Origin of the sequence: Oceanobacter sp. 1_MG-2023 (assembly GCF_030689025.1) — a bacterium.
Lineage (GTDB): Bacteria > Pseudomonadota > Gammaproteobacteria > Pseudomonadales > Oceanobacteraceae > Oceanobacter.
Window position 1 is genome coordinate 1 of the sequence record NZ_JAUYWA010000025.1, and the last position, 50,399, is coordinate 50,399.

Below are 50,399 nucleotides of genomic sequence, written 5' to 3' on the forward strand. Positions count from 1 at the left end.
CAAGCTCTTAAACGAAATACCCCGTCCTGTTATGCAGGGCGGGGTTTTTTTATGCCTGTGAGAAAGCAAGGGCGGACATGGATGGTTAGACGATTATATGCTGCAAACAGGAGCCAAGAGAGTTGAGTTTATCGATAACGATAGGCTAACCTTTCGCTATAATTCTTGCTGAAATGAGATTGTTTATGTCTAAAGCTGGTGCTCTTGATTCATCGTGGCAGCAAGTACTCGGTGATGAGCTGAATCAACCTTATATGCGTCAGCTACGTGAGTTTTTGGCGATGGAAAAAGCGGCTGGTAAAGTCATTTTTCCACCGGGGCCTCTTATTTTTAACGCATTTAATCACACACCGTTTGAACAAGTACGTGTCGTGATTATTGGCCAGGATCCTTACCATGGCCCTGGGCAGGCTCATGGACTGAGTTTTTCCGTGCAAAGCGGTACCCGTATTCCTCCTTCTCTGGCAAATATTTTCAAAGAGATGGAAGCTGATCTTGGTATCAGGATGAGTGGTAGTGGCGACCTGACTCCTTGGGCAGATCAAGGAGTCTTATTGCTGAATGCTACACTGACGGTTGAGCAAGCCAGAGCCGGCTCCCACCAGAAAAAAGGCTGGGAGCGCTTTACAGATACTGTTATTCAACGATTGAATGAACAGCGGGATGGTTTGGTCTTTGTGCTTTGGGGCAGTTATGCCCAGAAAAAAGGTGCGATGATAGATCAGAACAAGCACCTGGTTCTGAAGTCTGTGCATCCTTCACCGCTATCAGCCCATCGTGGTTTTTTTGGCCAGAAGCCATTTTCACGTATCAACCAATATCTTGTCAGTCGGGGACAGCCGCCTATTCAATGGCAATTGTGAGTGCTCAGGTATGCCATATTGGCTTTATAGCTGGTCAATATCGGCAACCATCCTTGCCTGAAACCCTTTCGTCATTTCCGCTTGTCCAGAACGAAAGCTCAAGTTACAGCGCATTGTTGGGCTGAGTGACGTATAATTATTACCATTTTCCAACTCCTTCGGTACAGCCAGGTTCAGAGTCAGCAAGGCATGATGATGACTCTGGTTTTGACCGTGTTGAGATTTTGTCTACGAGGTTTGATATGGATTGGTACGGTGCCTTCCGCCCATTGTTATTCAGATTGAACGCTGAAACTGCCCATGAACTCAGCCTGGATTTGCTGGGTGCGGCAGAAAGGCTGAAAGTGTTGTCATGGATGATACCGGAGGTGAAAAATGACCCTGTGACGGTTGCAGGGATCGAATTTCCCAATCCGGTTGGTTTGGCAGCAGGCCTGGATAAAAATGGCGATTATATCGATGCGATGGCACAGCTTGGTTTCGGTTTTATTGAAATCGGCACCACCACTCCTCGGCCACAACCGGGAAATCTGAAACCTCGGCTGTTCCGTATACCAGAGCGCCAGGCGATCATTAATCGTATGGGCTTTAACAATAAAGGGGTTGATTACCTGGTTGATCGGGTCAAGGCGGCCCGTTTTCAGGGGGTATTGGGCATTAATATCGGCAAGAACTTTGATACGCCAGTAGAAAATGCGGTCGATGATTATCTGATTTGTCTGGAAAAAGTGTATCCGTATGCGACTTATATTACGGTAAATATTTCCTCTCCCAACACTCCGGGGTTGCGAACCCTGCAATACGGTGATGCCCTGAAAGAGCTGCTGCAACCGCTGAAAGAGAGGCAAAAGGTGCTGTCAGAATCTTTTGGCTACAAGCCGATTTTTGTCAAAATAGCACCGGATATGAATACCGACGAAGTGGCACTGGTCGCCAATTCATTGGTGGATTGCGGTATGGATGGCGTGATTGCGACGAATACCACACTGGATCGTACTGGTGTGGAAGGCTGCCTGCATGCAAATGAGCAGGGTGGCTTGAGTGGCGCGCCATTGGAAGAAAAAGCCACAGAAATGCTGGAAAACCTGACCAAAGCATTGGATGGCCGAATTCCGGTTATTGGTGTGGGTGGTATTACTGATGGGGCTGGCGCGATTGACAAGATCAAGGCGGGTGCCCAGCTGGTACAGATTTACAGCGGCTTTATTTATCGTGGCCCAGAGCTGATTTGCGAAGCCGTTGAAGCGGTAGCCAATAGCCAGTAACCGGGCGATTACCCGTTCGGTAACGATCAGCTAGAGATATGAGGCCCCGCTTTTGGGGCCTACCTCCCGGGTGAGGAGGTTTGGGGTATGGGCGGCCTACGGCCTGAAGTTCGGAGTTGTTAAGTGGTCAAACGACCATACGATGAATACCAGAAACGCCTGTATAACCATCCCAGTGGTCTGATCGACCTGAACGCCAACCGGATAACCAAGCATCTCTCATCGGTCCTTCTGGCGGCGCCAGATCTTTGGAACGACGTTCAACACCGGCTCGATAGCCGCGGGAAAAAGCTCGTTCTTGCAGATCGCGTTTCTGTTTTTTCATACGATGCATCCTCGCTTATTAAACAAATATCGCTGCTGGTCGTTCTGTTCAAGACGATCTCCCTCAGCGACGTCTACAGTTGTAGCGCGTTGAGGGTGGGTTTGTTAACGAATATATTTCTATAAAATGACAACCTCTTGTAGCCACAGGCTATTTGAAGGAATAGGCCAATTTGACTATGACAAATTCTGATTCATCCACGGTTTTCCTGTGGCTGGCTACTTGCAGTAAAGGTATTGAATCTCTCTTATCCAATGAAATCAAAGAGTTGGGTGGAGAAGTAGAGCGTGAAACCCACTTGGGGGTGCACTGGAAAGGAGACCTGGAGACGGCCTATCGGGTCTGTTTATGGTCTCGATTGGCGAGCCGTATATTATTACCGGTACATGAAAGTCAGGTCAGCAATGTCGACCAAGTATATGAAGAAACGCGCCAGGTTGACTGGACGCAGGTTTTTTCACCGTCCTCGACCTTCCGGATCGACTTCCATGGTCGCACAGACTTTATCAATAACACCCAGTTTGGTGCCCAGAAAATCAAGGATGCCATTGTCGATCGCTTTCGTCTGGATACTGGCACGCGTCCCAATGTCGACAAGCATGGTGATGTGAGGATTGAAGCTCAGCTGCGTAAAGGCAAGCTGGCCCTGTATTACAACTTCAGTGGTTCGGGCATGCACCGCCGTGGCTACCGCTTGCAACCAGGTCTGGCGCCATTAAAAGAGACGTTAGCGTCAGCCTTGCTGATCCGGGCCGGTTGGCCAGCGCTGGCAGCAGCAGGTAAACATTTGGTTGATCCTATGTGTGGCTCAGGCACCTTGCTGATTGAAGCAGGATTAATGGCTGCTGATATTGCGCCTGGTCTGAATCGGCAGCAGCATGGATTTGAGCACTGGCGTGGTCATGATCGTAAAGTGTGGCTGTCACTGGTTGATGAGGCCCGCTTACGTCGCACAGCCGGTTTGGAAGCTGTGCGCAGTCGCTTTTATGGTTTTGACAATGATGCCCGACAGTTGGAAGCAGCCGCTGCCAACGTATCGCGCTCTGGTCTGGAAGGCCATATCCACCTGGAACGTCGCTCGATTGAGCAGCTGCGGGTCAGTCATGAAGTGATTGCTGATGGCGGCATGGTGATCTGTAACCCTCCGTACGGAGAACGCTTGAGCGAGCTGCCACAACTGTCGCCACTCTATAAACAGTTTCATGATGCCACCATGCAGATGCCGGAATGGAAGCTGGCGGTATTTACAGGCAATACTGATCTGTCACGAGTTATCAGACGACCGTTAGATAAGCAATATAACTTGCTGAATGGCCAGATCGAAACCAAGTTACTGGTATTCGGTGCCGCAGATGAACGTTCATCACGGCCACAAACCTCGATGATTCGTGGTCCGGTGGAAGCATTCGCCAATCGTTTGAAGAAAAACCTCAAGCCGGTACAAAAATGGGCCAAACGTGAGTCCATTTCTTCCTATCGGGTGTATGACCAGGATTTGCCGGAATACGCTGTTGCCATCGACTGGTATCTGGATGCTTCCAAAGGCCCAGAGGAAGGGGCGGCATGGCTGCATGTACAGGAATATGTGCCGCCAAAAACCATTGAAGAAGCCAAGGCCGAACGGCGCTTGCTGGATATTCTGGCCGTCTTGCCAGAAATTACAGGCATTGCTGCGGACCAGATTGTGCTGAAACGTCGTGAGCGCCAGAGTGGTAAACGCCAGTATGAAAAGCGTTCCACCAACGGGGTGATCCGTCACCGCTTTCCGACGCTGGAAGGTCGGGTCAAGGTATGGGTAAATCTGAAAGATTATCTTGATACCGGACTGTTTCTGGATCACCGTCCGACTCGCTTGGACATTGCCAAGCGCGCAGCTGCGCAGCCAGGTATGTCGTTTCTTAACCTGTTCTGTTACACCGCGACCGCCAGCGTTCATGCGGCAGAAGCGGGCGCAGCCTGCACCAGTGTGGATATGTCACGGACTTACCTGGGTTGGGGGAAAGAGAACTTCGACCTGAATGGTCTGGATAGTAGCCAACATGCTTTTGTTCAGGCAGACGTGTTGCAATGGCTGGGTGATTGCTCGCAACAATACGATCTGATCTTTATGGATCCACCGACCTTTTCCAACTCCAAACGCATGGAAGGGGTGCTGGATATCCAGCGTGATCACGTGGGCTTGATTCAGCAGGCAGTCGCTTGCCTCAAACCGGGGGGAACGCTGGTTTTTTCGACGAATATGCGCAAGTTCACCATGGAAGATCAGGCGTTACCGGGGCTCACGATCCGCAATGTAAGTAAATGGTCTGTGCCATTTGATTATTCACGTCGGCCGAATATCCATCATTGCTTCCATATCCAGGTTGCCGAACCGTCCTGATGGTGGCGTCTCTGTACTCTCTATGGCTGAAATGATAAAAATTGTCAGTTTGTTCGACGTTATGATTCTGTCGTGATTGTCCATAAAAAAGGCGCTGTTTGCGCCTTTTTTGTTTCTGCTACAACAGTAGCCAACACTGTTATAACCATGGCTACTGTTACAGCACCGCCTCAAAACACTCCAGCTGCGGCGGGCCCATATAGATATCCTTACGAGCGCCACCGGCGTTGGCGTGTGCCTTGCGGAAGGCTTCAGACTGGGTCCAGTCTTCAAAGGCCTGGCGTGACTCCCATACGGAGTGGGAAGCAAACAATGTCTGTTCTTCGCTGGTTTTGCCTTGCAGCAAATGGAAGGAGACAAAGCCGGGGACGGTGTCGAGGAAGGTGTCACGATTTTTCCAGATATCGATAAAGTCTTGCTCACAGCCGGGTTTGATGCGGAAGCGGTTCATGGCGATGTACATGGTGTTCTCCATAAAAAATGATGCAATGAATCACCGTGATAATACCTGCAGGATTGCTGTCGTTAATAGTCGTGATTGCCAGATGCATAGCTGCACGCCACTGTTTGAGGAGGCATATCGTGCGGTAATGATCGATTGATTGTGATTTGTATCACATTCGGCATGGCTGGGCTGACACCTGGGTCAGCTCTCATAATACAGTCATGGCCTATTGCCAAGTCGCTGTAAGCTAAAGGGGATATCTATTTAGTCCGGTGCTTACTCTGGGCCAACGGATGGTTTCGAATCACGAAGCCGACTTGCAGGCCTGACGGGTCAAGTCAAACGTCGGCGACACCGGGTCGAGATCATCCGGCAGCCCCCGAAGGGCGCGGGTTGCCGCCGTCCAGTGCGGTGTTGACGAATTTGAAAAGGACTCGTCATTTCGCTGCATTCGTCGCCTTGCCCTGAACAACGGCAACACTCGCGCAGAGCCGTGCAGGATTAAATAAGATGTCCCCTAAAGGAAAAACTTGCAGCTCCGTTGTTTGTATATGTATCGATTGCAGGAGATAAACATTCTATGAGTATGGAAGCCTGGCTGAATATTTTGTCCCATAAAGACGGGTCTGATTTGTATCTCAGTACCGGGGCACCACCTTGCGCCAAGTTTCAGGGGCAATTGCGGCCATTGTCGAAGGAATCACTTGGCCCGGGCGAAGTGGAGGCTATTGCCAACTCGTTGATGACAGAGGCGCAGCAGAAAGAATTTGCTGAAGAAATGGAAATGAATCTGGCGATTTCAAACAGTGCCGGACGTTTCCGTATCAATATTTTCAAGCAACGCCACGAAGTCTCGATTGTGGCGCGAAATATCAATACCGAGATTCCCAATCTCGACAAACTGAAATTGCCTCCCATTTTGAAGGACGTCGTGTTATCAAAACGGGGTCTTATCCTGTTTGTCGGCGGTACCGGTTCGGGTAAATCGACTTCTTTGGCGGCACTGATTGATCACCGTAATGCCAGTGCTGGTGGTCATATCATCACGATTGAAGACCCGGTCGAGTTTGTTCACAAGCACAAAAAATGTATTGTGAATCAGCGTGAAGTCGGCACCGACACCAAAAGTTTCCATGCAGCGCTAAAAAACACCTTGCGCCAGGCCCCGGATGTGATTTTGATTGGTGAGATTCGTGACCGCGAAACCATGGAACATGCGTTAGCTTTTGCAGAAACCGGCCATTTGGCGATTTCGACCCTGCATGCCAACAACGCCAACCAGGCGTTGGAGCGGATTATCAATATGTTTCCGGAAGAGCGCCGTCCGCAGTTATTGATGGGGCTAGGGCAAAACTTGCGGGCATTTGTATCACAGCGATTGATTCCGACTGCCGATGGCAAGCGTTGTGCTGCTGTCGAAGTGATGCTGGGTACCAAGACTATTGAAGACATGATCATGCGTGGTGATTTTCCAAGCATTAAAGAAGTTATGGAGAAATCCGAAAACCTGGGCATGCAGACCTTTGATGGGGCGATGTTCAAATTATACCGCGAAGGCCGGATTACCCTGGATGACGCCTTGAAAAATGCCGACTCTCCCAACAACCTGCGTTTGCGGATCAAGCTGGCAGAAAGCGGCGGCACCATGGTAAGCGACCAGAGCACAGGTGCCGATGGCAAACCGGCGATGGAATTCAGTTTGATGGAAGACAAGGCTCCGGAAGACGGTGACAGCGAACTTTGATGGCCATGGGCCTCACACACATGCCAATCATCCAGGCTCTGGTATGGAGTCTGACTGGCTGCAGCGATTACCTGCCGGACGGCAAAATCTCTACGACACCGGAGAGATGATCTGCCGTCCGGGGATGGCTCATAACCGGATTTTTATGTTAAACAGCGGCAGTGCCCGAATCTGCCTTTCAGCAGAGCACCGGGAGCTGACGCTGGGCTGTCTCAAGCCGGGCAGTATTTACGTGACTCATACCCGCGCCTGGGTCGAATCTCTGGAACCCACCAGCATCACCAGCTGGCCTATCGAGCAGCTCACCTTGTTGATTGTGGAAGCACCGGAAATTGCCATTACCGCAATGCGGGAAATCGGGAAGATGCTGCAACAGGCAACGACTCTGATTGAAGACCTGGCATTCCGGTCAGTGGAATCCCGCTTGGCCCGTTATCTGTTACTGGAAGAAAGCACCCAGCAGTGCCAGACCATTCAATTAACCGGGCAAACCGAACTGTTGGCCAGCCTGCTAGGCACATCGCGTCAGACCTTGTCGACATTATTGAACCGGATGATTCGTGATGGTCTGGTGGCACGTCCGGATCGCCAGCACCTGATTTTACTGGATACGCAGCGTTTACAGCAGTTGGCGAGTGTATCCTGATCCAGACTGGTCATAAGTTCATTAATGCATCTGCTTCCACACTGTCAGCTGGCTGACAGAATCGTTCAGGCCCAACGATTACCTTGTGATCTGGTTCACTTGATAATGAGATCACTATGAATAGTCCAGATACTTGCACCACCTCACCGCATTCTGCCAATCCGCCTGGTAGCGACTCCCGGGATCGTTATGTCAGCTTCTGTGGTATCGATTGTGATGGTAATGCCAATCGGCTGATTTCCATGCTGGAAAACCATTTGGCAAATGACCATGGCGATATGCGCTGGAAAACATACTTCGAACAAAAACGTGCACAACAAGCGGCGATGAATCAGGATAATCTGTATTTTATCGGCGCCCAAATGAACAGCTTGTACAGCTATCTGGAGAGCTGTGAGGACGAAGAAGTGCTGTCATTGTTGTGGCAGCTGGAGCAGGAGTGTTGTTAATGGAGAGAAGTAACGGCAGCTTGCGAGGCAAACTGCCGTTATCTGTCTGAGCCTGAACGGCAACAGACAAATCGATGACGTTAGCCCAGTACGGAATTTACCAGTGCCTTGGCATCGGCTTCCAGCAGATCGATATGTGCTTCGGACACGAAGCTTTCCAGATAGATCTTGTAGACATTCTCGGTACCGGAAGGACGTGCAGCAAACCAGCCGTTGGCGGTTTCTACTTTCAGGCCACCAATCGGTGCACCATTACCGGGGGCTGTTGTGAGAATACGGGTAATGGCATCTCCCGCCAGAGTATCTCCCTGAACGGCGTCGGCACTCAGTGAAGACAATACGGCTTTTTGTTCAGCGGCACAGGGTACATCAATACGTTTGTAGTAAGGGCGGCCGTAGCGAGCAACCTGCTCTTCGTACAACTGTTGCGGGTCTTTGCCTGTTACAGCCAGAATTTCAGCCGCCAGCAGAGCCATGATGATACCGTCTTTATCGGTCGTCCAGACGCTGCCGTCTTTGCGCAAGAACGATGCCCCGGCACTTTCTTCACCGCCAAAGGCCATTTCACCCTTGAACATGCCTTCTACATACCATTTGAAGCCTACCGGCACTTCGCACAGTTCACGTTCCAGACCATTCACGACCCGGTCAATCATGGCAGAAGACACCAGTGTCTTGCCGAATTTCACCGTTTGTGGCCAGTCAGGACGATGGGTTGCCAGGTATTCAATCGCAACGGCCAGGTAGGCATTCGGATTCATCAAGCCAGACGAAGGACAGACAATACCGTGACGGTCGTAATCCGGATCGTTACCGACCGAGATATCAAACTGGTCTTTCATCGCCAACAGGTTGGTCATGGCGTATGGCGAGGAGCAATCCATACGGATACGACCGTCTTTATCCAGAGACATAAAGCTGAAAGTCGGGTCAATGGCTTCGTTGACGACGGTAATGTCGAGGTTGTATTTCCTCGCAATGGGTTCCCAGAAATGCAGTCCGGAACCGCCCATTGGGTCCACACCAATCCGGATACCCGCTTTGGCAATCGCAGCCATATCCACGACATTGCCCAGATCGTTGACATAGTGGCCGATATAGTCGAAATCCTCGACCAGCTTACTTTCGTTGGCGTCTTCTGCGGGGACCCACTCAACCTCATCCAGATCGTTGGCCAGCAGTTCGTTGGCACGGTTGGCAATCCAGCTGGTGATATCAGTATCTGCCGGGCCACCCATGGCAGGGTTGTATTTGATGCCGCCATCTTCCGGTGGATTGTGAGAAGGGGTGATCACAATGCCATCCGCCATATCATCGGGGTCGGCATCCTGATTATGGGTCAGGATTGCGTGTGAAATAACCGGCGTGGGCGTGTAGCCGTCGCCATCCTGAATACGTACACGGACATCATTGGCGACCAGTACTTCCATGGCGGTGCCAAACGCCGCTTCAGACAGGGCATGCGTGTCTTTACCCAAATAGAGTGGGCCTTTGACACCGGCTTCCGCCCGGTATTCGGCAATGGCCTGACAAACGGCGGCGATATGATTTTCGTTAAACGTGGTATTAAACGCAGAACCGCGATGGCCGGAAGTCCCAAAGGCAACTTGTTGCTCTGGGTTATTCACGATGTCTGGTTGCTGGCGGTAGTAAGCTGCCATCAGGGCAGGTACGTTAACCAGGCTGGCGCGTGGTGCGACTTTTCCGGCATCCGGGTGAATAGCCATAATTTCGATCCTTCCTTCTCGTTAGTATGCTGCTGTTATGCTGCTGGATAATTGTGACAGATGCAATTATTCGCAAGGTTATCAAGTGACTATTGCTGTGACCAATACAGTCTTTATTAATTAATGGCGGGATGTCTTCTGCCACCTCATGGTTGTGTGATCGCTGTTTCGGGGCGATCTGGATACAACCGATCGGGAGTAACCCATTGTATGGCTGAACCACTGAAAAACCGTTACGGATTGGAAGTTGCTGATGTGTTGGCGCAACAGATTGATAGCGTCTGGCCAGACTTCGATACAACGGCCTTTATGAAACAGGTGTCAGAGGGGTATGACGCATTGGAATTGATGGCGCGGGGACAACATATTGCGGATGTCTTGCAGCAGCACTTACCCGCAGAGTATGACGTGGCACTCGATATTCTGATGCGCTCTGTCGGAGCGCCATTAGCCGATGATCGCAGTTTTTCCATAGCGGCATTTTACTATCTGCCACATACCTGTTTTGTCGCATCGTATGGGCTGCAGCAATTGGATATATCCATGGCTGCCCTGTATCAGCTGACGCAACGGTTTACGGCCGAATTCAGCATTCGGGCCTTTATCCAGCAATGGCCGGTGGAGACGATGGCATATTTGCAGCGTTGGTGTAATGACCCGAACCATCATGTCAGAAGACTGGTTTCGGAAGGTACCCGGCCCCGTTTGCCATGGGCTGGTCGATTGCCAGCCTTTCAGCGTGATCCAGCCCCGGTGCTGGCACTGCTGGAACAACTCAAGGATGACCCGGAGCTGTACGTCCGACGCTCTGTGGCGAATAACCTCAACGATATAGGCAAAGATCACCCGGAATTACTGGTGGATGTTTGTCGTCGCTGGATGCAGGGAGCGTCCGGGGAGCGGCGCTGGATTGTGCGGCATGCGCTACGCTCAGCCGTCAAGCGCTGTGATGCGGATGCCTTGGCGGTACTGGGGTTTGACACAGAACAGCACGTCCAGGTAACGCAAGGTGGCATCCAGCCTGCTGCTGTCACGATCGGGGAAGCGGTGGAATTACACGCGACCTTGTTATTACCGTCCAGTGCCGGTAAGCCTTTGTCTGTGATGGTCGATTTTCGAGTGCATTACGTCAAAGCCAGTGGCCGCACCTCAGCCAAGGTGTTCAAACTGAAGCAACTGACATTAATGCCTGGTCAGGCGATAACCTTGGGCAAGTCGTTGTCCCTGGCAGAACGCAGCACTCGGCGTCATTACCCTGGCAGCCACCATATTGAGTTGTTAGTGAATGGTACCGCCTTTCCACTGGGAGTATTTGAGCTTTGTGGCGCTGATCATGTGGCCGCTGAACCTTGATTGTTGGTGATTTATATCTGAACCTTTTGACTTGTTCTCTGCTGGCAGATAGGTTCCCTGTATCGTGATACTCACAATGCTTATATGGCTGGTACGTCCATTTGTCCGTTATGCCATAACGCTGGAGAGTGAGAGCCATTTGTCATTGGTCCGCTGCTAGAAAGTGACCCTTTTTTGTGCTGTATTGTATTTCTCCCGGAATTGTTCACCAGATGCCTGCCAGACAGGAAACAAGAGTACACCATGCCAAAAGTCCGTTATCAGGGACGTACTTTTTACGTAAAGCAGGATGAAACCGTTCTGTCAGGTTTGCTGCGCCAAGGTGTTGAACTGGAACACGCTTGCCGGGCAGGAGTCTGTAATGCTTGCCTTGTTCGGGCAAGCGGATTTGATGCTGAACAGGAAAGTTTGAAAACCGGCAACCTGGCTGCCGAGCTGGTGGAGAGCGGGCACTTTTTGTCTTGCAAAACCCGAATCAAAGGTTCAATAGAACTGCTCGATCCTGGCCCGGTGGATATGTTTACCCTGGCCCGGCCAGCATTGACGGGCCTTGTTGTTGGCAAGCGCTGGTTGGGCGATGGCATAGTACAGCTACGTATCCAGCCGTCAGAAGAGATGTCCTATCAGGCTGGACAATTTGTCTGGCTCTATCATCCGGATGGTCAGGCGCGGCCATATTCCATGGCCGCTTCGCCACAGCGCAGCCCGTTGTTGGAATTTCATATCCGTCGTCATTGCCAGGGGCATGTCAGCCGTTGGCTCGCAGACGAACTGAAGATCGGGATGAGTGTGCCGCTCAGTCTGGCAGATGGCGATTGTTCTCTGGAAGATAACATGCACCGCGTGGTGATGATTGCCTTCGGGATTGGTTTGGCACCGATGGCCGCTATCAGCCAACAGATTCTGGACCGTCATCAATATAGCCGTGGTGAAGGCCGTGTGGGTCATGCAGTGAGTGGACACTTGCTTCATATCGCCCGGGATAAAAGCAGCCTGTATGGCGAAGCCGAAAATTCCGGATTGGTGGATGAGATACAAGCCAGTAACGTACTGGACTACACGGGTCTGACAGGCCGCAGTGATCTGTTGGCGACCCTGGCCTCACTGAACATTCGTTATGGGGATGCACACTGGTTTTTATGTGGTGGCTCAGAAGCGGTATATCAAACACGGAACGAGTTATTACGACTGGGTGTTTCCTCGGAGCGAATGCGCTTTGATCCATTTGAAAGTCAGCCGGTGCGGGCATCAACCAATAACAACAACGATGAACGCCTGTCGGACGAGCTGGAGCCACAACCGGAACTGTGGGCCTGGCTTGATGCGCATGATCGGCTAGCCGTGATCACGAATGATTTTTACCAGCGGATGTTGGGCGATCCGATGTTGTCTCCTTATTTTGGTATCCATACGGCGCGATGGGATTCCAGAGACACAATTGCCGCTTTTTATCAGTACCTCTTTACTGGAAAAAACACGGCAGTGGGTGATCAACCACTCAGGGACCAACACTGGATGGTTCATGCCGATGAGTTGTTTGACTATCAAATGACCTTGATGGAACAAACGCTGAAACAACACCGGATGCCGGGTTTGCTTATCACTATCTGGATGAGCTATGAGATGTTTTTTCGCGATTATGTCCTTAAGGGGACATCTATTTAATCCGGTGCTCACTCTGGGCTACCGGATGGTTTCGAATCACGAAGCCGACTTGCAGGCCTGACGGGTCAAGTCAAACGTCGGCGACACCGAGTCGAGATCATCCGGCAGCCCCCGAAGGGCGCGGGTTGCCGCCGTCCAGTGCGGTGTTGACGAATTTGAAAAGGACTCGTCATTTCGCTGCATTCGTCGCCTTGCCTGAACAACGGCAACACTCGCGCAGAGCCGTGCAGGATTAAATCGATGTCCCCTTAACTCCAGCCAAGCCTCATCAACATAAAGAACAACATCGGTATCAAGATAGCCTCTGACTTACTTTCCGTATTATTGCAATGGACTATTTGGTCTACTAATGGCTTTTTTATACCAGATTGTCATCTTTGTAAGGATATAGTTCATTGATATTACAGGATAGTCATGTGTTGGACGGACTTTGGCTATTCATTCAAACGGCAATTGATTTAACCTCACGCCACCTTCAATACGTTGATTTTCAGTCCTGAGGGGGGCTTGCCAGAGTGGTGCGTCAGCACAGCAAGTTATCTGAATACAGCGTGCTGATGGCGAAGAGCGAGGAATGCTCTTGCAGGAAATTCACGTATCTGAAGTATGTAGTAGGACGTCTGCCAGAACAGAGATTCTGTCGCTGAAAGGGATAGTAGACAACTCAGGAGAGACTATATGAATATTGCAGTAATGGATTCACCAGCGGAAAAAGCATTGTTTGCGCTGGCATTAAAATACGAGGTGATTACCGGCAAGCAAGTAAAGTGGCGAAAAGATACCGAAGCCGCTTTTCAGATGGTAATGGAATCCTTATCGAGTAGCCGGAGTGAATTGTTTCAGGCTGCGGTTACTTTTCTGGAAGCCCAGCCACTGGCCGGGCGCAAGGCCTTCTTGCGCTTGCAGCAAGAAACGGTGCCTGATGGGTTTGAGGCCCGTATAGAAATGTATCGCGGGGTCGCCTTTCGACAACTTCGATCGATTGGACTGGAGCAACCTACTGGAGACCAGACGGTTGTGCAACGGACCTACCGGGGAGTGGCTTACGAAGAGCCGGTAACCTCCCAGAAGAGTGAGCCGGATAGCCGGACGGGCAAGCGTTTTTACCGGGGACAGCGTTATTAACCCTGGTGAATCAATGACCTGCCCTTGTACAGGCTAACAACCTGGGCATAAAAAAACCGCGTTCACAGCAACGCGGTTTTTTTATTTCACCATGATCGATTGCCGCATGGCGGGCAGCGTATCGGCATACTCTCGATAGATTGCCAATACGCTCGCTCTGCACTTTAGCCTGGATTAGTCCGGAATCTTGACCCGGTGAGCATAGCTGTACAATACCGGCACAACTCCCAGAGTCAGGATGGTGGCAAAACCAAGGCCAAAAGCAATCACTACGGCCATGCTGTTGAAAAAAGGATCGGTCAGTAGCGGTACCATACCCAGAATCGTGGTCAGAGCCGCCATGGTCACGGGTCGTAAGCGACTGACCGACGCATCAAAGATGGCGTCATAACCTTGCTTGCCGTTGCGGTTTTCCAATTGGATCTGATCAACCAGCACAATGCCGTTTTTGACGATCATGCCCGACAGACTGAGGAAGCCGATCAATGACAGAAAGCCAAACTCAGCGCCGAGCAACAACATACCGGCGGTAACGCCAATAATGGCCAGTGGTACACAGGCCCAGATCACTAGAGCCGCCCGCAACTCATTAAACAGCAGTACCGTGATAATAAACATCACCAGATAGCCCATCGGCAGTGAAGCGAATACGTTGGCCCGGGCATCGTTGGACGATTCATATTCACCCCCCCATTCCAATTGGTAGCCCGGTGGCAACGGAATGGCCTCGAGTTCTGGCCGCACTTGTAAAAACAGCTCGTTAGCGGTCAGCCCAGAGGTAAACGAGGGGTCGGCCAGTACTTCGATGGTTCGTTTGCGGTCGCGACGCAAAATCAGCGGATCTTCAAAAATAACATCAAAGCGGTCAACCACTTGCTGAACCGGGATATAGCGGCTGAATACCGGGCTCCATATTTGCAAATCCATCAAATTATTGATGTTCAGGCGTTCCTGCTCCGGTGGTCGCAAGACAATGGGTTTGAGTTGGGTGCTTTCCCGGTAGATACCCACCTGCTTGCCGGAGAAGCTTAGCTGCAGCAGGTCATCCAGATTCTGTCTGGAAATACCGGCTCGTCGAGCGGCATCCTCTTGCAGATGAGGGCGGATCACCTTGACCCGCTCACGCCAGGTATGGCGAATATTGTCGGTAGCCGGGTGATCCCGCAGTCGTTGTTCCGCCTGTTCAGCCAAGCGTCTCAGCTCGGTTTGATCCGGGCCAGAAAAGCGGGCTTCGATTTTGGCCGGTGTACCAGGGCTGAACTCCAGTCGCTTGAACTTGATAAAAGCGTCCGGCATGGCGGTGTCGGTAAACGTCTCGGCAGCCGTGATCAGAGCCGGGATCTGGTCCCGGTGTTCGGTACGTACCAGTACCTGGGCGAAGGCGGCGTATTCTTTCTCGACATCATACGTCAGCATAAACCGGACCTCACCACGGCCCACGGTGGACGAGGTGAATTCAACCCCTGGTTGTTGCAACAACCATTGTTCCAGCTGACGTGCCTGTTGTTGGGTTGCAAGAATATCACTGCCTTCCGGCAGCCAGATATCAACCAGAAAAATCGGCGTATTGGATGGCGGGAAAAACGCCTGTTTGACCTGTCCGAAACCGAGTACCGCCACTACCATCATCATCACCATCAGGATGGTGGACAGGGCGCGATACTTCAGCATGGTTTTCAGGATCGCACGATACCCGGTGTACATGGCACCCTGATAAGGCGTGGTGTTATCGGCGTCACGGTTGTCCGCAGTGTGGTGGGGAGCAGCACTGGACTCACGAAATAACAGGTTGCACAGAAACGGCGTCAGCGTCAGTGCGGTGACCCAGCTGAGTAGTAGCGAGATCATCAGCACATAAAACAGCGAGCCGATAAACTCGCCAATGGAATCCGGCGACAGGCCGATCGGGGCAAACGCGGTGATCGCAATCAATGTGGCTCCAAGCAATGGCCACTGGGTTTGTTTGACAATATCGAAGGCAGCCCGAATCCGGCTCTGACCTCGTTGTAAGCCGACCATAATGCCTTCGGTAATCACCAGAGCATTATCCACCAGCATGCCCAGTGCAATAATCAGAGCGCCCAATGACACCCTGTGCAGGTCGATGCCAAGGCTTTCCATGATAATAAAGGTACCGAGGATGGTCAGCAGCAGAATGGCTCCGATGATCAGGCCGGCCCTGACGCCCATGAACAGCAGTAGCACCGCGATCACGATAGCGATGGACAAGACCAGGTTAAGGACAAAGTTCTGCGACGAGGCATCCACCTCGGCGGGTTGATCGTAAATCGCATTCAGTGACATACCGAGTGGACGGTTGGCATCCAGCTCTGCCAGTTTGGCCCGCACGCGTTCGCCGACTTCGATTACATTGACGTTGTCGGTAAACGCAATACCCAGACGTAAAGACGGCGCACCCCGGTAATTCTCCAGGTGTGTTGGGTTCTCCGTGACACCGGTACTGATATGGGCAATGTCTTTCAGATAAATCAGCTTGTCGGACCCCGGTGTACTGATCAACAGCTCGCCCAGTTCTTCCACGCTCTGGAATTCGCCAGTCGGATGGATACGAATATACTCACTGCCGACCCGGATATGCCCGGCATTGCTGACGCTGTTCTGGGTTTGTAGCAGCTGGTACAAGCGTGACAGGGGGATGCCAAGGTTGGTCATTTGTTCGTGGGAGATATCAATAAAGACCTGCTGCTGCTGATCACCGGCAATATCGATATTCGAGACGCCATCCAGTGTGATCAGCTCGCGCTTGAGATATTCGGCATAGTCGAACAGCTCACTGTAGCCAAACCCCTCACCGGTCAACGCCAGCAATACGCCGAAAACGTCACCAAAGTTATCCAGCACGATCGGAGCGACGGACCCCGGCGGCAAGGCACTGGCCTTGTCGTTGACCTTGCGGCGTAATTCATCCCAGATCTGTGGCAGAGTGTCCCCCGGATATTCCGATTTGACCTCCAGGTGAATTTGCGACAGACCGGCTCTGGAAATGGAATCCACATGCTTGATGTAGGGGAGTGACTGGATAGTGTCTTCGAGACGGGCGGTCACTTCTTCTTCGACTTGCAGCGGGCTGGCACCGGGGTAATAGGTATAAACCATCGCTTCTTTGATAACGAAGGTCGGGTCTTCCAGTCGGCCAAGGCCAAGGTAGCTGATCAGGCCTCCCACCAGCAGAATCAGTATCATCATCCAGCTGGTGGTGGTGTGCTGGATAAAATAGGTAGCGGCATTCAGAGGCGCAGTATTTGGCTGTGACATATCAGAGGCCTCGTTCCTGCACCCATGGCCGAATGGTCATACCGGCCTGGGCCTGATGAACACCTGCAGCGAGAATACGGTCACCCGCTTGCAGACCGGCGACAATTTCCAGTCCGGCTTGGGTCAAACGGCCGGTTTCTACCGCTTGGGCAACCAGGGTATTGTGCTCATCCAGCTTCCAGACAGTGCCTTGCTTGCTGCCGTCTGCCTGATTGGATTGCTGGAATATGGCAGAGGAAGGAATCAACACATTGCCGGTATCTACCGCAAGAATCTGGTTGAGGTCGGCGTAGACACTGGCCGACATCCCCGGCAGCGGGTTGAGGTCGGCGGGCTTGGGCAGGGTGACCAGCAAGCGGTAACTGCCGGTGGCCGGGTCGGCCTGGGTATTATGTTCCTTGTAAGTGGCTTTGAAGCGCTTTCCTGGCAATGCATCAAACACCACGTCTGGCTGGTAGCTACTGCCAGAGCGACTGATCTGAATCATCAATTGTTCTGGTACCTGGATGCTGACCACCAGCTGACCGCGGGCCTGCAGTTTCAGTAACGGCGTACCAGCGGCCACGGATTGATGATTATCGACATAAACCTCAGCAACCACGCCACTAAAAGGCGCTTTCAGCGTCGTATAGTTCATATTGCTGCGAGCACTGCCCAGCGCGGCCTTGCTGATGGCCAGATCGGCTCTTGCCTGGTCGTATTGCGCTTTGGACACCTGGTTTTTCTGGAACAGGTTTTCGATCCGCTGGAATTGTGAGCTGGCAAGCTCAAAGCGAGCCTGACGCTCGTCCAGCTGAAGCTGGTAATCCGTCGGATCGAGTCGTGCCAGTATGTCCCCCATCTTGACCTGCTTGCCGGCCAAGGCAGGAAGAGTCTGTAATTCACCGGGTACCCGAAAGGCGAGGGATACTTCTTCGGAGGCTTCAACCTTGCCAGGAAAACGGCGTAACAGCGCATCTTGACTGCTGACAACTTCATATATCTTGCCCGGTCGAGCGGTAGGTTCCGCTGGCGTGTGACGGCTGTTGTCCGCTTCGGAGCAGGCGGCTAACAGGCTGAACAACGAGAGGCACAAAAGGATGCCTGCGAATCGGCGAGCCCCTGATGACGAGAGTGAGCGATTGGCTGGAGTTGTCATTGCATACCTTTCAATAAAAATGGAAACGACCTGTTATGAATCTAGCGTTCCCAGGGCATGTGGTCGCCCTGGGAACAGTATTTAACAATCTGTAAATCATACCGCGCTGTGACACAAAACCGAAGCAGATCAGCGGCGGGTGTTGGCCTGGATGATATGGCGCTATTGCGCATTAAGCAGGGATTGTAGATAACCGGGTAATACATCACCTGCCTTGCCATATCGGTGTTCTGCAAAATCATCCTTGATGCGGCTGGGTTCCAGGTTGATCTCGACGGTATGGGCACCGGCCTGACTGGCAATTTCAACAAAACCGGCAGCGGGATATACATGGCCTGATGTACCGATGCTGAGAAACAAATCGCATTGCTCCAGTGCCTGGACAATATCATCCATAAACAGGGGCATTTCACCAAACCAGACGATATGAGGCCGCAAGGTGGGCGTATTACAGCAAGGACAGCGGCTGTCAGGCGTGATGTCGGTGTGCTGCTGGTAGACGTTGTGGGTGAGGCTGCAGCGGGCGCTTTTCAGCTCGCCGTGCATATGCAACAGATGCTGGCTGCCTGCCCGTTCGTGCAGGTCATCAACATTTTGTGTCACCAGTAAAAAGTCACCCGGAAACTGTTGTTCAAAGCTCGCCAGAGCACGATGTGCCGGATTGGGGTGTACGTCGTTCAGCTGGGCCCGGCGGGCGTTATAAAAGTTTTGTACCAGTGTGGCATCGCGCTCAAAGGCTTCCGGTGTGGCGACATCTTCAATGCGGTGGTTTTCCCACAGGCCGTCGCTGTCTCGAAAGGTACGCACGCCAGATTCCGCAGAAATGCCAGCTCCGGTCAAAACAACAATACGCTGGGGCAAGAAGTGTGGGTGAGTCCGGTGCGTGGTGGTGTGTTCAGACGAGTGGGCTGTCATCGAAGTGGTCCCTGAAAAAATCACGAATATCGGTGCGTTTGGTCATGGCGTCATCAAATCCTAACTGAATCAGACGGCGGCAGTAACCCTCGGAAAACAGCAAATAGCTGAGAATCCCGGAGCCATTTGGCCGAGTGTTTCCCCGGCTGTGGAGTACCATTCGAAGGGCTCTGGGCATTTCGTCGGCGTGCTCCGCCGCCAGAATATCCAGTGAGATACTGGGGCTGATTTCGAGCAGTTGCACCGGCCGCAGCTCCATATCGTCGTACAGGCGCACTGCCCTGGGAATATGCTGGAGCGTCTGGTTAATACGGCGTAGTCGTTCGATATCGCTTTCCATGCTATCGAGGAAGGCGGCATTCAGCATATGTCCCATTATTTTGGCCGGGGAGGGATAGGTATCATCCGGGATATCCGGTTTGTTGCGGTGGGCAATGGCACTGACACCAATCACCATTACTTTTTCTGCACCCAGGTGCAGAGCCGGGCTGATGGGCGCCAGTTGGCGGACGGCGCCGTCGGCATAATACTGGTCGCCCAGAAACACCGCCGGAAAGATCATCGGGATGGCCGAGGAGGCCAGTAGATGATCGCAGCTCAGTCGGGTGCGCACCCCCACACGGCGTTGGCGTTGCCAGTCCTGGATCTCTGGATGACCTTCAAAAAAGCTGGTGGACTCACCGCTGTCGATGCCTGAACAGTTGATGGCGACGGCATACAAGTATTGATCCTTGATGGCTTGCTGGATGTCGGCGAAGTTGACGACTTCGCTCAGCAGCTGGCGCAAGGGGGTGTTGTCGAGTAACGATACCGGATCGTTTTTATAACCCCGGCCAATGATCAGGCTGCGGCCCATGCGTGCCAGTGAGTGAGACATGCCCCGGAAATCGGTGCGATAAATCTGGTCGCAGGAAAAATGCCGCCAGATACGTTCCAGGTGACGGATACCACGACGGTAATCTTCTGCATAGCTGGCCAGGGCAATGCCATTAATAGCACCAGCGGAGGTGCCGGAAATAATATCAAACGGATTGTAGTGACCCCGTGGCAGGATTTCGTGTATGGCTTTGAGAACCCCCACTTGATACGCCGCACGAGCTCCCCCGCCGGACAATATCAACCCTGTCCTTTGTCCTTTCATAATGACATTTTCCTCTGTGCAGGCATCAGGGGAGATCTATTTAATCCGGCAGCCTTCGAAGGGAGCGGGTTGCCGCCGTCCAGTGCGGTGCAGGATTAAATAGATCTCCCCATCACGCTAGGTAGCGAGTGGCAGACCCTGTCACAAGCGCATGACAAGGATATTATTATATCACCCTGTTGCTATCTGACAGCTGTAAGAGGTTGGCATTTTAATCAGATATGGTCACTGGAATGACCTGTCTCAAGCAGGAGCCGCAGGCCGCTGTCACTGCCTTGGCGCGGTATAGTGCATAATGCTGGCAAGAATAGATGAGGAGAAAACTGTGTTTACTGGAATCGTTCAAACCCGGCTGGCGGTGAGCCAGATTGAAAGCAAACAAGACTTTGCTACCCTGACGCTGATGTTTCCTGAGGCGCTGCAGCAAGGGTTGCAAACCGGTGCATCAGTGGCTTTGAATGGCACCTGCCTGACGGTGCGGTCGATCGAAGGAGCGGCTGTCAGCTTTGATGCGATTGGACAGACGTTAGCTGTGACGAACCTGGGGGCCCTCTCGGTGGGTGACGAGGTGAATATTGAGCGTGCTGCCCGTATTGGTGATGAGATTGGCGGCCATCTGCTGTCCGGCCATGTCATGGCCCAGGTGCGTATTCTGCAACGTATCGAATCGGCCAATAACCTGGTGCTCTGGTTTGAACGCCCGGCAACGCTGCTACCTTACCTGCTCGACAAGGGATATGTGGCACTTAATGGTTGCAGCCTGACGATTGCAGAGGTCGAGGCGGATCGTTTCTCGGTGCACCTGATCCCTGAAACCCGGGATGTCACCACCTTTGGCAAGGCAGCTGTTGGGGATGCGGTGAACCTGGAAGTGGACCCGCACACCCAGGCGGTGGTGGATACCGTCACCCGGATGCTGGCAGACCCTGTGGTGCTGGAGCAGCTTAAAGCGACTTCAGATAACGAATAATATCGGCAGATTCAAACATCCACTCTTCCTTGCCCTGGTCATCGGTAATCAGCAGACAAGGCACGGTAGTGCGGCCAGTGGCTTGTTGCTGCTGTTTCCGGAAGGCTGGATTTTTCTGCACATTGCGTTTCTCAACATCGACCTTCAAGCCTGGCAGCGTGCGGAGCACCATTTGGCAAAACGGGCACATATCGTAGTAGTAAAGCGCGTAGGTCATAACATTCCTCTGGTCTGTTCAAGGCAGCGGCCGATGGGCTGCTGCATTACTCTCTGACAGTGTATAACCCATGGATTATATTGAATACGTTATTTTGCTGGTACTGGCGATTGTCGCCAATTGGTTTTCGGCGCTGGCTGGCGGTGGTGCTGGCCTGATTCAGCTGCCGATGCTGATTTTTCTCGGCCTGCCATTTCCGTTGGCGCTGGCAACACACAAGGTGGCGACGGTGGCTTTGGGAGTGGGCGCAACAGGGCGGCATCTCAGGGAAGGCCATTTGCAGCCCTGGCTGCTGGCGTTGATTGTACTGGCCGGAGTGCCAGGGGTGGTGGGCGGTGCGCTGTTTATTCTCGGGATTGCCGATCGCCCGGCGGAAATTGCCCTGGGGGTATTGATGCTGGCGCTGTCGATCTATTCGATGTTCAAGCCACAGCTGGGCCTGGCAGCGGCATCCCGGCATCGCAATATGCCCGGTATGGTGCTGGGAGCAGCAGGGTTATTGGTGATTGGCATTATGAACGGTGCCTTGTCGGCAGGCAGTGGCCTGTTTGTGACGCTGTGGCTGGTGTATTGGTTCGGGCTGGAATACAAGCTGGCGGTAGCTCATACACTGGTTGCTGTCGGGCTGGGGTGGAACGGTGCCGGAGCGCTGACCATGGGATCGGTGGCAGAGGTACAGTGGAGCTGGATTCCCACGCTGTTACTGGGATCCGTGATTGGCGGTTATCTCGGGGCAAACTCGTCGATCAAGGCCGGTAATCGCACCATCAAGCGTTTGTATGAGCTGGTAACGCTGGTGGTGGCGATCAAGTTGTTGCTGGGAGATTGGCTTTGACCTAGATTGACCCAGGCTCCGGCTACTCCACGATGACTGTGGTGCCACTGGCGGACACCATCATCATGCCACTGGTTTTACCCATGACTTCGTAATCGATATCGATGCCGACAACGGCATTGGCTCCCAGTTCGGCCGCGCGTTGTTGCAGTTCTTGCAGTGCGATATCGCGGGCTTTTTGCAATTCTTTCTCGTAGGTCGCAGAGCGGCCACCCACAATGTCGCGAACACTGGCAAACAGGTCCTTGAACAGATTGGCTCCGAGCACGGTTTCACCGGCGACAATGCCGCGATAGGCGGTGATGCGTTTACCTTCGATATTCGGTGTAGTAGTGACGTACATCAGCAGATTCCTGGACAGTGTTTCAAAAACCGGCAGTGTTGGTCTCCGGCAGTTTGCAAACCGGTGGCCTGGGTGACCACCGGCTATTGCTATCGGGCGTGTATCGGGCGTGTATCAGGCAGTTACCACATCAGATCGTCAGGAATCTGGTAGGCGGCGTATGGATCGTCTTCATCCATGTCATCGCCCTGGGATTCGGCAATCAGCATGTAGTGGTCAGGAGCTCGCTGGCGGATTTTCTCAGCCACCTGCAGGGGAATTACCCGATACGTTGGCCCCTGGCGGGTTTTTTCAAACAGGATAATGGCCAGCTGGCCACGACTGAGACGATCCCAGACCGCCTGGTTGACGTACATCTGTTTGACTTTTTTATCATGCAAAAAGTTGTATTTGATGTCGCCATCACACTCGACCGTATTGGTCTGGATCAATTGGCGAATCTGGGCGGCAATGGCTTTTTGCTGCGCCTCCGCTTCTTTCTGGCGATTCAATTCGCGGTCGTGGGCGGCTTTGGCCTTGCGTGCGGCTTCGGCAGCAGCCTGGGTATCTTCCGGGGCATCCTCGCTGCCGGTACGTTTCAAGTGCGCTGATTTTTTCAGTTCCTTGGCGTTTTTCTTGGCTTTTTTCTGGTTAACCAGACCCATTTCCAGCATTTGTTCTTGCAGTGACTTGGCCATGACAAACTCCCTGTTATTGCTGCCATACACCGGCGGGGAGCAACCCGGCCAGTTGGGTGATGGTGGTGTCGCGCTCATGGGTACTGTTGGCAACGACGGTGACGTGTCCGAGTTTACGAGCCGGGCGGGCTTCTTTGCCATAGGAGTGAACAAAAACATGTGCCATTCCGCTGGCGGCGGCGGTCGGGGTCTCGTCACTGATCACGTTAAGCATGGCAACGGCAGGGTAACGGGATTGGGTGCTTCCCAGTGGTTTGCCTGCCAATGCCAGCATGTGGTTACGGAACTGGCTGGTGTCGGCCCCTTCAATTGACCAGTGACCGGAGTTATGGACCCGGGGAGCCACTTCGTTGGCGACCAGACCGGTGTCGGTTTCAAACAGCTCCAGCGTCAGGGTACCAACATAGTCCAGACTATCGGCCAGCTGGCGAATATAGTGGCGAGCCTGCTCCGCCTTGGCTTCACTGAGGCCAGCCGCGGGGTAGAGCGAATAGCGCAAGATACCTTCGTGATGGACGTTTTCCGTCATTGGCCAGATCACCATATTGCCATCCCGGTCGCGGCTGGCGATCACCGAGGTTTCTCGGGAGAAAGGCACAAAGGCTTCGGCGATCAGTTCGCGGTTGCCAATGGCCGCCCAGGCCGGTTCGGCATCCGCGGCGCTGCGGAGCACATACTGGCCTTTGCCGTCGTAACCTTCGGTGGTGGTTTTTAATACGATGGGCAAGCCGAGTGTGACGATGGCGGCTTGCAGGTCATCGAGGGAGTTCACTGCGGCAAATTCGGCCGTGGCGATCCCGGCAGCCCGCAAGGCGTTCTTTTCCAGCAAACGATTCTGAAAGATGGTTAATGCTTCCAGGCTGGGGAACAGCTTGTCGGCGCAGCTGGCGAGCTGGCTGACGATGGCAGCGGGGATGTTCTCGGTCTCGTAAGAGAGAATATCAACGGAGGCAATAAATGCCTGTAGTGACTCGTCGGAGTGGGCGCGCAAGTCGTAGAGACTGACCTGGATATCGGTCAGGTCGGTGATGCTGGCGGCCAGCATCTGGCCTAACTGGCCGTTGCCAAGAATGCCGATGTTCATAAGTTTTACTACCTTGATCTGGCGAATATAGCCTGCTTTCAAATAGCAAAAACGGCCATTGGGCGGCCGCTTTTACACAATCTACAACCGGAGCACCCGAGAGTGTACCGGTTCGGTCAGAATGCGTCTCGTGGGTCTGGCTCGGCGAGAATCGTTTCTGTTTGTTTGGCCCGGAAGTCATCTACCCGCTTGAGCAGGTCGGCATCGCTGGTGGCCAGAATCTGGGCGGCCAGCAGGCCGGCATTCTTAGCGCCGGCATCACCAATGGCCAAGGTGCCAACGGCCACTCCGCCGGGCATTTGCACAATCGACAGCAGGGAATCGAGGCCATTCAGCGCCCGCGATTTCACTGGTACGCCGAGGACGGGCAGCGAGGTTTGGGAAGCTGCCATTCCAGGCAGATGCGCGGCCCCGCCGGCACCGGCAATCAGCACCTTGAGGCCCCGTGGCTGGGCGGTTTTGGCGTAGTCGAACAGCAAATCCGGGGTCCGGTGCGCAGAGACGACTTTTACTTCGTAGGCAACGCCCAGAGAATCGAGCATCTCGGCGGCGTGTTGCATGGTGGGCCAATCGCTCTTGGAGCCCATGATAATGCCAACCTGTACTGTCATTGGGTAAACCCTCTTGCTTTCTTGCCGTGTGGAGCCGCTGCGAGAGTGCATTGGTTCCGGTTAACGTCTGCCAGGCGCTGCCGGTATCAGCGTCGTTATCACAACCATCAGCATGGCCCGATAAAACAACCGGGACAAACGGATTGGGAGGGGTGGATAACGGCTTGGACAACAGTGTCTGGCGTGGCCGATGTTCAGGAAAGCGGCGGATTGTAGCATAAGGTGGAAAAGTGAACAGTCGGGGCTAATATGAATCAATAGTTGCCACCTTATTGAGCAATACTTGGGTTGCAACGACAGCGCCGGTATTATCGAATATTCTGCTTACCTGGATGGATATCCCTGCACCATGCTGACGTTATTATCACCTGCCAAAACGCTCGATTATGAAACACCGGCCACTACTTCCCGCAGCAGCCAGCCGGGTTTTCTGGAAGATTCGGCCGAGTTGATCGATGTCTTGCGGATGTATTCTGCCGATGAGATCAGCGGTTTGATGGGGTTGAGCAGCAAGCTGGCAGAGCTGAATGTAGAACGCTACTCCAACTGGACGTTACCGCTGACCAGCGCCAATGCCAAACAGGCCCTGTTGGCGTTTAAGGGTGACGTCTACACCGGGCTGGCCGCCGAGACGCTGTCGCCGGATGATCTCGATTTTGCCCAGCAGCATTTACGTATGCTGAGTGGTTTGTACGGCTTGCTGAAACCACTCGATCTGATGGCCCCTTATCGGCTTGAAATGGGTACCCGGCTGAACAATGGCCGCGGCAAGAACCTCTACGAATTCTGGGGTAACCGAATCACCGCTGCCCTTAATCAAGAGCTGGCCGAACATAACAGCCAGACCGTGGTGAACCTGGCATCCAATGAATATTTCAAGTCGGTGCAGAGCAAGCAACTCAATGCCGAGTTGATTACCCCGGTGTTTAAGGATGAAAAAAATGGCCAGTTTAAAATCATCAGTTTTTACGCCAAAAAAGCGCGCGGATTAATGGCGCGCTACCTGATTGACCAGCGCATCGACAAGGCCGAGGAACTGAAAGCGTTTGATCTGGCCGGATACCGTTATAGTACGCAAGACTCTCAGGGCAATACCTGGGTTTTTAACCGTCGCGAAGCCGACCTGCCGGAGAAATAACATGTTTGGATTGACAAGAGTCGTAGGTGTTGCTGCATTGCTGGCAGGATTGACAGGCTGTGTTCTGTCGCCCCAAGTGATCGAACTGAACGAGCAAGCCGATGTTGGTACAGGCCAACTCAGTAGCGAACGTAATGCGCTGGTGCGGGTGCTGGATGATCGGGGTGTGGATGATGACCTGATTGGATACCGTGGTGGTCGCCTGCCGGAAAACTCGCCTCTGGTTGCCGAGGTGCCACTGTATACCACCCTGACCAAACGACTGAAAAACACCCTGGCCGAGTTGGGTTTTGGTGGCAACAGTACGGTGGAGCCGCTGAAATTACAATTGGATATCAACACCTTTGAATATTCCTGTAATGAAGGCGTGGTGGTATCGAAATGCGCCTTTGAACTGAAATTGACCGTCAGCGTGCTGGATGGCCCTAGTCATTTCAGCAAGCCGTATCAGTTGAGCGAGAGCCGTTCAGTGGTGGCCTCACCGGTTGCCAGTTATAACGAAGAATGGGTCAACGAAGCCCTCGATAAAATCTGGGCACATATCTTCTCCGATCAGGAACTGCTGGCTGCTCTGGGGGTGACCCGATAACGCCGCCAGCCGATTTTCTGACCCCCTTCCATCGTATGGACGCAGAGACACACAGGCCAGCCCGCAACGGACTGGCCAGTCACGGGTGAAATAACCCAGGGTGTTTTTTGCTCCGCCCCTTGCTTACTCAGACCGTCATGATTGATTGCCAGTATGGACAGGTGATTGGTCAATGACCTGCCAACCGGAATTTTTATGACAATTTGGTTTCAGTAATATTTCATATTGATGTCATTTGGATGACAATGCCGCCCTGAGAAATACACCGTCATGGCTAAAGGGCCGGACCGTATGGCCGTGAACTGTCATACCAGTACGGAATATTCTGGACAGGCTGAGGCCCGGTTTCTCTGCATAACCCAATCCATTACGGCTATTTGAGTCAATCTGGAACCTTCTTTTTATGAAATTGTTTTCCAAGGTCACAACGATAGCGGCCTGTTTTTTTGTTATGTCCAACCATGTGCATTCCATTGATCTGTCTGACAGCACCCTCGAGGTGTACGGCAAGATTCATATGGCACTGAATTATATGGACTCCGGTGTTGAAGCCGATGAGGTCGACAACGACAGCGGCCTGTCGGATGGTGATGTCAGCCTGTCTTCCAATTCATCGCGCCTTGGTTTCAAGGGCGAGATAGCCACGGGTGTGGATAATCTGGTGGCGTTTTACCAGCTGGAACAAACAATCAACCTGGATGGTTACGACGGCGACACCTTCGCCACTCGCAACTCTTACCTGGGGTTAAAAGAGCAGCAAGAAGGGTACACTCGCTGGGAAATCAAAGCCGGTTATCACGATACGCTGGCCAAGTCGGTCTCCGCGATGGCAATGCTGGGAGATACTGCAGCTGACCGTCGTGCCATCATGGGCGCTGGTGCAACATCAGGCAACAAGGCCGACAAGCGGGTTGCCAATATGTTACTGGCGACTTATTACCTGGAACAGAGCGGTCATCAGCTGGCTATATCGGCACAGTATTCCACCGAAGCAACCTCCAGCAAAGGCACCGTAGACGATAATGATGCGGGTTTTGCAGCACTTGGCGCCACCTGGAAGCAGGGCAATTTTGTTACCGCGGTCGCGCATGATTACTGGAAAAATGGCACCAGCGCCAATCTGCATGTTACCCGTGTGGCCTCCCGTTATCAGGATGGTCACTGGACAGCTCTGCTACTGGCTGAAAATCTCAGGCAATCCGATGATCTGAATCGCAAGGCCTGGGGTGGTCAACTGGCATTACAAGACGGTGATTTCAAATGGATCGGCAGTGTGCTGGTCGCCGAAAGCGCCAAAGGATACAGTGCGAGCGGTGCAACAATGACGTCGTTGGCTGTTGAACGCTCCTGGTCCAAGGTACTGAAAACCTATGCGCTTTATACCCGGACAGCGAACGATGCCAATGCCAGCTACCAAGGTGTTGACGGCGGCATGAACGATGAGCTGAAAACAACGGCAGGTAATACGCCTCAGGCCGTTTCTGCCGGTGTGGTACTGAAGTTCTGAGCTTGTGGGCCATGTGGGGCTTTTGTCGTAACGCTGTCGTAAAAGCCACAAACGATGGTGGCTAAGGTACGGGTCGTCAGAGGCAAGGCCCTGTCCTTGATTTTATTTTTATTGTTAAGTTTTTGATTTTTAAAGATATTTATATTGTTTGTCAGGCTGGTACGCGAGCTGGTTCGATATTTGCGATTAGGGATTGTCAGTCAATCAAATTAAATAGGAAGAAAATCAATGTCTGTTGCTGTGATCAAGGCCTTTGCGGAAAAAGCGCGTGAAGATGCAGAGCTGGGTGCGCAGTTAAAAGCGTGCCTGAAAATGAAAGAGCTGTTTGCACTGGCTCGTGATAACGGGTTTGAGCTGGTAGAAGATTCCCTTTATCCACCCAATGAGCCACAGTTCACCGAAGACCAGCTGTCGGAACGGTTGGTAAAAGCGTTGCTCAGAGTCTAGATTCAGAACATCGAATAGCAAACCTCAGAAAGCCCTGTATTTCTTGTGAATAGCATTGAAATACAGGGCTTTTTGTTTTCTCTCCGCCCATCCATTGGCCATTGCCCTGAGTCTGAAATTGACGGCGTGGGGATGCCTTCTGTGGCTGTCCGTAATTATTCCAATCCGTAATGATTCATCCCACGAATCAGTCGTTTCCCATATCAAACATGGATTCCATGTCTTTTTGGGAGTGTGACGCGAAGGCGAACATGGTGTCGGTGTCCTGTATGCCATGGAGCTTATGGATGTTAGCGGTGACAAGTTGAGCGATCTGTTCGTTGCTGCCAGCTTCAGCGATAGCGACAAGGTCGTAGCTTCCGGCAACGGAGTACACTTGTTGTATTGGCGTGAGTTCAAGCAGTGCCTGGCTGATAGCCTCGATTTTCATGCTGGTGCATTTGATCAGAATGATAGCAGTGGTCATGGTGATTCCTCGGTATGAAATGGCTGCAACTGGTCTGGCATTTGCTTTAAACCATTGAAATGGAAAATGATTCCTGTTGTGGCCTGATAGTAAGCTGCTGTCAGCAGGGCATTTATCCCGTTAGCGCAGTGGATATCCGGATAGCGCAAAATCCGTGAAAAACCCTTGCACCAGACTGATACAGAATTACTCAGAGGCGCGCATGTTTCAGGCACAGATCAGTAACACTGGGGCCATCGAGAAAACATCGTTGTTTTCCCATCGTAACCAGCTCTTTCTGCTAAACAACACCGGAGCTGTATGCGATGAGGTCGGCAAGGTATTCAAGCCGCATGAGCTGACAGCGCGTGCTGGTCAGGATGTGGTCGGAGCCACCATGCATCGGATGGTGCTGGGCAAGCTGACGCTGCACCGGCTGGAGTACAACCACAGTGTGCAGATTGATCCGGGTCGGCTGGATAATTTTTATCTGATCCAGATTCCGATGAAGGGTTACGCTGAAATCCAGTGCAGTAACCAGCGTTTTATTTCCTCACCGGAGATGGCTTCACTGATATCACCCGAGCAGCCTCTGTCGATGATGTGGCAAGGGAGTTCTCCGCAGTTGGTGATTCGTATCGACAGGGAGGATTTCGAGCATCATTGTCGTCAGCATCTGGATCGCTGGGGTCAGCGTTCGCCGGTGTTTTCGCCGCAGCTGGATTTTGATACGCCAGGTGGGGCATATGTCATGCAGTTGCTGATGATGCTGGTGGGAGGTTTGCTGGAAAGCAGTCATCCGATCCATCAGCCGCTGGTGATGCGGCAGTTTGAATCCACCTTGCTGAATGCCTTGCTGTACGGCATTGAGAGTGATGTGTTTGATCAGTTACACGCCCAGAGCACGCCCCAGGTGGCGCCATATTTCATCAAGCAGGCGGAGGAGTTTATCCGCGCCAATATGGATCAGCCGTTGTCGGTCGAGATGTTGGCGGAACAGGTCGGTGTGAGTGTGCGTTCATTACAGGCTGGTTTCCGCAAGTATCGGGATACAACGCCGATGGCGCTGCTGAGGGATTTACGGCTGGAGCAGGTGAATGCGGCGTTGAAGCATTCCAAGGGGATGACTTCGATTACCGACGTGGCATTTCGTTGGGGGTTCAGCCATCTGGGGCGTTTTTCAAAGGATTATCGACAACGCTTTAATGAGTTGCCATCTGAAACGTTGAGGTTTCGCCGCTAGTCGATGCTGGAACTCCCTGCCGGTTTGTTATGTTCTTGTTTGCGTATGGTTGATTAGCCCGGCCGCATGGAGCGCGCTCTGGCTAATGTGTCGGAAGGGCGTTCTCCGAAGCGTTCCCGGTACTGGCTGGCAAATCGTCCCAGATGGGTAAATCCGCAATCCAGCGCCACCGCTGACACACTGTGTTGGCCTGTACCAGCGAGTAGTCGTTCCCTTACCCGGTCAAGGCGCTGGCTGCGCTGCCAGTTCATTGGGGTGCTGTGGAGGTGCTCCCTGAAGGCAGCAAACAGGGTAAAGCGGCTGACACGGGCGGCGGCGACCATGGCATCGATGCTGATGTCTTCGTCCAGGTGCTGTTGAATCAGGCGGCAGGCGCGTTGCAGGTAGCCGGGCAGCGATGAGCGTTCGGTATGGCTTGCAGACAGGCGTGAACTGAGGCTGTTGGGCTGGGATAGGAGTAGCCCCTTGATCAGACTGGTTTCCAGGTCGCGACTGAGCAGGTGATGACTGTAGAGCGCCTGCATACTGGTATGGTCGCCCATCAGTTGTTGCACCATTTGCCACCAGGCTTCCAGTGCCGGGTTGGTCATGTTCAGTGACGGCTCGAACAGCAACGGCTGTTCGAGCGGTTCATTGATCAAGGATTCCGCCACCGTACGCATGGCAGAGGCCGGGATAACCAGCTGTTGCTTGATGCAGGAAGATTCCATATCGAGTTGCTGAAACGCATTCGGCGACAGGATCAGCCCGTGCCGGCGATCGGACCGGGCTTGGCATCCGGGTGTTTTGAGCAACTGCTCTCCTTCGATGGGCAGACTGATACTGTAGGCCTGCAAGCCGTTACGGCCATCCACACCAATACTGACTCCCGTACCATAGGAAATATCACCGAACATCAGTGCCAGTCCGGGCAGCCGGCGAGCGTGGTAATGAAAGTCGAGGGATTCGGTACCGATGCGGGTATCGAGCGCATGTGGGCCGCAGATCTTTTCCATCCACAGATGTGCTTGTGAGCGGCTGTGGCTACTGGTCTGGATGTCGGTAAGCTGACTGTTATGCATGATGACCTCGCTGGAGCATGAGCAGGGAAAGAGCGGTTGGTCAGCTGCCATGGCAGCTGGCCAACTGTTGCTGGAACCGGGAATCAGAAGTGATGAATCCAGCGCACCTGCATACGACTGCCTTGCGGACGATTCTGTACCTCAAACTCACGGTAGCCATTGGCGACGATGTGGTTGTCGGCAGAGAAGCTGTACATCACCCCCGGACCGACGGCGTAGACGGATTCCTTACGGTCAGCCACGGTTTTGCCATCCACTTTGGTGTCGGTGATTTGTTCCAGAAAATAGCCATTCAGACCCAGACGCCAACCCTTGCCCATGTCGCGACTGACCGCCACATTGGCATGGAAGGCCTGACCCGCCTGCATGCTTTCGACATCACCAAAGTCACTGGATGGATCGGTGTTTTTGGCGTTGTAAAGGTAATGCAGGCGGGTTGATGCCGTCCATTGAGGGCTGAACCAGTAGGTACCTGCCCAATACGGATTAAAGGACAGGGCGTTGTTACCTGGATTGATGCTGGTGTCCGTGTCGTTGTCGCCGGTGGGCAGATTGAACTGGAGCTCAATACGCTGGACAAATTTTGGCCCATTATCGCCCATGACCGGATCGAACTGGATGAATGGCCCTACCAGCCAGGCACCGGTACCGGATTGTGCGGTCAGCGCCATATTGTTGATGCCGTCATCCACTTCCATGGAGGTAACGAAAGGCACCAGTGTATTAATGCCGAGGCTGGCATTACCCAGCCGATAGTTCGACAGCCAGGTCATCTGGGCCACTAACACTTGATAGTCCAGATCGGTTTTTGGGAGTTCCAGAGCTTCGCCATCCTGATCATTCAGGCGTGTGCTGGAATAGTTCTGGTAATAGGCCTGCAGGTAAACCCCTGGCCCAGCCGGTACGCCACCGTCGAGAAAGCTGGTCAACCCCAGGTTTACAACAGGCAGGTCGTAAGCCTGTGCTGCCGGGCTGGCCGTCAGCGCCAGAGCCATGGCCAGTGGCAGTGTTTTGGTCAGCCCCGGTGCTGACACCGGTCGAGTCAATAGAGTCGGATACTTCATGGTTTATCTCCGCAAAAGTCAGGCACTACAGGTTTGGGCCAGAGACTGATACTGGCCACCGTGGAACAGCAGCGGTTGACCGCCTGCCAGTGAGTAGTGGTGGATTTCTCCGATGAAAATCAGGTGATCTCCGGCATCGATCTGGCGTTCGTTACGGCACACCAGGGTGGCCAGAGCGCCGTCGAGTACGGCGGTGCCGTTGTCACAGCGGTAATAGTCCACGTCCTCGAACTTGTCGTCCGATGGCCGCGCAAAGCGGTTTGACAGATCCTCTTGATCGGCACCCAGAATGTTGATGGCGAAGTGCTCGATATGACGGAACAGTTCGAGGTTGGGGGAGCGCTTGTCGAGACTCCACAGCACCAGTGCCGGATCGAGTGACACCGACGAAAAGGAGTTGGCCGTCAGGCCGACAGGGGTATCGTCGGCGGCCATCGTCGTGATGATGGTCACGCCGGTGGCGAACTGGCCAAACAGGGTACGCAAGGTACGGCTGTCGGCATCGCTGGCGCTGAGCAGCCCGGTTTTTATCAGGGTTTCCATAATGACTCCTTAGCAGGTTTCCGCTTTTTTCATCAGCTCGCTGCAGGCATCTGCATCGAACCACCAAGGGGAAAAGGTGCGGGGATCATCAAAGCCGTTGGTGATTCGGCTGGCGATGTCCGGGCGTTCTGTTGCCGTCGCCAGCAGTTGCAGGATATGTGGTGGCGGTGGCGTCAGCATGCTGTTGGTCCAGGCGACCACATGACGGGCGTAATCCCAGTAGCTGTTAAAGGTCGATTGCATCCATTCGGTGTCGAAGGACAGGTCTTCTCCACGGCTGAGAATAGACTGCAGGTAGACCGCGGTGCACTTGGCGGCGTTGTTGGAGCCCTGACCGGTGATCGGGTCGTTGACCACAATGGCATCGGCCATGCCGAAGACGTGCTTGCCAGACGGCAGGGTCATTATGGGATGACGAATGGTTGGGGCGAAGCGTCCGGCCAGATAGCCGCCGTCGTCAGTGAGGGTAATGTTGCCGCAGCGTTCCGCTTCCCAGGGGGCGTAACGGGAGACGATGTCCTTGCTCATTTGCAGGTGATCGTTGGCGCTTTTGCAATCTTGCCAGGTATCCATGGCACCACCGGGAATACCTTCAAACACCATGATGTGGCAAGGGCCAGTGGTGGTCAGCGCCGGGAACACGAAGTACTCACCTACGCCAGGAATCAGGTTAAAGGCGACGCGAGAGAAGTCTTCGCTGGGGGTCATGCCGTGCACGTAAGTCAGTGCCAGTGCACGCTGGGGGGTGTCGAAGGCGGATTTTATATCATCGCGTTCGAAGCAGCGCACGATGTCGCCTTTACCGGCAGCCAGCAGTACCAGTTCGTGTTCGTTGGCCAGCCGTTCGAGAGCGTCGATACCAACATCTTCAAAAATCAGCTCGCCGCCCATCTCGATGAATTTGTCCATCCAGACCGGCATTTTCACCCGCTGGTCGACAGACTGGGCAGTGGCGTCGAGACGGGCAGCCCAGTTGAACAGGCTGGTGCCAGGCGCTTCCGGGTTCATCACATTGATGCCGATGCCTTCCACTTGTGGACAGCTGTCTTGCCAGAAATCGATGCCCAGATCCCGCTCGGTTTTCATCGCAGCATCGAACATGCACTGGCTCGATGAGACCCGGCCATTGCTGATGTCGTCACCAGTGCGGTTGGTGATCATGGTGACTTGATAGCCCTGTTGCAGCAATCCCATTCCCAGTTGCAGGCCGGACTGACCGGCTCCAACGATAGCGATACGGCGCATAATAAGTACCCTTGTTTTGTTAAGTGATTACTTTTTTTGTTTTCGGTGTTGTGTGGCTGTTTAAAAAATCATCGGCCGGCTGGATTAGCCCGCCAGGCGTGGAATTGCCGGTTTGTTCTGTTCCGGGCCCATCACCGCATAACCACCGTCGGCGGCGTAGTCGGCACCGGTGACAAAGCTGGCCTCGTCGGAACAGAGAAAGGCCACGACGTTGGCAACCTCGGTCGGATCTCCCAGACGGCCCAGCAGGTGGTAATCGGCAGCAACGGCATCGGCTTTGGCGCGATCTCCGCCACTGACTTCGTCGATAACACGGGACCAGGTCCAGCCCGGTGAAACCGAGTTCACACGAATGCCATCGGCTGCCAGATCCATCGCCATCTCTTTGGTCAGGTGCTTGATAGCGGCCTTGGATACCGGATACAGCCAGCGGCCGGTCTGGGCACACCCGGCGGAAATCGAGGTGAAGTTCACCACCGCACCACGGGTGGCTTGCAATTGTTCATGGAACGCTTTGGTGACCATGGCCATGCTGATCAGATTGATGTCCAGTGCCCGTAGCCATTGCTGACGGCTGGAAGCAAAGCCATCGTCGTCGTAGCTGCAGGCCATATTGATCAGCAGGCTGATCGCGCTGGCTTGCTCGCCAATACGGCTGACCGCAGTCTTGATGGCCTCGTCATCGGTCACATCCAGCGGCATGAACGTGGCTCCCAGTGAGGCCAGTTCGGCTTCGGCACTGTCATCGATATCCAGCACAAAGACCCGGGCGCCCTGTTGCAGCAGCACGTTGACAACGGACATGCCGATCAGGGTGGAGCCGCCACAGACCACGGCGGTTTTATCACTCAGATTGATCATGGGTTTTCCTCAGTCGACGGTTTTGTTTGCACTGCTGGCCCAGGAAGGCATCAGCGTGTTGGAAGGCAAGGATTCATCAAGCAGTTTATGAGCGGTGGCGGCCCCGGCCGTCGGCAGGCCGTCGGGATTCAGCAAGCCCAGCTGCACCATTACGCTGGCCTGGTCCCAGTAGATGTGTTCGTGATAGAGCTTGGGACCACGGAACTTGACGACACCCAGCATCGGGATTTCGACCTGGCGTCCAGTCGGTTTGATGCCAGGGACCAGCCAGTCGATTTCAGAGTCGTGGGTGAAGGTCATGACAAACTCGTCTACCACCTGGGACGCGCCGACGGTGCGAGAGATGGGAATCATCGCCATGTCCTGCGGGTTGCCATGGACAAAGTGATATTGATAAAAACGCGCCAGCTGGCTACTGCCGACGCCGCCGGTCATGGTGGGGATATGGTTTACATAAGGTTCGGCCACCATGGTTGCCATGGTCGCCGGTACGTCACGGGTATCGAATTCGTGGCGAATGTGTTCTTCCCACAGGGCTTCGAGATCGTAGTCTGGCCCCAGTGTGCTGCGCAGATACTTGATGGAACGCTCATGGGCAAGCAGGGCAGCGCTTTTGTTGTAATGGCTGGAGCCGACACGGCCAAAAGCGTGTTCGGTATCCGGGTAGACAAAGGCGTGGATCTGTTTGTTGTCCGCCACCGCGGCCAGAATCTGTTCACGGGCTTCCGCTGGACAGAATTGATCGTTATCAGCCATATGCAGCACCAGCTTGCCGCTCAGACCTTCCAGGTCTGCCAGAGACTGCTCGATACCAACACCGTAGTAGCTAACAGCGCAGGTAACTTCGGGCAGGCGACAACCAGCCAGATAAGCCAGCTTGCCGCCGAGACAATAGCCCAATACACCCAGATCGCCTTCGCATTCCGGGCGTTGTGCCAGGGTGGCCAGAGCCGATTGGATATCGTCCACCCCCTTGTTTTCATCGAACGCCTGATAGAGCGACAGGGCTTTTTCAAAATCAGCTTCGGTCAGTTCCAGACCAGCTTGCTGACGCCAGAACAGATCCGGGACCAGTACGGTATAGCCTTCTTCCGCCAGATGATCGGCGGCGGCTTTCATGTCGGCGTTGACGCCAAAAATCTCCTGGCACAACACCAGACCTGGTCCTTTGCCATCGATGGAGCTAGCCAGATAACCGCTGAACTGGCCGTCTGGACTGGTGATTTCAATCGTGGTTCCTGTCATTGCAACACTCCTTAGTGATGTGGTTGTGTTGCAATCATTCTGTAAAGATACGGCGTCTCCCACTAGCCGGAAAAGGCGAGGCACATCCGTAAAACGCAATAAAAACAGAAGCTTGGTATTGTTGGGATTGTCTGCAACAGAGAATTGTCAGCGATGCTCTGCAGGAGGGGAACGGATTGGAATGCAGCAACAGGCGCGCCGTCTGGCGGACATAAAAAAGCGGACGCAAGGTCCGCAAATCGATCAGGCAACGAGGAAGGAAAACGAAGGAAAACGAGCGAGCCGGTCAGCTAACGAACTCTAGCTGACTGGCGCGGTAAATTTCTCTGAATACAGCTTGCCGTTATCCAGGTGATGGTCGGCACACCAGTGGGTCACAGCATCAATCATTGGCGGTGGGCCGCACAGATACATATCGAAGGGTGCGTCACGCAACGTTGCAAGTGGCAAATGTTCTTGAATGTAGCCCGTAGAGCCCTGCCAGTTGCTAGCGGGGTTTGAGACGACAGGCGTCCAGTCAAAGTCCGGCAGTTGCGTGCGGTAGGCGTCCAGTCGTTGTTGTTCGCACAGATCTTCAAGGCGATTAACACCGTAGTACAGGCGAATCGGATAACTGACGGATTCTGGCTGCTCTTTCAGGACATCCAGCATGGCCAGAAACGCCGACAAGCCGGTGCCGCCAGCAATAAAATACATGGGCTTGTCCGGTTCACGCAGATAGAAGGTGCCGAATGGTCCTTCCAGCTCCAGGGTGTCGCCTACACGGGCCTGATGCAGGTATTTACCCATTTGGCCGTTGGGTAATTTACGGATCAGAAAGGTCAGCTGCTGCAGCTCTCCAGAGACTTGGGGCCCGATGGCAAATGAATAGGCGCGGGTCAGTTCGGTGCCGGGAATATGCAGGTTGGCATATTGACCGGGCAGGAAGTTCAGTGTTGTCTGGTCGGCTGCCAATGTCAGCGCTAGCAGAGTGGAATCCGCGGATGCATCCTGTAAGCCTGTGATCGTGGCGGTGCGTTTCAAACTGCCTGGCTGACCGGTTTGGTTGCACAGGCTGGAGGCAAAGTCATAGTAGAAGGTACTGTCCGACTGGATACGCGTCTGGCAAGACAGTACGTAGCGTTGCTCGGCTTCTTGCCCGGTCAGGGCTTCTTCATCGGCGTATTCAATTTCATATTGACCGGATTCACACAGTCCCTTGCAGGTGCCACAGACACCTTCACGACAGTCGATCGGCAGGGTGACGCCATGGCGCAGGGCGGCGTCCATCAGCAGATCATTGTGTCCGGCCTTGAAGAACAGGGTGTTGCCATCGGCAAAACTGAGGGCGACATTATGTTTCATGGTGGGGTCCTCTGGAGGGCCGCCACTGTCTGCATGTAACAGACCGGGCGGCGTCTTGCCATTATCAGGTTTGCAGATACCGGGCTTTACCGCTGCCCGGATTCAAAGGTGTCAGATTCCGGCAGTGCTGGACGTCAGAGATGGTAAAAATCCAGCACCGAGTTAATGGTGTCGTTAAACACCACCACATGCTTGCGGGCGATCTTCCAGCCACCTGCCGCAGGCACCAGCCTGTAAGTCACGTCACCGTAGAACTGCTCGGTCATACCCATGCGGGTAAATACGGTTTGCCACTTGGCTTTGACGTCCAGAACGTCGTTGTCCAGCTTGCTGATGCGGACGTTGTGGACCTGGTGCTGGGTACGCGGTAATGGTACGGAAGCCGCGGATTTACCGGTTTGCAGGCGGAAGATCCGGTCTTCGAGGCCGGAGCGGGTCGGGTAATACATCAATGACAGACCGGTTTTCGGATCAGTGGTCACTTCGTATTCCGAGTCCCATTGCGGCACATGAAATTCGCTGTCCTCGGTGAACATGGCCAGATAGCCTTCCCAGTCACGCAGGTCACACAGCTCGGCATTGAGGTACAGAAACTGTTCGATTTGGTGTTGTAGCGTACTCATTCCTGACCCTCTCCTGTGTCGTTGTGCAATTTCAGCAGGTTGGCATCGATGCCTTTCAGCATCAGGTTTTGCCAGTTGCCGTGCTGGTTAACGTACAAGCCTTCATGAGTGAACTCTGTGCCGGTAATGGCAGGCTGGATGTCCAATGCTGCGGTATTTTTGGTTGGACCGTACTGCCAGTCCTGGTAACCGCGGCTGATGTCGTTCCAGCGTTCCAGACGGGCCTGAAAGCCACGCTGGGCTTCGCGAAATTCCACCAGATCGTCCGGAGTACCCATGCCCGAGACGTTGAAGAAATCCTCAAACTGGCGAATACGGTTTTCGCGATCCTTGGCGGATTCGCCTTTTACTCCCAGGCACTGGCTGATGATCTCGGTTTTGTTCCAGGCCAGCGGGCGTACGATGCGCAACTGTGAGCTGATCTGATCCATAAAGAACAGGCTTGGGTAAATATTCAGGTTACGCAGACGGTGCATCATCCACTCGGCCTGTTGCTGGCCATGTTCTTCGACCAGACGCGGCATGACGGTATCGTAGCCGGGGCGAACAGCAGGGTTGGGCATATCGCTGAACAACATGGTGTGGCCGTTTTTGAAGCCGAACCAGCCGTCGTCGGTTTCGGCGTCACCAGCTCCCAGTTTGCTGTAGTCGAGGGTGTCGGAGCCCTTGCCGTTGGCTGAATCCACTTCACTGCGGTGCTGGACGGTGGCGACATAATTGTAGTGCACGGTGCTGACGTGATAGCCATCGAGGCCGTTTTCGTTTTGCAGCTTCCAGTTACCGTCGAAGGTGTAGGTTGATTTGCCTGGCAGTACTTCCAGTTCGCCGGTTGGCGATTGCGCCACCATCATATCGAAGAAGATACGGGCATCCCCGAGGAACTCGGTCAGGCAATCCGTGGCTTCTGTATCCAGCGATACAAACACAAATCCCTTGTAGGACTCGATCCGCGCCTTCTTCAGGCCACGGCAGGACTTATCGAAATCCTCGGCGTATTCGCCCGGTGCTTTCACCTTCATCAGGCGGCCGTCATTCTTGTACGTCCAGGCGTGAAACGGGCAGGTAAAGGTCGACTGGTTGCCTTTTTGCAGACGGGTCAGGGTTGCACCACGATGCTGGCAGGCGTTGACCATGGCGTGCAGTTCACCCTTGCTGTCGCGGGTGACGATCAGCGGCTGGCGGCCGGCACGCAGAGTGATGTAGTCGTTACTGTTGGCGATTTCACTTTCGTGGCAGGCGTAGATCCAGACTTTCTCGAAAATGTGTTCCATCTCCAGATCGAACAGGTCCGGCTCAGTGAACATATCGCGGGCGATACGGAAAACACCATCGTCAGGACGAAAATCCAGACATCCGGCAATGTAGTCGCGCCATTCAGGCAGGCTGCGTTTTTCAGTCATGGCTAGTTCTCGGTTGCTGAGTCATTGCCATGTCATTACAAGCGGATGGGCCGGTAGCGACTATCCGCGTAGTCAGCCAACGCTATCCGTACCGTTGATATGGCTTTTTCAGTGAGAGAGGCAGGGTGACCTGTCGAGATCTGCAAGACGTGTGAAAGCGCATGGATTCTGGATTCGCATATAAAGCGGTACGCTCGCCATGGCTGTCGGCAACGGCGAGTAATGGCTATGAGCGAAGCCAGCCCCTACGCATCAACCCTGTGTTGCAAACCGGCGGCGTTGTTATCGCAATATCCTTTGCCCAATATCAGGTTGGCGCGGATGGCACGGATATCAACCTGCTGGCTAAGCAGGTCAAAATACCAGTTGGAATCCAGTACATCGCCGACGCACAACACGCCGACAATACGTTGCTGCTGAATCACCAGTTTTTTATACACACCGGATGTCAGGTCTTGTAGCTGGATAACCTGATCGTGCCCTGTGGCTTCAAATTGCCCCATGCTGTGAATATCAACCCCTGAGACCTTGAGTTTGGTCAGATGCTGCTGTTCGGCGTAACGGGGTAAGGGAGATGCCAGAGGGGGGATGGCAGCCAGTCCTGCCGCGACGATTTTGGCCTGTTCCCAGATGGGGGCGACCAGGCCGTAGGTTTGTCCTTCAAATTCACAACATTCGCCCAGTGCATAAATATGGCTGTCTGAGGTTTGCATATGCGAGTTGACGCAGATACCACGGCGGGTGGTTATCCCGGCGGCGGCGGCAAGTTCCCGGTTGGGTAAAATACCGGTGGCAAATACGACCAGGTCGGTGTCGAGTCGGATGGTTGTGGTGTCGGTGTCTGGCTGGTTGCGCAGCCGGTAGTGCACGGCTGTGGCGCGGTTGGCGTTCAGGCTCAGGGATTGTGGTGAGACGCCGGTGCGTACATCGATGCCCCGTTGGGTCAGCTCCTCTTGCAAGATCGTGGCGGCGGTGGCATCCAGCTGGCGGTTCATCAGCACCGGGTTGCGGTGCATCAGTGTTACTTCTACGCCCTGGGCCTTGAGCCCGACTGCGGCTTCAACACCGAGCAAACCGGCCCCAATGACAGTGGCGTGTTTGAGGGTCGGCAGTGCTGCCAGCATGGCATCGACATCCGTCATGGTACGAAAGCCGAGTACGTTGTCGGGCTGGTCGCCGTCGGTTCCTGGCATGCTGGGAATGGCGGAGCGGGAGCCGGTGGCAATCAGCAGTGCCTGATAATCCAGGGTGTTGTGAGTGCTGGTGGTAACGCGCTGTAACTTGGTGTCGATGTGCTCAACCGCGGTATTCAGGTGCACATGAATACGGCGCTGCTGATACCAGCTGGCATCGTGGGGAGTAATCGCTGCCAGGGTGGTTTCGTTGGCCAGCAAGGGTGACAGCATGATGCGATTGTAATGGCATAGATGTTCATCACTGAGTACGTGGATGGTATCGAACGGGTGGTCGGTGCCCAGTTCTTCCAGAACCCGGTTGGCGGCCATGCCGTTACCAATAATAACGAGACTGTTGCTGTTCATATCATTTTTTTCGCATAAAAAAAGGCGCTCACCAGTCAACCTGGGAGCGCCTTTGCTATAGGGAATATGTGTGTCGATGTTGTGTGCCGTGATCTTCTTTGATCGGTCAGGAGGTTACCTGCGGCGTCGACGTGGTGGAATCAAAGCAGATTTTATGCCAGAGCGGGTGGATATCGGTCTCGGTATGGAGCCTGCCGATCTGCTCAACATGGGGGTATCTGTTGTGAGGTGGTCTTTCTGGGCAGCAAAATAATCAGCTATGACAGTAAGAAAGGTATCAGTAGCCTGATGTGGCAAAGAATGATTTCGCACTCAAATAGAACATTACTGTGGTTTTTTGCCTGAAATCGGTGCGATAAAAAGGTGTTGGCAAGTATAAACAGCCGCGATTGGGGCACTGATGCAACAAAAAAGACCGCTGCCAAGGTCAACGCTCAGGCAGAGGTCATGCCGATTGACGGTGGAGACGATGGAACCGGGGGCTGATTTTTGTCGGGTCCGATGCATCGGCAATGATCATTGGCATTCTTCCTGCTTCGTTATTGGTTATTCGTCAGATTCGCAGCGTTGTGATCTGACACTTACGCAACGGCGCATTCAAAAAAACTGATCAGAGATCGAGAGCCACCGGCTGTCGTTATCGCTGGGAAAGTAACTGCTGTTGCGTGGTCTGTATGAGGTCTCGATAACTTATACACGGTGCCTGTTCTGCTACCGCTCCGGTGCAATAACTCCCTCTGTTTGTTTCTCCTGTCTTTTTGAATTCGTTGTATTGCCGTGCCGGTTATCTTTGCCGTCGTGGGGCGTGAGCTACTGTATGTATTATGGATCAGAGAGCATGTTATGAGCGCCGAACGTTTTAATCTGTTGTCGTTTACCGGCAAGATGAAAGTCCTCCACCTCAGTTGGATGGCATTTTTTATCACCTTTCTGGTGTGGTTTAACCACGCCCCGATGTTGCAGGCCATGGCTGCCAGCCTGGGATTGCAGCCTTCTGAAATCAAAACCTTGTTGATCCTGAACGTCGCGCTGACCATACCGGCGCGGGTCATTATCGGCATGCTGACCGACCGCTTTGGCCCTCGTATTGTGTATTCCGCCTTGTTGGCGGTGTGTTCGATCCCCTGTTTTATGTTTGCCCTGGCTGAGGACTTTACACAGGCCGCCATTGCCCGTTTTTTAATGGGCTTTATCGGTGCCGGTTTTGTGATTGGGATTCGTATTGTCAGTGAATGGTTTCCGGCGAATGAGCTGGGCACTGCCGAAGGTGTTTATGGTGGCTGGGGCAACTTTGGTTCTGCCGCCGCGGCCTTTTGTTTGCCGGTGATTGCGCTGTGGTTTGGCGGAGATGATGGCTGGCGGTATGCGATTGGTCTGACAGGGCTGATCAGTCTGTTGTTCAGCGTGGTGTATTACCAGAACATTACCGATACCCCCAAGGGCGCGACCTATTTCAAACCCAAACACATGGGAGCAATGGAAGTGACCAGCCAGGGAGATTTCTTCTTGTTGCTGATCATGAAAGTGCCGATGTATGCCGCCATGGCGCTGCTGGCCTGGAAGTTATCGCCTGCCGGAGTGAGCATGTTGTCCGAGACCACGGCGCTGATGTGTTATATCGGTTTGGTGCTGCTGTACGCCTATGAGGTATCACACGTCTGGAAAGTGAACAAAACCGTCTTTAGCGAAGCCGTGCCTGAGATGCATCGGTATGAGTTCAGGCAGGTGGCGGTATTGAATATTCTCTACTTCGCCACGTTTGGTTCCGAGCTGGCGGTGGTGTCCATGCTGCCGCTGTTTTTTGCCGAAACCTTTGATCTGTCGCCGGTGATCGCCGGTATGGTGGCGTCTGCCTATGCCTTTATGAATCTGATGTCGCGCCCGGGAGGCGGCTGGTTATCTGACAAGTTTGGCCGTAAACCGACCTTGTTGATTCTGACCGCGGGTCTGGCGGTGGGCTATCTGGTGATGGGAATGGTGGATAGCGAATGGCCGGTCTGGTTGGCGGTAGTGGCAGCCATGGTGTGTTCTTTCTTTGTGCAATCGGGGGAAGGGGCTGTGTTTGCGGTGGTGCCGCTGATCAAGCGTCGTTTGACTGGCCAGATTGCCGGTATGACAGGGGCGTATGGTAACGTTGGAGCGGTTACCTATCTGACGATCTTGTCGCTGGTGGAATACTCGACTTTCTTTATGGTGATTTCAGGCACAGCGGTGGTGGGTTTTATTGCTCTGTTGGCAATGAAAGAACCCAAGGGCCATATGGCTGAAGTAAACGACGATGGCACTGTCGAAATGATCAGTGTGAACTGATGTTGATCAAAACGATCCTGGACCTGAGCCATTATGAGTAATGAGTAGCAACACATTAGACATCCAGTTTGGTGGTGTCACTACCGCTGGTACCAAGGTGCTCAACCAGGATGCGTTTGCGCTTTATCAGCCGACCTTGTCAGCCGTCAAATACAAGGGCATCGGAGTCTGTATTGCTGATGGCGTCAGTTGCAGTGATAATGCGCAGCAGGCCAGCGCCACCAGCGTGACGCATTTTTTGCAGGATTATTACAGCACACCCGACAGCTGGGATGTCAAAACCGCTGCCGCCCGAGTGTTGTCGGCGCTGAATGCCTGGCTATTCCATCATGGCCAGCAGGCCAGTGCCCGGCACAATGGTTTGGTCACGACCTTTAGCGGCATGGTGCTTAAATCCCGCACGGCCCACCTGTTTCATGTTGGCGACAGCCGGATTTATCACTGGCGAGAGGGGGGGCTGGAACCGCTCACTCGTGATCATGTACACAATAGCCAGGGTGGCTCGGCCTTGTCCCGGGCGTTAGGGATGGACTCCCGTCTGGAAGTGGACTATCTGACCTGTGATCTGCAGGTTGGCGATCAATTATTGCTCACCACGGATGGTGTTCACGGGTTTGTCAGTCATGAGCAGCTGCAACAAGCCATGGCGAGCGTTGGAGCGGATACGCGCCAGCATCAGATTGAGCATATTTGTCGAGACGTGCTGGATGCGGCTTTGCAGGCCGGATCGGATGACAACCTGACCTGTGTGATGGTACGGATTCAGTCCTTGCCCGCTGCCGGGTTGGATGAAACACAACGGGCTGTCAACGCCCGGGTCATTCCACCGGTATTAGCTGTTGGCCAAACGCTGGATTATTACCGGGTGACGCAGGTGATACATGCCAATGCCCGCAGCCATCTTTATAAAGTAATCGATCGCCGTGATGGTCGTTTTTATGCCCTTAAAGCGCCATCGCTCAACTTTGAAGATGACCCTGTGTATCTCGATGGTTTTGCCCGGGAGCAGTGGATCGGCAGTCGCCTTGATCACCCCAACCTGATGAAAGTGTATCCGCAGCAGGCCAATAGCCGCTTTCTGTATCACATCTGTGAATGGATTGATGGCTGCAGTTTGCGGCAGTGGATGCTGGATCACCCGATGGCCGATTTACCCCAGGTACGGGCCTTGGCCGACCAGTTGATTAATGGCCTGAGAGTTATGCAACGAATGGGTATGGTGCACCGTGATCTTAAACCGGAAAACGTTATTCTGGCCGCTGACGGCAATATCAAGATTATTGATTACGGCACCGTTATGGTACGGGGGTTGGCAGAGTCCGGCGTCTTCGACGATGAAGATATGCCGCTGGGGTCGGTGAATTATATCGCCCCAGAATATGTGATTGATGGTATCGCCAACAGTCAGAGTGATCTGTTTTCATTGGCGGTGATGGTGTACGAAATGCTTTCTGGCCAACAACCCTTTGCCATGGAGCAGGCTGGGCGGCGTGGGGCCAAATCAACGCATGAATGGCAATATCGACCGATTCGGCAATACCGCCCGGACTTGCCGCTATGGCTGGAGCTGGTATTGCAAAAGGCGGCACACCCCGTGATACGACAACGGTATGATTCCTTTTCCGAGTTTCGTACCGACCTCTATCAGCCCAATAACAGCTTGTTGCAGCAACACACCCGAGAGCCTTTGATCAAGCGACATCCTTTGAGTTTCTGGCAGACGCTGAGTGCGCTACTGATGCTGATTGCGATGGTGGAAGCCTGGTGGATTCTGGGGCATGTTGCCTGACCCTGTCTTCCTGCTTGATGCCCCAGACCCCAGACCAGCCCCCAGCTGCTTTACAGCGAGTGTAAAAAATCCAGCAAGGCCCGACGTTGTTCACGGCTCATCAGGGTAACGGCCGTTCGACTTTTACTGGCTTCTCCGCCATGCCATAAAATCGCTTCCAGCAGGTTACGGGCGCGGCCATCGTGAAGAAAACCGGGGTGGTCGGAGACCTTGTCCGCGAGCCCGATTCCCCATAATGGCGTCGTCCGCCATTCCTGACCGCTGGCGTTAAAATCCGGGCGATTATCCGCCAGCTCTGGCCCCATATCGTGCAAGAGCAAATCACTCCAGGGCTGAATGGTGCGATTGGCCAGAATCGCCGGGCTGGCATTGGCCGCGGTTTTGAATTGTGCTCGATGGCAGCTCTCACAACCGGCTTGATAAAACAGCTGTTCGCCAAGTTGTACGTTCGGTGCCTCGGGCTGACGTCGGGCAGGTAATGCCAGCGTTTGATGATAAAACACCAGCTGATCAAGTTGCTCGTCGCTCAATTCCGGGTCACCACCGGTGGCGGCGGTCTGGCAGTCGGTTTGTGCCGCGGTGCAATTCTGGTCTGGAAACAGAGAGGAGCTGATACCCAGATCACCGTGAAAGGCCGACGCAATCTGCTGGCGCAAATTGGGCACGTTGGCTTTGTAACCAAAACGGCCAGTCGTCATCTGTTGCAGGGCGACATCGTAAACCGGATTGGGGCGGCCGGAGATACCATCGGCATCACGGTCTTCCGGGTCGGCCCGCTGCAAAATAGCCGCGTTGGGGATGGCATCCAGCAACCCCTGACCAACCAGCGCCGGGCCAATGCGGGCGGAGGTCAGTAGCTCTGTGGCAGGTTGGCAGCGGCTGGCGGACAGATTGAGTTGTGGTCGTCGCAATGTTACTGCGGTGTCATCCGCCAGTCGGACTACCTGTTCCTGATACGACACACTGGCTTTCCCTTCGCCTGCCACACCGGGCACGCCCTGTTCATTCAGCTGGTCACCGCAGAACGGATGAGGCCGTGGCCCGCCATGGATATCGTGGCCGGGCAAGCTCAGGCGTACCAACATGGAGCGCATGGCCTGGCCGGGCCTGTCGGGTGCCCGTCCATGGCCATTGCCGGGGTGACAGCTGGCACAAGAGATGGCGTTATACAGCGGCCCGAGGCCATCGACTTGCTGATCCGCCGAGGGTGAAATCACCCACATCTGGGCAAACAGACTGCGTCCTTGCAGAAACTGTTCAAGCTCTGTGGCTGTTAATCCGGGCATTGGCTGTGACAGCGCCCGTCGACCCAGTGCCGAGCTGGTGATTGGATCCGCAGCGGCAAGACTGGGCAGCAGTATTAACCACAGCAGTAGCAACCGCAGCGTTATAACAACGGGTGACATCATAAGGTTGCCTCTCCGGCAATCACCTGGCGAGCCAGGTCAGCGGCGGCGGCATACTGGCGGGCGAACTCGCCTTGCCACTGCTGTTCCAGTGTCTGGCAACGGGCGTCGGCGGCCGGGTTGTGCTCTCGTTGTTGAAAATCGTGCAGTATCTCGGAGGTAGCGTCGGGTTCGGTCACTGGCAGGCGATGAAAGAGCGCGTAAGCCTGTTGCAGTATCGGGTTGTTTTCCGGTTCCGGGGCAGCCAGCTGGCTGGCCTGATGCAGCAGTCGGCTGGTCTCGATCAGCGCCGGGTGATTGTGAGTAATGGCGGCATCAAACAGGGCGTTGGTGAGGGGGCGTCGGCTCAGGCCCTTGGCCGGGTTATAACGACTGTCCAGTGCCAGGCCGAAGGGGTTGGGTATATTGTCCGGTGCCTGTTGGTAGACCGAAGGGCGTATAGGGAGTTTGCGAATATCCGGGTGAAACAACAGCTGTTGTCCTGCTTCCGAGAGCACAAAGCGAATAAATAACCGGGCGGCGTCCGGCTGGCGGCTATCCGTCATCAGGGCGATATGGGCCGGATTAAAGGCGGTTTGTTGCGGGTAAACAAAGCGCCCGTCTGCGCCGCTGGCAATGGTGGCGTTGGCAAAAAAGTCCATGGTCAGGCCGATGGCTGCCTGGCCAGTGCTGACCTTGTCGGTAACAAAACTGCCACGGCGATCGACCAGTTGGCTGTTCGCGGCAATGGCTTGCCAGTTGTTCCAGCCCTGTTGCCAACCGTCGGCCTGCAAGAGCTGATCGATCAGCATCGGCGCGTAACCGACCGCCGAGGGTACCGGCAGTGCGACCGTGCCCCGCAACCGAGGGTTTGTCAGATCGTGCCAGCTGGTTGGTTCGGCAACGGCAAGTTGCTGCAGACGTTGGGGGTTGATAAACAAACCATAACCGGCAATTTCACTGGCAATAAAGGTATCGTCCATGTCCCGCAGCCGGGTCTGGTCGAGATGATCCGGCAAGCCAGTACGATCCAGCTTTAACGGTGCCAGAGCACCGGCGGCTTTTAAGCGCAGGTAGTTGGTTTGGGATGGCGTCCAGTAGACATCCACGCCTCCCTGCTGCGGTTGCAACAGGTAAGGCAGGGCATCAAAGGGCATACGCCAGAGGACATTGAGTTGCAGGGTTGGGTGTTGTTCTTCAAACGCTTGCTGAAATGCTGATACGACCGGTTGCGGGTAGCTGGTCATCAGGGTAATGGTCTGGGCGCTGGTGGTCAGCGTATGCAGTAACAACAGCGCTGGCAGCAGCAGGTGACGATATAACATCGGTATCACTCCCTTCAGAATTGCCAGTTCAGGCTGGCATGCCACTGACGACCCGGTTCAGGAAAGCCGTCATCCAGGGCGTAGTTGCGATCACCGAGGTTGGTAACGCCGAGCTGGCCTTTGAGGGTCTGGGTGAAATCGTAGTCGGCAGTCAGATCGATTCGGCTCCAGGCGGCCAGCTCGATAGTGCCATCGCTGTCGCTGTAACGTTCACTTTCGTACTGGCCCCGAATGGCCAGGCGGAGAGGATTTGTTGCCTGCCAGCTGATACGTCCCTGCAGTTTGTGGTCTGGTACATCGGTCAGGACCAGGTCGGAGCTGTCGTTGGTGCGCTTCAACAGGCTGTAATTGGCATCCAGTTGCAGGCTGTCGCCAATCCAGCTGACGGCGCTCAGTTCCAGCCCTTTGCTGGTGACCTTGCCGATGTTTTGCAGCTGGTAGGTGTCTTCATCGAGGTCAACAGACTGGATCAGATCACGAATCTTGCTATAGAAAACGGTGCCGTCCAGCCGTAGCCAGTCGCCCCAGAGTTGTGAGCCGCCAGCCTCCAGAATGGTGGATTTTTCTGCTTCCAGATCCGGGTTGGGCAACGCCGACCCCATGCGATAGGAGTAGCGGTCCTTGATGGTCGGGAAGCGGGTTTTGCGGGAGAGGGTCAGACGGACTTCACGCTGTTTGTCCAGCTGGGCAAACCAGCCGATTTGCGGATTCCAGGCACTGGCGTTGTTATTGTCGAAGTCGCTGATCAGACCGGTGTCGCTATCGTACTCTTCCGCTTGCAGGCTTCTTCTGCGGTCGTGACTGATACCGGCTACAAGGTATTGCTGCGGCGACAGCATCCAGGTGTCTTCCACAGCCAGCGAGATGATGTCGTCTTCATAATTCTGTTTCGGGTCGTCGTCATCGTGTTCTTCGTGGTGGTCGAGCTTGTAGTGCAAGGCGGCCTTGAGACTGTGATTGCCCAGTGGCTGACCATATTCCAGGCTGGCACCATAGCTGTAATCATCGTACCAGCTGCGGAAGGCATAGCCATAGGTCTGGCTGCTGTAGCTGTCGTCATCATAGCTGTAGAGTGAGTTTTCAAAAATATCGTAATACACCCGGCTTTTTATATAGCGGCCTTCACCCAGGCTGGTTTGGGTCACGACGTAGAGGCTCTCCTTGTTCCAGTATGGCCATTGCCAGTAACGGGCACTGGTGGAACTGTCGGTACCGGCATAGGGAGGAGTGCCTTTTTCCCCTTGCTGATTGATATAACCAATGGCGTATTCATCACTGCTATTCGGGGTGTAGCCCAGTTTCAGGCTGATTTTCTGGTCGTTGCGATAGGAGTTGTCACGCAAGCCGCCATCTTCTGTATCAACGGCTTCAAAATCATCGGATAAGGCCCAGGCATTCTGGTCGAGCCAGGAGGCACTGATCTGGCTGTACCAGAGCCCTTGATTACTGCCGATGTTCATCCAGACCCGTTGGCTGTCGCTGCCATCTTGCTCACCACTGGCATAACCAATACCGATATCGCCTTCCCATATTTGCTGTGGCCGGCGGCTGATCAGGTTAATGGCTCCACCCAGGGTATTGGGGCCATACAAGACTGAACTGAAACCTTTGCTGACATTGATTTCAGCCAGGTCGTAGGTGGTAAAGCGGCCAAGGTCAACATAGCCGTCATAGGGTACATACACTGGAATGCCATCGATAAAAACCGGAATCTGGCGCAGGTCGTTACCACGGATATAAAGGGTTTGTTCATTACGGGAACCGAATGTACTGAGGGTAACGCCGGGGAGCAAATCCAGCGCTTCACCAACGGTTTCCCGGTTTTCTTCGCGGAGTGCCTGGGTGTCGATTGATTCACTGCTGGTGGCTGGTAATGTCTGTTCAGCGCTGACTTCGATACGCCCCAGTTCGAAACGATCGGTGTTGTCTGCTGATGCCGCCATGGCGGTCATAATACTCAGGACGCCGGCCGGTACTGCTTTCCTGTAACGCTGCTCCATCGGGGTAATCCTCTGCGGTTAGTGGGGACATCTATTTAATCCGGTGCTCACTCTGGGCTACCGGATGGTTTCGAATCACGAAGCCGACTTGCAGGCCTGA

44 protein-coding genes are annotated in these 50,399 nt (G+C 53.9%); 18 read left to right on the forward strand and 26 right to left on the reverse strand.

Annotated features, from left to right (window positions below):
- Nucleotides 1-158 precede the first annotated feature (158 nt).
- Together ung and Q8W22_RS14075 are read left to right on the forward strand one after the other, a co-directional pair.
- A complete protein-coding gene (gene ung, locus Q8W22_RS14070; protein ID WP_370694181.1) occupies nucleotides 159-863 on the forward strand; it encodes a uracil-DNA glycosylase in 705 nt (234 codons plus the stop codon).
- Between the two features lie 242 nt (nucleotides 864-1,105).
- The gene (locus Q8W22_RS14075) at nucleotides 1,106-2,128 is read left to right on the forward strand and encodes a quinone-dependent dihydroorotate dehydrogenase (protein WP_303432299.1); all 1,023 of its coding nucleotides are present in this window, start codon (nucleotides 1,106-1,108) and stop codon (nucleotides 2,126-2,128) included.
- A gap of 127 nt (nucleotides 2,129-2,255) precedes the next feature.
- Here Q8W22_RS14075 and rmf read toward each other — a convergent pair whose 3' ends face one another.
- Entirely contained in the window at nucleotides 2,256-2,453 is a 198-nt protein-coding gene (gene rmf, locus Q8W22_RS14080; RefSeq protein WP_303432301.1) for a ribosome modulation factor, read from the reverse strand.
- 178 nt (nucleotides 2,454-2,631) lie between these two features.
- On the opposite strand from rmf, the gene rlmKL reads away from it, so the two are divergent.
- A complete protein-coding gene (rlmKL, locus tag Q8W22_RS14085; RefSeq protein WP_305452759.1) occupies nucleotides 2,632-4,833 on the forward strand; it encodes a bifunctional 23S rRNA (guanine(2069)-N(7))-methyltransferase RlmK/23S rRNA (guanine(2445)-N(2))-methyltransferase RlmL in 2,202 nt (733 codons plus the stop codon).
- Nucleotides 4,834-4,990: 157 nt separating this feature from the next.
- On the opposite strand, the gene Q8W22_RS14090 is transcribed toward rlmKL, so the two are convergent.
- On the reverse strand, nucleotides 4,991-5,296 hold the full coding sequence (locus tag Q8W22_RS14090; RefSeq protein ID WP_303432303.1) for an antibiotic biosynthesis monooxygenase: 306 nt from the start codon (nucleotides 5,294-5,296) through the stop codon (nucleotides 4,991-4,993).
- A gap of 562 nt (nucleotides 5,297-5,858) precedes the next feature.
- Between Q8W22_RS14090 and Q8W22_RS14095 the strand changes: the two genes are divergently transcribed.
- The 3 genes from Q8W22_RS14095 to cowN all read left to right on the forward strand — a co-directional run bounded on the left by Q8W22_RS14095 (nucleotide 5,859) and on the right by cowN (nucleotide 8,117).
- A complete protein-coding gene (locus Q8W22_RS14095; protein ID WP_303432304.1) occupies nucleotides 5,859-7,022 on the forward strand; it encodes a PilT/PilU family type 4a pilus ATPase in 1,164 nt (387 codons plus the stop codon).
- Entirely contained in the window at nucleotides 7,006-7,668 is a 663-nt protein-coding gene (locus tag Q8W22_RS14100; RefSeq protein WP_303432306.1) for a Crp/Fnr family transcriptional regulator, read from the forward strand. The genes Q8W22_RS14095 and Q8W22_RS14100 overlap by 17 nt, the downstream gene beginning before the upstream one ends.
- A 116-nt stretch (nucleotides 7,669-7,784) precedes the next feature.
- The gene (gene cowN / locus Q8W22_RS14105; protein WP_303432307.1) at nucleotides 7,785-8,117 is read left to right on the forward strand and encodes a N(2)-fixation sustaining protein CowN; all 333 of its coding nucleotides are present in this window, start codon (nucleotides 7,785-7,787) and stop codon (nucleotides 8,115-8,117) included.
- Between the two features lie 80 nt (nucleotides 8,118-8,197).
- On the opposite strand, the gene pgm is transcribed toward cowN, so the two are convergent.
- On the reverse strand, nucleotides 8,198-9,844 hold the full coding sequence (gene pgm, locus Q8W22_RS14110; RefSeq protein ID WP_303432308.1) for a phosphoglucomutase (alpha-D-glucose-1,6-bisphosphate-dependent): 1,647 nt from the start codon (nucleotides 9,842-9,844) through the stop codon (nucleotides 8,198-8,200).
- Between the two features lie 210 nt (nucleotides 9,845-10,054).
- Here pgm and Q8W22_RS14115 point away from each other — a divergent pair, with 210 nt between their 5' ends.
- The 3 genes from Q8W22_RS14115 (at nucleotide 10,055) to Q8W22_RS14125 (ending at nucleotide 13,987) form a co-directional block, all read left to right on the forward strand.
- On the forward strand, nucleotides 10,055-11,197 hold the full coding sequence (locus Q8W22_RS14115; protein WP_305452760.1) for a DNA alkylation repair protein: 1,143 nt from the start codon (nucleotides 10,055-10,057) through the stop codon (nucleotides 11,195-11,197).
- Nucleotides 11,198-11,440: 243 nt separating this feature from the next.
- Entirely contained in the window at nucleotides 11,441-12,862 is a 1,422-nt protein-coding gene (locus Q8W22_RS14120) for a 2Fe-2S iron-sulfur cluster-binding protein (RefSeq protein ID WP_305452761.1), read from the forward strand.
- A 678-nt stretch (nucleotides 12,863-13,540) separates the two neighbouring features.
- Entirely contained in the window at nucleotides 13,541-13,987 is a 447-nt protein-coding gene (locus Q8W22_RS14125; RefSeq protein ID WP_303432313.1) for a hypothetical protein, read from the forward strand.
- Nucleotides 13,988-14,161: 174 nt separating this feature from the next.
- Here the strand turns inward: Q8W22_RS14125 and Q8W22_RS14130 are convergent, their stop codons facing one another.
- The 4 genes from Q8W22_RS14130 to Q8W22_RS14145 form a co-directional block, all read right to left on the reverse strand.
- Nucleotides 14,162-17,263, reverse strand: coding sequence for an efflux RND transporter permease subunit (locus Q8W22_RS14130; protein WP_305452762.1), 3,102 nt, complete (start codon nucleotides 17,261-17,263; stop codon nucleotides 14,162-14,164).
- 1 nt (nucleotide 17,264) lies between these two features.
- The gene (locus Q8W22_RS14135; RefSeq protein WP_305414047.1) at nucleotides 17,265-18,338 is read right to left on the reverse strand and encodes an efflux RND transporter periplasmic adaptor subunit; all 1,074 of its coding nucleotides are present in this window, start codon (nucleotides 18,336-18,338) and stop codon (nucleotides 17,265-17,267) included.
- A gap of 225 nt (nucleotides 18,339-18,563) precedes the next feature.
- Nucleotides 18,564-19,316 carry a Sir2 family NAD+-dependent deacetylase gene (gene cobB, locus Q8W22_RS14140; protein WP_305452763.1) on the reverse strand — a complete coding sequence of 251 codons (753 nt, stop codon included), beginning with the start codon at nucleotides 19,314-19,316 and terminating at the stop codon, nucleotides 18,564-18,566.
- Complete coding sequence (locus Q8W22_RS14145; protein WP_303432321.1) at nucleotides 19,297-20,457, reverse strand: patatin-like phospholipase family protein; 1,161 nt, start codon at nucleotides 20,455-20,457, stop codon at nucleotides 19,297-19,299. Before Q8W22_RS14145 ends, cobB begins: the two co-directional genes overlap by 20 nt.
- Nucleotides 20,458-20,782: 325 nt before the next feature.
- Here Q8W22_RS14145 and Q8W22_RS14150 point away from each other — a divergent pair, with 325 nt between their 5' ends.
- Nucleotides 20,783-21,427 (forward strand): riboflavin synthase subunit alpha, encoded by a 645-nt coding sequence (locus Q8W22_RS14150; protein ID WP_305452765.1) that lies wholly within the window; start codon nucleotides 20,783-20,785, stop codon nucleotides 21,425-21,427.
- Here the strand turns inward: Q8W22_RS14150 and Q8W22_RS14155 are convergent.
- Nucleotides 21,402-21,644 carry a glutaredoxin domain-containing protein gene (locus tag Q8W22_RS14155; RefSeq protein WP_303432325.1) on the reverse strand — a complete coding sequence of 81 codons (243 nt, stop codon included), beginning with the start codon at nucleotides 21,642-21,644 and terminating at the stop codon, nucleotides 21,402-21,404. The genes Q8W22_RS14150 and Q8W22_RS14155 overlap by 26 nt on opposite strands.
- Before the next feature lie 70 nt (nucleotides 21,645-21,714).
- Between Q8W22_RS14155 and Q8W22_RS14160 the strand changes: the two genes are divergently transcribed.
- Nucleotides 21,715-22,479: a sulfite exporter TauE/SafE family protein gene (locus tag Q8W22_RS14160; protein ID WP_305452766.1), complete on the forward strand. Its 765-nt coding sequence runs from the start codon at nucleotides 21,715-21,717 to the stop codon at nucleotides 22,477-22,479.
- 22 nt (nucleotides 22,480-22,501) lie between these two features.
- Here Q8W22_RS14160 and Q8W22_RS14165 read toward each other — a convergent pair whose 3' ends face one another.
- From Q8W22_RS14165 to purE, 4 genes are all read right to left on the reverse strand, one after another.
- Complete coding sequence (locus Q8W22_RS14165) at nucleotides 22,502-22,822, reverse strand: heavy metal-binding domain-containing protein (RefSeq protein WP_305452767.1); 321 nt, start codon at nucleotides 22,820-22,822, stop codon at nucleotides 22,502-22,504.
- A 122-nt stretch (nucleotides 22,823-22,944) separates the two neighbouring features.
- On the reverse strand, nucleotides 22,945-23,499 hold the full coding sequence (locus Q8W22_RS14170) for a DUF2058 domain-containing protein (RefSeq protein WP_303432329.1): 555 nt from the start codon (nucleotides 23,497-23,499) through the stop codon (nucleotides 22,945-22,947).
- Nucleotides 23,500-23,512: 13 nt separating this feature from the next.
- Nucleotides 23,513-24,583 carry a 5-(carboxyamino)imidazole ribonucleotide synthase gene (locus Q8W22_RS14175; RefSeq protein WP_303432331.1) on the reverse strand — a complete coding sequence of 357 codons (1,071 nt, stop codon included), beginning with the start codon at nucleotides 24,581-24,583 and terminating at the stop codon, nucleotides 23,513-23,515.
- 116 nt (nucleotides 24,584-24,699) lie between these two features.
- Nucleotides 24,700-25,194: a 5-(carboxyamino)imidazole ribonucleotide mutase gene (gene purE, locus Q8W22_RS14180; RefSeq protein ID WP_305414060.1), complete on the reverse strand. Its 495-nt coding sequence runs from the start codon at nucleotides 25,192-25,194 to the stop codon at nucleotides 24,700-24,702.
- Nucleotides 25,195-25,543: 349 nt separating this feature from the next.
- On the opposite strand from purE, the gene yaaA reads away from it, so the two are divergent.
- From yaaA to Q8W22_RS14200, 4 genes are all read left to right on the forward strand, one after another.
- Nucleotides 25,544-26,332 (forward strand): peroxide stress protein YaaA, encoded by a 789-nt coding sequence (gene yaaA / locus Q8W22_RS14185; RefSeq protein WP_305414062.1) that lies wholly within the window; start codon nucleotides 25,544-25,546, stop codon nucleotides 26,330-26,332.
- A 1-nt stretch (nucleotide 26,333) separates the two neighbouring features.
- Nucleotides 26,334-26,921, forward strand: a complete 588-nt coding sequence (locus Q8W22_RS14190; protein ID WP_303432336.1) for a YajG family lipoprotein — start codon at nucleotides 26,334-26,336, stop codon at nucleotides 26,919-26,921.
- A 403-nt stretch (nucleotides 26,922-27,324) separates the two neighbouring features.
- Nucleotides 27,325-28,428, forward strand: coding sequence for a porin (locus Q8W22_RS14195; RefSeq protein WP_305414066.1), 1,104 nt, complete (start codon nucleotides 27,325-27,327; stop codon nucleotides 28,426-28,428).
- A gap of 228 nt (nucleotides 28,429-28,656) precedes the next feature.
- A complete protein-coding gene (locus Q8W22_RS14200; RefSeq protein WP_303432340.1) occupies nucleotides 28,657-28,875 on the forward strand; it encodes a Nif11-like leader peptide family natural product precursor in 219 nt (72 codons plus the stop codon).
- 187 nt (nucleotides 28,876-29,062) lie between these two features.
- On the opposite strand, the gene Q8W22_RS14205 is transcribed toward Q8W22_RS14200, so the two are convergent.
- On the reverse strand, nucleotides 29,063-29,341 hold the full coding sequence (locus tag Q8W22_RS14205; RefSeq protein WP_305414069.1) for an Lrp/AsnC family transcriptional regulator: 279 nt from the start codon (nucleotides 29,339-29,341) through the stop codon (nucleotides 29,063-29,065).
- A 202-nt stretch (nucleotides 29,342-29,543) separates the two neighbouring features.
- On the opposite strand from Q8W22_RS14205, the gene Q8W22_RS14210 reads away from it, so the two are divergent.
- Entirely contained in the window at nucleotides 29,544-30,563 is a 1,020-nt protein-coding gene (locus Q8W22_RS14210; protein WP_305452769.1) for an AraC family transcriptional regulator, read from the forward strand.
- A gap of 53 nt (nucleotides 30,564-30,616) precedes the next feature.
- Here Q8W22_RS14210 and Q8W22_RS14215 read toward each other — a convergent pair whose 3' ends face one another.
- The 10 genes from Q8W22_RS14215 to Q8W22_RS14260 all read right to left on the reverse strand — a co-directional run bounded on the left by Q8W22_RS14215 (nucleotide 30,617) and on the right by Q8W22_RS14260 (nucleotide 41,490).
- Nucleotides 30,617-31,624, reverse strand: a complete 1,008-nt coding sequence (locus Q8W22_RS14215; protein WP_305452770.1) for an AraC family transcriptional regulator — start codon at nucleotides 31,622-31,624, stop codon at nucleotides 30,617-30,619.
- 83 nt (nucleotides 31,625-31,707) lie between these two features.
- On the reverse strand, nucleotides 31,708-32,688 hold the full coding sequence (locus tag Q8W22_RS14220; protein WP_305452771.1) for a transporter: 981 nt from the start codon (nucleotides 32,686-32,688) through the stop codon (nucleotides 31,708-31,710).
- A gap of 18 nt (nucleotides 32,689-32,706) precedes the next feature.
- The gene (locus Q8W22_RS14225; RefSeq protein WP_305414075.1) at nucleotides 32,707-33,231 is read right to left on the reverse strand and encodes a flavin reductase family protein; all 525 of its coding nucleotides are present in this window, start codon (nucleotides 33,229-33,231) and stop codon (nucleotides 32,707-32,709) included.
- Nucleotides 33,232-33,240: 9 nt separating this feature from the next.
- The gene (locus Q8W22_RS14230) at nucleotides 33,241-34,476 is read right to left on the reverse strand and encodes a styrene monooxygenase/indole monooxygenase family protein (protein WP_305452773.1); all 1,236 of its coding nucleotides are present in this window, start codon (nucleotides 34,474-34,476) and stop codon (nucleotides 33,241-33,243) included.
- 84 nt (nucleotides 34,477-34,560) lie between these two features.
- A complete protein-coding gene (locus tag Q8W22_RS14235) occupies nucleotides 34,561-35,337 on the reverse strand; it encodes an SDR family oxidoreductase (RefSeq protein ID WP_305414078.1) in 777 nt (258 codons plus the stop codon).
- 9 nt (nucleotides 35,338-35,346) lie between these two features.
- Complete coding sequence (locus Q8W22_RS14240; protein ID WP_305452774.1) at nucleotides 35,347-36,582, reverse strand: dienelactone hydrolase family protein; 1,236 nt, start codon at nucleotides 36,580-36,582, stop codon at nucleotides 35,347-35,349.
- Between the two features lie 300 nt (nucleotides 36,583-36,882).
- A complete protein-coding gene (antC, locus tag Q8W22_RS14245; protein WP_305452775.1) occupies nucleotides 36,883-37,926 on the reverse strand; it encodes an anthranilate 1,2-dioxygenase electron transfer component AntC in 1,044 nt (347 codons plus the stop codon).
- 134 nt (nucleotides 37,927-38,060) lie between these two features.
- Complete coding sequence (gene antB / locus Q8W22_RS14250) at nucleotides 38,061-38,549, reverse strand: anthranilate 1,2-dioxygenase small subunit (protein WP_305452779.1); 489 nt, start codon at nucleotides 38,547-38,549, stop codon at nucleotides 38,061-38,063.
- Nucleotides 38,546-39,949: an anthranilate 1,2-dioxygenase large subunit gene (gene antA / locus Q8W22_RS14255; RefSeq protein WP_305452781.1), complete on the reverse strand. Its 1,404-nt coding sequence runs from the start codon at nucleotides 39,947-39,949 to the stop codon at nucleotides 38,546-38,548. The genes antB and antA overlap by 4 nt, the downstream gene beginning before the upstream one ends.
- A 245-nt stretch (nucleotides 39,950-40,194) precedes the next feature.
- Nucleotides 40,195-41,490, reverse strand: coding sequence for an NAD(P)/FAD-dependent oxidoreductase (locus tag Q8W22_RS14260; RefSeq protein WP_303432342.1), 1,296 nt, complete (start codon nucleotides 41,488-41,490; stop codon nucleotides 40,195-40,197).
- 843 nt (nucleotides 41,491-42,333) lie between these two features.
- Here Q8W22_RS14260 and Q8W22_RS14265 point away from each other — a divergent pair.
- Complete coding sequence (locus tag Q8W22_RS14265) at nucleotides 42,334-43,800, forward strand: NarK family nitrate/nitrite MFS transporter (RefSeq protein WP_303432344.1); 1,467 nt, start codon at nucleotides 42,334-42,336, stop codon at nucleotides 43,798-43,800.
- A gap of 40 nt (nucleotides 43,801-43,840) precedes the next feature.
- Nucleotides 43,841-45,589, forward strand: coding sequence for a bifunctional protein-serine/threonine kinase/phosphatase (locus Q8W22_RS14270; protein ID WP_305452785.1), 1,749 nt, complete (start codon nucleotides 43,841-43,843; stop codon nucleotides 45,587-45,589).
- Between the two features lie 50 nt (nucleotides 45,590-45,639).
- Here the strand turns inward: Q8W22_RS14270 and Q8W22_RS14275 are convergent, their stop codons facing one another.
- From Q8W22_RS14275 to Q8W22_RS14285, 3 genes are read right to left on the reverse strand one after another with little or no spacing between them, the layout of a single operon-like run.
- The gene (locus Q8W22_RS14275) at nucleotides 45,640-46,998 is read right to left on the reverse strand and encodes a di-heme oxidoredictase family protein (RefSeq protein WP_305452786.1); all 1,359 of its coding nucleotides are present in this window, start codon (nucleotides 46,996-46,998) and stop codon (nucleotides 45,640-45,642) included.
- A complete protein-coding gene (locus tag Q8W22_RS14280; RefSeq protein WP_305452787.1) occupies nucleotides 46,995-48,299 on the reverse strand; it encodes an ABC transporter substrate-binding protein in 1,305 nt (434 codons plus the stop codon). Before Q8W22_RS14280 ends, Q8W22_RS14275 begins: the two co-directional genes overlap by 4 nt.
- Nucleotides 48,300-48,313: 14 nt before the next feature.
- A complete protein-coding gene (locus tag Q8W22_RS14285; protein ID WP_305452788.1) occupies nucleotides 48,314-50,299 on the reverse strand; it encodes a TonB-dependent siderophore receptor in 1,986 nt (661 codons plus the stop codon).
- Nucleotides 50,300-50,399: the final 100 nt, after the last annotated feature.

Bases quoted from the DNA above. Each gene is read 5' to 3' on its own strand.
- Q8W22_RS14075 (WP_303432299.1), top strand. From the start codon at position 1,106: ATGGATTGGTACGGTGCCTTCCGCCCATTGTTATTCAGATTGAACGCT.
- rmf (WP_303432301.1), bottom strand. From the start codon at position 2,453: ATGAAAAAACAGAAACGCGATCTGCAAGAACGAGCTTTTTCCCGCGGC.
- rlmKL (WP_305452759.1), top strand. From the start codon at position 2,632: ATGACAAATTCTGATTCATCCACGGTTTTCCTGTGGCTGGCTACTTGC.
- Q8W22_RS14090 (WP_303432303.1), bottom strand. From the start codon at position 5,296: ATGTACATCGCCATGAACCGCTTCCGCATCAAACCCGGCTGTGAGCAA.
- Q8W22_RS14095 (WP_303432304.1), top strand. From the start codon at position 5,859: ATGAGTATGGAAGCCTGGCTGAATATTTTGTCCCATAAAGACGGGTCT.
- cowN (WP_303432307.1), top strand. From the start codon at position 7,785: ATGAATAGTCCAGATACTTGCACCACCTCACCGCATTCTGCCAATCCG.
- pgm (WP_303432308.1), bottom strand. From the start codon at position 9,844: ATGGCTATTCACCCGGATGCCGGAAAAGTCGCACCACGCGCCAGCCTG.
- Q8W22_RS14115 (WP_305452760.1), top strand. From the start codon at position 10,055: ATGGCTGAACCACTGAAAAACCGTTACGGATTGGAAGTTGCTGATGTG.
- Q8W22_RS14120 (WP_305452761.1), top strand. From the start codon at position 11,441: ATGCCAAAAGTCCGTTATCAGGGACGTACTTTTTACGTAAAGCAGGAT.
- Q8W22_RS14125 (WP_303432313.1), top strand. From the start codon at position 13,541: ATGAATATTGCAGTAATGGATTCACCAGCGGAAAAAGCATTGTTTGCG.
- Q8W22_RS14130 (WP_305452762.1), bottom strand. From the start codon at position 17,263: ATGTCACAGCCAAATACTGCGCCTCTGAATGCCGCTACCTATTTTATC.
- cobB (WP_305452763.1), bottom strand. From the start codon at position 19,316: ATGACAGCCCACTCGTCTGAACACACCACCACGCACCGGACTCACCCA.
- Q8W22_RS14145 (WP_303432321.1), bottom strand. From the start codon at position 20,457: ATGAAAGGACAAAGGACAGGGTTGATATTGTCCGGCGGGGGAGCTCGT.
- Q8W22_RS14155 (WP_303432325.1), bottom strand. From the start codon at position 21,644: ATGACCTACGCGCTTTACTACTACGATATGTGCCCGTTTTGCCAAATG.
- Q8W22_RS14160 (WP_305452766.1), top strand. From the start codon at position 21,715: ATGGATTATATTGAATACGTTATTTTGCTGGTACTGGCGATTGTCGCC.
- Q8W22_RS14165 (WP_305452767.1), bottom strand. From the start codon at position 22,822: ATGTACGTCACTACTACACCGAATATCGAAGGTAAACGCATCACCGCC.
- Q8W22_RS14170 (WP_303432329.1), bottom strand. From the start codon at position 23,499: ATGGCCAAGTCACTGCAAGAACAAATGCTGGAAATGGGTCTGGTTAAC.
- Q8W22_RS14175 (WP_303432331.1), bottom strand. From the start codon at position 24,583: ATGAACATCGGCATTCTTGGCAACGGCCAGTTAGGCCAGATGCTGGCC.
- purE (WP_305414060.1), bottom strand. From the start codon at position 25,194: ATGACAGTACAGGTTGGCATTATCATGGGCTCCAAGAGCGATTGGCCC.
- yaaA (WP_305414062.1), top strand. From the start codon at position 25,544: ATGCTGACGTTATTATCACCTGCCAAAACGCTCGATTATGAAACACCG.
- Q8W22_RS14190 (WP_303432336.1), top strand. From the start codon at position 26,334: ATGTTTGGATTGACAAGAGTCGTAGGTGTTGCTGCATTGCTGGCAGGA.
- Q8W22_RS14195 (WP_305414066.1), top strand. From the start codon at position 27,325: ATGAAATTGTTTTCCAAGGTCACAACGATAGCGGCCTGTTTTTTTGTT.
- Q8W22_RS14200 (WP_303432340.1), top strand. From the start codon at position 28,657: ATGTCTGTTGCTGTGATCAAGGCCTTTGCGGAAAAAGCGCGTGAAGAT.
- Q8W22_RS14205 (WP_305414069.1), bottom strand. From the start codon at position 29,341: ATGACCACTGCTATCATTCTGATCAAATGCACCAGCATGAAAATCGAG.
- Q8W22_RS14210 (WP_305452769.1), top strand. From the start codon at position 29,544: ATGTTTCAGGCACAGATCAGTAACACTGGGGCCATCGAGAAAACATCG.
- Q8W22_RS14215 (WP_305452770.1), bottom strand. From the start codon at position 31,624: ATGCATAACAGTCAGCTTACCGACATCCAGACCAGTAGCCACAGCCGC.
- Q8W22_RS14220 (WP_305452771.1), bottom strand. From the start codon at position 32,688: ATGAAGTATCCGACTCTATTGACTCGACCGGTGTCAGCACCGGGGCTG.
- Q8W22_RS14225 (WP_305414075.1), bottom strand. From the start codon at position 33,231: ATGGAAACCCTGATAAAAACCGGGCTGCTCAGCGCCAGCGATGCCGAC.
- Q8W22_RS14230 (WP_305452773.1), bottom strand. From the start codon at position 34,476: ATGCGCCGTATCGCTATCGTTGGAGCCGGTCAGTCCGGCCTGCAACTG.
- Q8W22_RS14235 (WP_305414078.1), bottom strand. From the start codon at position 35,337: ATGATCAATCTGAGTGATAAAACCGCCGTGGTCTGTGGCGGCTCCACC.
- Q8W22_RS14240 (WP_305452774.1), bottom strand. From the start codon at position 36,582: ATGACAGGAACCACGATTGAAATCACCAGTCCAGACGGCCAGTTCAGC.
- antC (WP_305452775.1), bottom strand. From the start codon at position 37,926: ATGAAACATAATGTCGCCCTCAGTTTTGCCGATGGCAACACCCTGTTC.
- antB (WP_305452779.1), bottom strand. From the start codon at position 38,549: ATGAGTACGCTACAACACCAAATCGAACAGTTTCTGTACCTCAATGCC.
- antA (WP_305452781.1), bottom strand. From the start codon at position 39,949: ATGACTGAAAAACGCAGCCTGCCTGAATGGCGCGACTACATTGCCGGA.
- Q8W22_RS14260 (WP_303432342.1), bottom strand. From the start codon at position 41,490: ATGAACAGCAACAGTCTCGTTATTATTGGTAACGGCATGGCCGCCAAC.
- Q8W22_RS14265 (WP_303432344.1), top strand. From the start codon at position 42,334: ATGAGCGCCGAACGTTTTAATCTGTTGTCGTTTACCGGCAAGATGAAA.
- Q8W22_RS14270 (WP_305452785.1), top strand. From the start codon at position 43,841: ATGAGTAGCAACACATTAGACATCCAGTTTGGTGGTGTCACTACCGCT.
- Q8W22_RS14275 (WP_305452786.1), bottom strand. From the start codon at position 46,998: ATGATGTCACCCGTTGTTATAACGCTGCGGTTGCTACTGCTGTGGTTA.
- Q8W22_RS14280 (WP_305452787.1), bottom strand. From the start codon at position 48,299: ATGTTATATCGTCACCTGCTGCTGCCAGCGCTGTTGTTACTGCATACG.
- Q8W22_RS14285 (WP_305452788.1), bottom strand. From the start codon at position 50,299: ATGGAGCAGCGTTACAGGAAAGCAGTACCGGCCGGCGTCCTGAGTATT.